This is a genomic window from Terriglobia bacterium (assembly GCA_020073085.1).
Taxonomy (GTDB): domain Bacteria; phylum Acidobacteriota; class Terriglobia; order JAIQFV01; family JAIQFV01; genus JAIQFV01.
In genome coordinates this window covers 1-47,334 of the sequence record JAIQFV010000029.1, presented here as the reverse complement: position 1 = coordinate 47,334, position 47,334 = coordinate 1, and the positions used below count along the sequence as shown (strand labels likewise).

Annotated in this window: 35 protein-coding genes and 1 pseudogene; 12 read left to right on the top strand and 24 right to left on the bottom strand. The window is 55.2% G+C overall.

Translation table 11 applies throughout. From position 1 onward, the window contains the following. The coding region (locus LAO21_20220; GenBank protein MBZ5555048.1) for an IS1380 family transposase at nt 1-1,030 on the top strand (1,030 nt) is incomplete at its 5' end. Nucleotides 1,031-1,250: 220 nt separating this feature from the next. Here LAO21_20220 and LAO21_20215 read toward each other — a convergent pair. From LAO21_20215 to LAO21_20200, 4 genes are all read right to left on the bottom strand, one after another. Then, nucleotides 1,251-2,825, bottom strand: a complete 1,575-nt coding sequence (locus LAO21_20215) for a M20/M25/M40 family metallo-hydrolase (protein ID MBZ5555047.1) — start codon at nt 2,823-2,825, stop codon at nt 1,251-1,253. 1,144 nt (nt 2,826-3,969) lie between these two features. Next, nucleotides 3,970-4,800 carry a hypothetical protein gene (locus LAO21_20210; protein ID MBZ5555046.1) on the bottom strand — a complete coding sequence of 277 codons (831 nt, stop codon included), beginning with the start codon at nt 4,798-4,800 and terminating at the stop codon, nt 3,970-3,972. A gap of 1 nt (nt 4,801) precedes the next feature. Beyond that, nucleotides 4,802-5,533, bottom strand: a complete 732-nt coding sequence (locus LAO21_20205) for a zf-HC2 domain-containing protein (GenBank protein MBZ5555045.1) — start codon at nt 5,531-5,533, stop codon at nt 4,802-4,804. Continuing rightward, nucleotides 5,530-6,123 (bottom strand): RNA polymerase sigma factor, encoded by a 594-nt coding sequence (locus tag LAO21_20200; GenBank protein ID MBZ5555044.1) that lies wholly within the window; start codon nt 6,121-6,123, stop codon nt 5,530-5,532. Before LAO21_20200 ends, LAO21_20205 begins: the two co-directional genes overlap by 4 nt. Before the next feature lie 477 nt (nt 6,124-6,600). On the opposite strand from LAO21_20200, the gene glgP reads away from it, so the two are divergent. Continuing rightward, entirely contained in the window at nt 6,601-8,304 is a 1,704-nt protein-coding gene (gene glgP, locus LAO21_20195; GenBank protein ID MBZ5555043.1) for an alpha-glucan family phosphorylase, read from the top strand. A 230-nt stretch (nt 8,305-8,534) separates the two neighbouring features. Here glgP and LAO21_20190 read toward each other — a convergent pair whose 3' ends face one another. The 6 genes from LAO21_20190 to LAO21_20165 form a co-directional block, all read right to left on the bottom strand. Then, nucleotides 8,535-9,047, bottom strand: a complete 513-nt coding sequence (locus LAO21_20190) for a peptidylprolyl isomerase (GenBank protein ID MBZ5555042.1) — start codon at nt 9,045-9,047, stop codon at nt 8,535-8,537. 523 nt (nt 9,048-9,570) lie between these two features. Beyond that, nucleotides 9,571-9,756, bottom strand: coding sequence for a hypothetical protein (locus LAO21_20185; protein ID MBZ5555041.1), 186 nt, complete (start codon nt 9,754-9,756; stop codon nt 9,571-9,573). A gap of 258 nt (nt 9,757-10,014) precedes the next feature. After that, nucleotides 10,015-11,247, bottom strand: coding sequence for a hypothetical protein (locus tag LAO21_20180; GenBank protein MBZ5555040.1), 1,233 nt, complete (start codon nt 11,245-11,247; stop codon nt 10,015-10,017). A 7-nt stretch (nt 11,248-11,254) separates the two neighbouring features. Then, the gene (locus LAO21_20175; protein ID MBZ5555039.1) at nt 11,255-12,313 is read right to left on the bottom strand and encodes a peptidylprolyl isomerase; all 1,059 of its coding nucleotides are present in this window, start codon (nt 12,311-12,313) and stop codon (nt 11,255-11,257) included. 65 nt (nt 12,314-12,378) lie between these two features. Continuing rightward, nucleotides 12,379-13,266 (bottom strand): alpha/beta hydrolase, encoded by an 888-nt coding sequence (locus tag LAO21_20170; GenBank protein ID MBZ5555038.1) that lies wholly within the window; start codon nt 13,264-13,266, stop codon nt 12,379-12,381. A 12-nt stretch (nt 13,267-13,278) separates the two neighbouring features. After that, a complete protein-coding gene (locus LAO21_20165) occupies nt 13,279-13,656 on the bottom strand; it encodes a hypothetical protein (protein MBZ5555037.1) in 378 nt (125 codons plus the stop codon). Nucleotides 13,657-13,888: 232 nt separating this feature from the next. Here LAO21_20165 and folD point away from each other — a divergent pair, with 232 nt between their 5' ends. Both folD and coaE read left to right on the top strand, forming a co-directional pair. Then, entirely contained in the window at nt 13,889-14,815 is a 927-nt protein-coding gene (gene folD / locus LAO21_20160; protein MBZ5555036.1) for a bifunctional methylenetetrahydrofolate dehydrogenase/methenyltetrahydrofolate cyclohydrolase FolD, read from the top strand. Between the two features lie 46 nt (nt 14,816-14,861). After that, nucleotides 14,862-15,467, top strand: coding sequence for a dephospho-CoA kinase (coaE, locus tag LAO21_20155; protein ID MBZ5555035.1), 606 nt, complete (start codon nt 14,862-14,864; stop codon nt 15,465-15,467). A 93-nt stretch (nt 15,468-15,560) separates the two neighbouring features. Here the strand turns inward: coaE and LAO21_20150 are convergent, their stop codons facing one another. The 3 genes from LAO21_20150 to pyrF all read right to left on the bottom strand — a co-directional run bounded on the left by LAO21_20150 (nt 15,561) and on the right by pyrF (nt 18,071). Further along, on the bottom strand, nt 15,561-16,253 hold the full coding sequence (locus tag LAO21_20150; protein MBZ5555034.1) for an HAD family hydrolase: 693 nt from the start codon (nt 16,251-16,253) through the stop codon (nt 15,561-15,563). Nucleotides 16,254-16,277: 24 nt separating this feature from the next. After that, nucleotides 16,278-16,907, bottom strand: a complete 630-nt coding sequence (locus LAO21_20145) for an HAD family phosphatase (protein ID MBZ5555033.1) — start codon at nt 16,905-16,907, stop codon at nt 16,278-16,280. 456 nt (nt 16,908-17,363) lie between these two features. Beyond that, nucleotides 17,364-18,071, bottom strand: a complete 708-nt coding sequence (gene pyrF, locus LAO21_20140; protein ID MBZ5555032.1) for an orotidine-5'-phosphate decarboxylase — start codon at nt 18,069-18,071, stop codon at nt 17,364-17,366. Nucleotides 18,072-18,490: 419 nt separating this feature from the next. On the opposite strand from pyrF, the gene LAO21_20135 reads away from it, so the two are divergent. Next, nucleotides 18,491-19,267, top strand: coding sequence for an enoyl-ACP reductase (locus LAO21_20135; protein ID MBZ5555031.1), 777 nt, complete (start codon nt 18,491-18,493; stop codon nt 19,265-19,267). A gap of 42 nt (nt 19,268-19,309) precedes the next feature. Beyond that, nucleotides 19,310-20,446 (top strand): aldo/keto reductase, encoded by a 1,137-nt coding sequence (locus LAO21_20130; GenBank protein MBZ5555030.1) that lies wholly within the window; start codon nt 19,310-19,312, stop codon nt 20,444-20,446. Between the two features lie 254 nt (nt 20,447-20,700). On the opposite strand, the gene LAO21_20125 is transcribed toward LAO21_20130, so the two are convergent. Further along, nucleotides 20,701-21,729 carry a radical SAM protein gene (locus tag LAO21_20125; GenBank protein MBZ5555029.1) on the bottom strand — a complete coding sequence of 343 codons (1,029 nt, stop codon included), beginning with the start codon at nt 21,727-21,729 and terminating at the stop codon, nt 20,701-20,703. Nucleotides 21,730-21,944: 215 nt separating this feature from the next. After that, nucleotides 21,945-22,649, bottom strand: coding sequence for an energy transducer TonB (locus LAO21_20120; protein MBZ5555028.1), 705 nt, complete (start codon nt 22,647-22,649; stop codon nt 21,945-21,947). 332 nt (nt 22,650-22,981) lie between these two features. On the opposite strand from LAO21_20120, the gene LAO21_20115 reads away from it, so the two are divergent. Then, nucleotides 22,982-23,176 (top strand): allantoinase, encoded by a 195-nt coding sequence (locus LAO21_20115; protein ID MBZ5555027.1) that lies wholly within the window; start codon nt 22,982-22,984, stop codon nt 23,174-23,176. 222 nt (nt 23,177-23,398) lie between these two features. On the opposite strand, the gene LAO21_20110 is transcribed toward LAO21_20115, so the two are convergent. Continuing rightward, a complete protein-coding gene (locus tag LAO21_20110; GenBank protein ID MBZ5555026.1) occupies nt 23,399-23,629 on the bottom strand; it encodes a hypothetical protein in 231 nt (76 codons plus the stop codon). Nucleotides 23,630-23,765: 136 nt separating this feature from the next. Then, on the bottom strand, nt 23,766-25,277 hold the full coding sequence (locus tag LAO21_20105; GenBank protein MBZ5555025.1) for a multicopper oxidase domain-containing protein: 1,512 nt from the start codon (nt 25,275-25,277) through the stop codon (nt 23,766-23,768). Between the two features lie 191 nt (nt 25,278-25,468). On the opposite strand from LAO21_20105, the pseudogene LAO21_20100 reads away from it, so the two are divergent. Then, a pseudogene (locus LAO21_20100) lies at nt 25,469-25,693 on the top strand (pentapeptide repeat-containing protein). Nucleotides 25,694-26,626: 933 nt separating this feature from the next. Here LAO21_20100 and LAO21_20095 read toward each other — a convergent pair. The 7 genes from LAO21_20095 to LAO21_20065 form a co-directional block, all read right to left on the bottom strand. Then, a complete protein-coding gene (locus tag LAO21_20095) occupies nt 26,627-28,840 on the bottom strand; it encodes a TonB-dependent receptor (protein MBZ5555024.1) in 2,214 nt (737 codons plus the stop codon). An 864-nt stretch (nt 28,841-29,704) separates the two neighbouring features. Next, a complete protein-coding gene (locus LAO21_20090) occupies nt 29,705-29,905 on the bottom strand; it encodes a twin-arginine translocase TatA/TatE family subunit (GenBank protein MBZ5555023.1) in 201 nt (66 codons plus the stop codon). 157 nt (nt 29,906-30,062) lie between these two features. After that, nucleotides 30,063-30,701 carry an SCO family protein gene (locus LAO21_20085; protein ID MBZ5555022.1) on the bottom strand — a complete coding sequence of 213 codons (639 nt, stop codon included), beginning with the start codon at nt 30,699-30,701 and terminating at the stop codon, nt 30,063-30,065. A gap of 610 nt (nt 30,702-31,311) precedes the next feature. Next, the gene (locus LAO21_20080) at nt 31,312-33,975 is read right to left on the bottom strand and encodes an Ig-like domain-containing protein (protein ID MBZ5555021.1); all 2,664 of its coding nucleotides are present in this window, start codon (nt 33,973-33,975) and stop codon (nt 31,312-31,314) included. A 529-nt stretch (nt 33,976-34,504) separates the two neighbouring features. After that, nucleotides 34,505-35,392: a hypothetical protein gene (locus LAO21_20075; GenBank protein MBZ5555020.1), complete on the bottom strand. Its 888-nt coding sequence runs from the start codon at nt 35,390-35,392 to the stop codon at nt 34,505-34,507. Between the two features lie 170 nt (nt 35,393-35,562). After that, nucleotides 35,563-38,085, bottom strand: coding sequence for a hypothetical protein (locus LAO21_20070; protein ID MBZ5555019.1), 2,523 nt, complete (start codon nt 38,083-38,085; stop codon nt 35,563-35,565). 134 nt (nt 38,086-38,219) lie between these two features. Beyond that, a complete protein-coding gene (locus LAO21_20065) occupies nt 38,220-40,697 on the bottom strand; it encodes a hypothetical protein (protein MBZ5555018.1) in 2,478 nt (825 codons plus the stop codon). A 903-nt stretch (nt 40,698-41,600) separates the two neighbouring features. On the opposite strand from LAO21_20065, the gene LAO21_20060 reads away from it, so the two are divergent. From LAO21_20060 to LAO21_20045, 4 genes are all read left to right on the top strand, one after another. Further along, entirely contained in the window at nt 41,601-41,987 is a 387-nt protein-coding gene (locus LAO21_20060) for a response regulator (GenBank protein MBZ5555017.1), read from the top strand. A 563-nt stretch (nt 41,988-42,550) separates the two neighbouring features. Next, nucleotides 42,551-44,812: a multicopper oxidase domain-containing protein gene (locus LAO21_20055; GenBank protein ID MBZ5555016.1), complete on the top strand. Its 2,262-nt coding sequence runs from the start codon at nt 42,551-42,553 to the stop codon at nt 44,810-44,812. Between the two features lie 308 nt (nt 44,813-45,120). Further along, nucleotides 45,121-46,251, top strand: a complete 1,131-nt coding sequence (locus LAO21_20050) for an SCO family protein (protein ID MBZ5555015.1) — start codon at nt 45,121-45,123, stop codon at nt 46,249-46,251. Between the two features lie 794 nt (nt 46,252-47,045). After that, the coding region (locus tag LAO21_20045) for a hypothetical protein (GenBank protein MBZ5555014.1) at nt 47,046-47,334 on the top strand (289 nt) is incomplete at its 3' end.

Sequence of the window (47,334 nt, the reverse complement as noted above, 5' to 3'; positions counted from 1 at the left end):
TCAGCCCAGTTTGTCGCGGTTTGAAAATGCGGTGTCACGACAAGAGCTCCTGCGTTTGGGGGAAGCGTTGGCCGACGGGGTCATCGCCCATCACACCGCACGGCTGAAGGGGAAAGCCCGGTGGATTACCGTCGATTTGGATCCGACCGATGATCCCACCCACGGGCAGCAGCAGTTGAGCTTCTTCAACGGCTACTACGACAGCTGGTGCTATTTGCCGATGGTCGGGACGATGCGCTTCAACCACGAGGCGGAGCAGTATCTCTGGACCATCGCCTTGCGTCCGGGCAACGCCGCGCCGGCCGAGGGCGCCATCCCCTTGCTCTCCCGAATCCTGCGGCGCTTGCGGGAGGCCTTTCCGCGGGCGACGTTGCGCGTGCGGCTGGATGCCGGATTCGCCACCCCCGAGGTGTTCGAGTTTCTGGAGGCCGCCGGAGTGGAATACGTCGTGGCCATGGCTGGTAATACGCGTCTGCTGAAACGGGCCCGTCGAGCCTTGGCTCTGGCGCGGTTGAAATCGTGCCTCAGCGGAAAGACCGAAGCCGTCTACACCGAAGCGCGCTATCGGGCGGGAACATGGCGGCGTCCTCGCCGAGTCATTATCAAAGCCGAGATCGTGCGGGACGGCGTGCACGAGGCGAAAGACAATCCCCGCTTCGTGATCACCAACCTCCGCTACCGGCCCGAAACGGTGTATCGCCACTACCGGCAGCGGGGGCAGATGGAAAACCACATCAAAGAACTGCATCACGGTGTGGAGATGGATCGCACCAGCTGTACGAGTTTCTGGGCCAATCAGTTTCGGGTGTTGCTGACGGCGGCCGCCTATGTCCTGATGCAGCAGCTGCGGCATTGCGCCGAGGGGACCGAGCTGGCGCGCGCCCAGGTCAGCACGCTGCGAGAACGGCTTTTGAAACTGGGCGTGTGGGTGAAACGCTCGGTCCGTCGAATCGTGTTGCATCTGCCCGCTCATTATCCTTGGTTTCCTTGTTGGAAACGGATCGCGGCAGCCTTGGGGGCCACCTCATGATCGAAAGAGACCCTCTGGTGGAATCCCTCTTTGACTTCCGCCGGGAGAAGTGTGCGCTGAAAAAGTCCGCGATCCTTCGTCTTCATCCTTTTCGACTCAAAACAGGACTGGAAACGGATTTTCTCTGACTCTAAGAGTTTTCTCGTGTCCCTCACCGGAGCAGACACGAGCGAACTTCGGTCATTTACGGCATTCTTTTGAGCTTCATGAATAATCCGGGCTAGGGCCAGACTTTCCCCAGCCGGGCCAGCACGGAGGCGAACATTTCGATTCCGTCCCACAGGTTTTGCAGCCGCAAGTTCTCATCGGACGCATGCTGGTTGTTGTCATGATTGACAATGGGGAATCCGATCACGGGGGTCTTGAGCTGTTCGACGAAAAGGTACATCGGGACGCTTCCACCCAGCGAAGGCATTTTGACTACAGACTCACCAGTGGACTGCTCGATCACGCTTATCAAAGCTTTGGAAAGCGGCAGATCCATGGAAGTGCGCGCTGCGGGATAGCCCGGACCCCAGGCAAGCTTGACGATCTTTGGATGGGCTCGACGGATCTCCATCGTCGGGGTTTCATGAACGATAAAGAATCCCTGCCGGAGGATGTGCTCTTCGACCTGTGACCGCACCCGGTCAGGTGTTTGATCAGGCACCAAGCGAAAATCGATCGATGCAATCGCCTCGCTCGGGAGTGAGTTGGTTGTTTTTTCGCCGACATGGCCCGACTGGATGCCACGAAAGTTGATGGCCGGGCTGAGGATCCGCTCCGCCAGTACTTCTTTCCCCCCCTCGTTCCAGGCGAGCCCAAGATCATGGCGCAGTTGTGCATCGACAGCGGGAATCTCATTCAGGGCGCGATGCTCGGAATCGGTGAGTGGCCTGACGTCATCGAAGAAGTGAGGGATGCGAATTCTACCCTCGCCGTCCCGGAGGCTGCTTAATAGATCAGTCAGCAGAGCGATAGGATTGGGAGCCCAGTTGCCATAATGCCCGCTATGCAAAGCCCGGTTGGGGCCATAAACCGTCAATTCCAATTCAGTGATGCCGCGTGCTCCAAAGTAGAGCTGCATACGGCGGGTCTGATGAACCGGCCCGTCGCACAGAAGCCATGCATCAGCTTTCAAGAGGTCCTTATATTTTTCAAAGAAGGACCTCAGATGGGGCGACCCGGCCTCTTCTTCACCTTCAAGAAACAATTTGAGATTGACTGAAAGCGAAATGTTTCCCGCACGGAGGGCATCGAGCGCCGCCAGCAAGGCCATGATCGGCGCCTTGTCATCACTGGCCGAGCGCGCGTACACACGCCATTCACCCGGCAGCGGTGATTTCAACGAATCGAGTGAGATTTCATGGCCACCATCCTCCAGCGGACGGTCACGAATCATCATCTTCCAGGGATTGCTCTTCCAGAGTGATGGATCGACCGGTTGGCCATCATAGTGCGCATAAAGGGCGACGGTCCGAAGGGCCCCGGGAGAAAGCAACTCTCCATAAACAGCCGGAGGGGCATTATTGATCTGTAGAAGCCGGGTGCGAATTCCACGGCGCCCAAGCATTTCCTTAAGCACGTCCGCATTTCTTTTGATATTGGTCAGATCGGATGCAACATTGGGGATCGAAAGGAGATCGTCAAACTCTTTGAGGATGGCCACATCGTGTTGAATTCGGTATTGACGGGCCTGTTGCGAAATGGATGAGGGGGAGGGAGTCCTATCCTGCGCCAGAAGAAAATGGGGGACGCCAATGGCCATTGCCAACAGAAAAACCAATCGAAGAATGATTGCAGAAGGTTTCGGCATCGCAATTTCCTTTCCGGGGCAATTGATTGTCGCTGTGCAGTACTGAGATCCGATGCCATGCATTTTGGAACACCCCCGTGCATTCTGCAACTGCAATCCTCTTTCGATGAATCGGTGGAGTGTACATTCACCACGTCTGTTCTCCCGATGGAGAAGGGTGAGGTTGAAAATCCAATCGGTCTCCGGGATGATCACTATTGAATTAAGCCTGAATTCCGAAGTTAAGGGCGCCAACGAAGCTTTAGGCTCTTCGATTCAGATCGATTGGAATGGAATGAAGGAAGAATGGAATTGTTCCGCCTTTGGAGGGACCGGAGAAAGAGGGAGAGACGTCTGACTCTGTCCTGTCGGTCGATGCTTTTCGAGCGGGGCAGCTGTCGCTCCAGGCCCGGAGGGCTCGAAGAATGTAGCCCCGTCTGAGCCCCGCGTTTTTCTTTTTGCGGGGCGAGGGCGGGGTACACATGAGAGAAAATGTGAGAGCCCTGCTTGCGGGGCGAAACGGTGCCCTCAGTTCCAACTAGACCGAACGTCCTCTTCGATGCCTTGCACTCGGAAAGATTCCGGCCACTCTTGCGGAAAAGAGACCTTGCGAGGGCGCTTCCGCTGCCAGGAAAATCTCCAGGGTCCCGATATCGCTTCGTGAATCCAACCGCTGGAGTTGGGCTCCACTCATTCGAGAAGCGAGAAGGGTAACGGGATGCGGAGAGAAAGCATTTCGGGAAGGGAAATACAGTGGATTTATTGGATGGTTGTCCGAAGCTCCATTCGACAGATTCTTTCGCCCCGCCAGCGGGGCTCGGAGGTCATTTTTACGACCGGTACCCCACCCTCGCTCCGTCCCGCATAGAGCGCGGGACAGAGCTTCAGGTGGGGCTTCCATTCTAGAGGCCCTCCGGGCCTGAAGAGAAGCTCAGGCGAGGCTATGCGCCGCGGCGCAAGCGCCCTCCGGGCCCAAAGGGACAGAAGCCTTATTCGAAAAGCATCTACTAATGGGAATTGAATCCCCCTTCGACATTGATCATGGCCTTCAGCATCGGAATTCGGGTTAAGGATGCAACTGGGGGTGTTAAGAAAATGCAGACGCGGGCGGCAGGGGCAGTCTGATTTCAGATGGCTGCCCCCGTCGCCCCACCACAAATGCGAATCAGTCCATCACTTTGGCGGTCACAACGAGGATCATGGCACCGCTCGATCCGTCCGTATTGGCCTTTCCAACGACTACCTTCTTACCATCGCGGACATCTATATCGGTCTCAATGCCGGTGTCCTGGTATTGAACGTTTAGGGACTTCTCAGCAGATCCCGGCAAAACGAGAGGTACTTTCGCGCCAAGCCTCAGGCGATCTATTCTGATTGTCCGACCTTCAACGCCATCGACGATATTAGCTGACCGAAACTGGAAGTTATAAAAAATTTTGTAACCCTCCGAAGTACTAGGAGCGACCCCGCTCACGTGTCCCGTTTGTCCATCGCGAACGCGCACCACCATCGATTCCGTCAGACGGAAGCCTTTGTAGGGGAAAAGCCCCTTCAACTGGTCGACTACTCCTTGAAGCTCCGGAGTCACTCCCGACGAGGGCTCGACTTGTTCAGACGCGCTCAAAAGGTAGACGGTCAGCTCAATGTTCTTCGCACTCGTGGGCGGCACGTCGAGCCTCTTGATGGCATCCTCGATTGCAGGCATAGTATCCCGATCGCATGAAACGGCCAGCACCTTGAGATCGCGGTTGGGAATGAGCTGGGCATTGAAAACCCTCAAGGGTTGAGACAGTTCAACCACATCCGCGTACTTGACGGTGAAAATCTTCGTCACCCATCCTGGTTTTTGCACGATCTGTTGGGACTTTTCGGATGGCGTTTTGGTTGTTGCTTCCTTTTCCTTATCCGATTGCGCCGCGCCGGGCTGGTTGAGGATCAATAGGCCCAGGATCACCAGCAGCGCCACACAAACGGAATGGTGCGTGAGTGATTTCATTTCATTCTCCCTTCTTGTCAATTAACCAAATGATGTCTATATCAGGATCCTTGGACACCCATTTAATGACCAAGGGGTCCGGTTTCCGTGGAAGTTCGATCTTGAACAGATCAATACGCATCGGCACAATCTGAGCTATTTCAATACTCGGGTTCACGATTGCCAGAGGTTGCTTTACGGCCACTTCTCCGGTCGGGGCCGCAGGCTTGGGGCGCTGGACGGCGCGGCGGGGCATCGCTGGACTTGACCTCAACCCGGCGCGTTGCGACCCTTGATCGTGCTGAGTATCGGAGGGCAGGGGAGCGGGGGACACTTTCGGCGCAACCGGTAGAGCGACATTTTCTCTGGACCGGTCCGCCAAATCCTGACGGGGACCTCTGGACCGGTCGAGTCTCAACAGCGCAACGGCAAGGAAGCCAATCACAAGGATGGCCAGGACAGCATAATTCCATCTCCCGCCGAACAACACTCCAAACCTACTCTCCATGGGGCGAGATATCGGTTCAGAAGAAATTTGCCTCAGGACGCTCTTCCTCAGCTCTTGGAGCAATGTCTCATCGACCGGTTCGTCGTTCATCTCATTCAGAGTGGCCAGGCTGCACTTCAGCTGTGAGGCCAAATCATGGCACCGGGCGCACGCATTGAGATGCTCCTTGACTAGCCGGGACTTTCGCCCCTCGAGATCGCCCCCGGCATACATGCCGATCAGTTGTTCAAAATCTTCGCACTTCATGGTTTTCGCCTCAGCAAACGCTCCGTGAACTTCTTAATCTTTAGTCTCGCCATGGAAACCTGTGAGCGGACCGTCCCCTCGGAGGAGCCGAGGATTCGGGCTACTTCGCTAGTTGGAAGGCCTTCGATGTCCCGAAGAACAATCGCTGTTCGTTCTTTTTCGGGCAGTCTTTTTAAGGCTTCCGCCACGATCCGCCTTTCTTCCTCCCGGTTCAGGTTCTCGTCGGCGTGTGGCGTTGAATTCAACGCCTGGATCTCTCCGGTTTCCAGGAATTCATCCAGCGAGATGGTGTCTGCCCTGCCTTGTTTGCGGCGGATGTCATGGCAGGCATTTACGGTCATCCGATAAAGCCAGGGCGCCAGGTCACGTTGCTCGTCGACGCGGTGAATAAACCGGTGAAACCGGAGGAAGACATCTTGCGTTGCGTCCCGTGCACTATCGGGCTGTCCGAGCAACCGTAATGCTGTCAAAAAGACCCGTCTTTCGTGTCGGATCATCAGTTCTTCAAAGGCGCCGAGGTCACCGGCTTTCGCTCGTTTGATCAGCAGGGAGTATTCCTTACTGACCAGCGGATCGGATGCCTCCAACATTGAACCTGTCATCATCAGTGGGGTGTCTCGAAATTCAAGCTCCAAGTTTTCCTCGCCACATCCAATTGACCCTTCATAACAGATCTACTGCGGTCACAGGAAAATCGTTGAAGGAATTCTGTCTTAAAACGGGAATATGTGAGCGATTTGGCAAGCAGCGGTTCCGTTGGATTTTCGAATCGGTGCAGTGTCATCAGTTGGGTGTGATATGGTGAGGCGGGCCATCGGGGCCGATGTCGCGAGCAATGGCTGCATCACCGGATGATTCTAATGATTGAAAAAGGCTTTCGCAAGCTGGTAAGATGGCCCACTTGTCTTGGCCTGAACCCCGCGAATGAATCAGCCCTGGTCCGGCACACCGCAGAGGTAAGGCGATCCATCTGATAGAAAAGGTACAGAGGAGGTCATCGCAGATCGAAAGGAAAAACTCCTGAGGAGGCCTTCTCCGGCACTTCACGGGGTCCCCTCTCCAACACCATGCCAAATAAACATAAAGTGGCTTACTTCTCTATGGAAATCGCCCTCGATCCGGCGATTCCAACTTACAGTGGAGGTTTAGGCGTTCTTGCGGGTGACATGCTTCGCTCGTCGGCGGATCTGGGCGTTCCCGTGATTGGTATTACCTTATTGCATCGGAAAGGTTACTTTCGCCAACGAATTGATGGGCAGGGCATCCAGGCTGAAGAGCCGGAGGTTTGGAACCCCCAAGAAGTGCTGGTGAAGATAGAGCCCCTGGTCAAAGTAATGATCGAGAATCGGGTCGTTGGGGTCCGAGCCTGGCAGTACCTGATTCAGGGCCATTCCGGCCATACTGTGCCGGTCTATCTGTTGGACACGGCCTTGCCGACCAACACGCCCTGGGACCAGTCCTTGACCGATTGCCTTTATGGCGGCGACGACCACTACCGTTTTTGTCAGGAAGTCGTGTTAGGGGTCGGGGGTGTGGAATTTCTGCGTAACCTGGGCGAGGATCAAATTGAGAACTTTCACATGAATGAAGGACACTCCGCCCTGCTCTCCCTGGCTCTGCTCGAACAAGTGCTTGAGGGTCGCAATTTCAGTTCAGTGACAGAGCAGGATGTGGACGCCGTCCGGCGCAAGTGCATATTCACCACTCACACTCCGGTCCCGGCAGGACATGACCAGTTTCCACAAGAGCTGGTGGTAAAGGTCTTGGGAGAGAAACGGGAAAGCTTGCTTCAGGCCACGCACTGCTGTTCGAATGGCGGGGTGAATATGACCTACCTGGCCCTTCGCTTTTCTCATTACATCAACGGTGTGGCGATGCAGCACGGCGAAGTGTCCCGGGACATGTTTCCTCGATATCCCATCAGTGCGATTACCAATGGCGTGCATGCGGTGACCTGGACTTCACCTTCGTTGCGAGAGGTTTTTGACAAACATGTTCCCGAATGGAGACATGACAACCTCTATCTTCGTTATGCCATCGGGATTCCCATCCAGGAGATTCGCGATGCCCATCTCCTCGCGAAGCGGGCGTTGCTTGAAGAGGTCAAGAAGTGCACCCGGATGCAAATGGACGAAACGGTGATGACTCTCGGTTTTGCGCGTCGGGCCAGCACCTACAAACGCGCCGATCTTCTCTTTTTCAGTCCTGAACGGCTGAAGTATATCGCCCAGAACGTGGGTCCGTTCCAGCTCATTTTTGCGGGCAAAGCGCATCCCCATGATGAAGGGGGCAAGGGGGTCATCCGGCGGGTCTTTGATGCGGCCACTGCGTTGAAGGACATTGTGAAATTCGTCTACCTCGAAGACTACGACATGCACTGGGGGCAATTGATGACCGGCGGGGTTGATCTTTGGCTGAATACTCCCAAGAGGCCGCAGGAGGCCTCCGGAACCAGCGGGATGAAAGCGGCGCTGAACGGGGTGCCCAGCCTCAGCGTGTTGGACGGCTGGTGGGTTGAAGGCCATGTCGAAGGGTTTACGGGTTGGGCGGTCGGGCACGGCCCGGGATTACTTGAAGACAACTATTCCGAAGCGGCGTCCTTGTATGAAAAACTGGAACTCATCATTCTCCCGATGTTCTATGGCCGGCCGCTTTCCTATGCCAAAGTCATGCGTTCCGCCATTGCCCTCAACGGCTCCTTCTTCAATACGCAGCGCATGGTGTCGCAGTATGTTTCCAATGCGTATTCGCTGGATAATGAGGGCAGGTGATAGGAAATAGGTGATAGGAAATAGGGTATAGGGAATAGGTAATTGACAATAGGTAACGGGTCTCAGTCTCTGGGATGAAAGACCACGGTCGGCAAGCAATTCAAGAAACTTGTTCTCATTGATCAGGGGCCGATAGAGATGGATAAATCTCAGAGCACCCTCTCTTCTGACCTACCCCCTATCACCTATCACCTATCACCTATTACCTTCTGCAGAACCCTTGATGCATCTCAAACAATTCTGATGGACTGAATCCTGTCGCCCTTTGAAATCTGTTTAATGACGTCGATCCCCGCGGTGACCCGACCGAAAACCGCATACTGACCATCCAGCGAGGGTTGTGGGTTTAGGGTGATATAAAACTGGCTGGACGCGCTATCGGGGCTCGTCGCGCGGGCCATGGCGACAACGCCTGCGGCTTCGTGCTTGAGTTCAGGATGAATTTCCAGCTTGATCCGTTCTCCGGATCCGCCCGTCCCGTCCCCCTTCGGACAACCCCCCTGGATAACGAATCCCGGGACCACTCGATGGAATGTCAAACCGTCATAGAAATTCCTCTGCACCAGCTTTGAGAAGTTCGCGGTCGTGTTGGGTGCTTTCTCGGCGAACAACTCGAACTCGATCCGCCCCTTGGAAGTCTCAATGACGGCCGTGGGTACCGCGGGTTTGGGCGGGGGCGGTGGGGGTGCCACCTCCACCGGCTTTTCCGGTTCCTTTTTCTTTCGACGCCAAAAGAAGCCCATTTCGGTTTTTCCTTCCTGACGGGATTTATGCCTTCAACGCTTTGAGATTATCACAACTCTTGTACTTCCTACAAAAAACTACCGGAAAGCAGGGTCGAAAGCATAGACAAAGGGGATTGATGGAGCAATCCCTATTTTACGGCTTGCGCCTTGCCCGCTCTGATTTGACCTCATTCCGTTGATCCTGCATTCGTCTCAATTATAAGCCTTCTGACTCCAGCGGGGTGTGTGACTGCTGTCACAGCCTGAAAGGTCCCCGGCTTCACTCATATTGATATGAGAGGTTCAGGCAGGGAAGCTCGACGTTAGGCGATCCAGGGGAAACAGGGAACCGCTCTTACAGGGCCGGAGCGATGGCGGGGAAGGTGGTTTCAAGTCCAGAAGGTCTCAATCCCGATGGGGAGTCCTCCCCGCGTCACGATTCTCTCCATGAAACTAAAAAAGGCAGTCTGCGCAGACTGCCTTTTCCCAACCAAAATATTTTCGAAAATACTTTAAGGTTGCCACATGATGCCTTCGGAGGCTACGTTCGCTGTGAGTAGTCGTCCTTCGGGCAGACCCAGTACATGCCGCCGGGCCGGTCGGCCGACCTGACAAACTTCGTTGCCACCATGCTTTCGCCACATTGCGGGCATGACTTTGCGTAGTTCGTCAGTTCCCGGTCGGTCATACTGGCGCGAGCTGTCTTCGAAATCTTCTTTTCTGCCATGTCAGTTCGCTCCTTTCCTGCTTCGCGCCTTCGTGGTTCTCGCCCGGTCGGGGCCCCCAGATCCGCTTAAGCACAAACTGAAAACGCGAAAGAATACAATTAACGGGACCGAGGCGCAAGTGATTTTACGCACAAGACAAAGTTGTCCGCCCTGCACGTTGGCGAGAATTGTCTGAACCCGGAGGGTCCACGGCCTTCACTTTGGAATCCGGGTTCTATGCGGTTGGAGCCGAGGCGTGACTCTCGCTATTCGAGGATTCACGCGGAAGGGCGGGTTCGGTGCCACTTATTGAAGATGTAAGAAATCACGCTGTCGATGGGGTCCCTTTTCTCAGCGTACTCTTCAGGAGTCAAATGATACTGCCAGAAGGCGCGGCTTTCGGAGCGGAACCGCTCTTCGCTTAGAGGAGCGGCGTCGTGCGTCAGTTTGCGTTCTTTAATCCGCTCCAGGATTCTCTCTTCGCAGGCATCGTACACATTGCGGAGTTGAGGATCGAGATCGAGGTAATAACGAAAATCTTCACACGACCAGAAAACGCGGGATTTGTACTCCGTAAAGGGAGAAAGGGACGGCAGGGCGGAAGGATCGTGGTGTTCCAGCACAATATAGGTTTCCTTCCCGGTCTCATGTCCGAAGCGCAGTTCATCATTCATCCCGCTGGAGAAGACCATCCGCGGAAGATAGGCGACCACCTTGTCGCTGTTAATCCCGATCATCCATTCCAGGTCCCGGACGATGGTGTGGTTGGAGATGGCCCGCTTATCTTCCTCGCTGAAGTGGGGAGCGAGGTCGTGACTCGAATCGATGGCGGCGGGATCGAATACCGTGAACCGCTCTTTCAGGAACTCAACGAATCGCCGAACTTTGGGTTTTTCTTCTTCAGGCAGATGGGTCATCGGATAGCTGGCATAAACGGGGGGTTTGTGAACAAGGTCCAGGAGGATGGTCTTCAGCGTCTCGGTTTGACTCTCCGCAACGACAAAGTGGCGGACACCCAGAATTCGGGCAAGCATGTTGGTGATGTAAACTTCGAATTCCTGCCATTTGACGATGTCGGCGACGGTGAGGTGAAGGTATGCCCCCGGGTGGCCTCGAAGCTTGCGATGAATCTGTTGGGGGCCCTGGATCACCGTCAGCATCAGATCCGGACTGAATTTCCGGACTTCGTTGAATGAAAGGCCTTCCTTCAGCCCGGACCGCATCAGAAAAGTGGCATGGACATCGACCAGGTGCATCTTTTGGACTTCAGAAAGCCGCTGATGTATCCGCTCAAACGCGGCCACACGTAATGCCGTCAGGGTTTCCTTCGGGGCATTCAGGATGTTGCCACTTTCCAGCGACATCCCACTTTCTTGCACCAGGTTCATGATCTCATGCCCGACGTTATGAACCGCCACGCGCTCACTGCCGAGGTCGGTTTGCACCCGCCGGAGGCACTCGCTGGTCGAAGCGCCGGAGACCCCCGTTACCAGAATTCGCGAGAAAGTCATGGCTTGACTAATTCTTCTTCTCCGTCGGCGGAGCGGCGGGTGGGACAACGGGCGGTTTGGGCGGGCTGGGGGGTGACGCCGGTGGGAAAAACTGCTCGTTCAATTCAACTTTTTCAGATTTCTTGATCCCGTCGAGGGACTGTTCGAGTTTTTCGCGACGGAGAGTGTTTTCTATATCGGATTTGGCCTCATCCTTGGTTCGAGTTTTCCGCTCCTCAACCAGAATCACATGGTACCCAAACTGGGTCTTTACGGGCTGGCTGATTTCTCCGGGCTTCAGAGCAAAGGCGGCCGCATCGAATTCCGGAACCATCTGCCCGTGGTGGAATGTCCCCAGATCTCCCCCGCGGGGGGCGGATCCCTGGTCGTAGGACTCCGCTTTGGCGACGGCGGCGAAGTCCGCACCGGGCATCGTCACCTGCTTGTAGATTTCTTCCGCCTTGGCCTTTGCCTCCTCATCCGTCAACTCCTTCTTCCCTTCGGGAAGCGGGGCGGGGCTGCTCTTCGGGCGGATCAGGATGTGCCTGGCCTTCACCTCGTCGTAGTCCTTGAGATGGGCGGTGTAATACTTCTGGACTTCGTCATCACTTATTTTTATGTCGCCCTGTATCTTCTGAACCAGCGCCTGCACCAGGGTTTGATCGGCCAGCAGGTTGAGTCGTTTCTTTACGGTCGGCTCCTCATCGACTTTCTGTCGTCTTGCCTCGTCGGAGAGGATGAGAAGTTGACTGAAATCGTCAGCAAACTTCTGCTTGCCAGGCCCGCTGTAATAGTTCCGCTGTTGGGCGGGAAAGATCTCCATAATCTGATTGAAATCCGTCACAGTAAGTTTATGGTCGCCCACGGTCATAATGACCATATCCTTTGGAAAAAGTGGCGGCTGCGAGGACTGAGTGGCGCTCTGTAGAACCGGCGCGGGGGCCGCAGGCTTCGGTGGCGTTTGAGGGGGTGGGGCGGGCGCCGGATTCGGGGTCTGCGCGTGGAGAATAATGGCACAAAGTAGCAGTGTCAGGACCGCGACAAGTATCTTTGCCTCGCGCTTCAAATTCAAAAATCTCAATTGCATTGAAAGCTCCTTGGTGGTTTTAGATTTCGACGGCCCAATATATATGAAAGCAGAGGATTTTACCATTAGAGATCATGGGCGGCTTCGGGGGATGGCGTTGATCTGAGCGCCTGCGATTCGATGACGAAGGCCTTCAGCCGGTCCGTCAATTCCCGCCCTCCGAGCTCGAGACACTCCATGTGGGCGGCGCCATGGATAGGATAAAACGTCTTGGGCGGCAGCGCCGCCTCAAACAATCGCTGGCCCTGAGCGAAGGGAATCACCTGATCACGATCCCCATGAACTATGAATTTGGGCATCTTGAGCCGCCTGATTCGATCGAGTGAATTCCAGTCATTGCTCATAAAGTGATAAACGAATCCTGGAATGAAGAAGTAATGCGCTTTTCCGACCTCTTCAAAAGAGGTGAATGGGGACTCCAGGATCAGACCTCCACAGGGGTGGTCAAGAGCCAGCTCAATCGCAACGGCGGTCCCCAGAGACTCGCCATAGAAAAACAGTGAACCGGGGTCAACATGTTTGTGTTGAATCAGGTATTTGTAAGCCGCGGCCGCGTCACGGTAGAGCCCCGCCTCCGTGGGGGTGCCGCCACTCCAGCCATAACCACGGTAGTCAATCGCAAAGATGGTGAATCCCTGGGCAGCAAGGGAGACCAGACGTTCGACGCGATCAAACAGGCTTCCTGCATTGCCGTGAAGGTAGAGGACCGTCGCTGGTGACGGAGAAGCCGGGCTTTGGGAGGCAATCAGCCAACCGCTCAGACGAACTCCGTCGACGCTCTGAAGCCAGATGTTTTCCACGGCGAATCCCGGGGTGGGAGGGAGGGCTCTATTTATTGAAATCTTTTCGGGGAAGAAAATGAACTTGTTCTCTGCCAGCCGCAATAGAAGCACGATCGCTACGAGAGCGACCAGAACACGCGCCGCGATCATTGCCAACGTCTTGAACTCCATGTATGCGTCCCACTAGGGAGCAAATGAAAAATGCTTATCTTCCTTACTGACGACGAGCGCGATTTCCTTTTTCCCATTCAAACGGATCTTGACCACCACAACATTCCCCCTGGAATGGGAGCTTTCGAGTTGAAAGGAAGTGATCTTGCCTTCGGCGTAAAAGCTGGAATCTCCCCAATCCTCCAGGAAATCGCTGTACTTGTAGCTGGGCGCAGGCTGCCAAAGTTTATAAGCAGACGGATAGTCGCCGGCTACAACGAGGTTAAAAAACTGCTTGATGCGCATTTCCTCAAAAATATTGTAGTACTTTATGAACATTCCCACGATGATCAGCAATCCCATAAACGCGTATAGCTTGATCCGCAGGCGCCGGTCCGCTAGAAATGGCATGAGAAAGTCCTTTCTACCCGATCTCAAAATCTTATCACAGGCCCCCGGCGGACTGAAACTTTATCGGGCCGGCACAGGAACGGGGCGACATTCGGGGAGTCCTCCGTGAAGGGATCCAGGATGGGAGGATACTTTGCAGAGTCGTCTCATTTTCACCCTGCTCCAAATTCGTTTGCCAAATGAATTTGCACTGGATAGACTGAATGCATCGCTTCGTTGAAAGGGTTATGGGATGACCGCTCAAGTGCTGGATGGCACGAGCATTGCCAACCAGATTTATGCCGAACTTGGCCACGACATCGAGGGACTCAGGAAGGCCGGACACCCGCCGGGGCTTGCTGCGGTGCTGGTGGGGGACAATCCGGCGTCGAGGATTTACGTGAATCGAAAGGTGGCGGCCTGCGCCCGCATGGAAATAGTCAGTCGAAAGATCGAACTTCCCCAATCCGCAAGTACGCCGGCGGTTTTGAGCGAGGTGGACGCTTTAAACGCCGATGATTCAATCGACGGAATTCTCGTTCAGCTGCCCCTTCCTCCCCAAGTGGATGAGAAGGAAGTTCTGTTGCGGGTCTCCCCACAAAAAGATGTTGATGGGTTGCACCCTTCGAACCTGGGAGCCCTGTTGATGGGGTACCATGCCTGGGCTTCGTGCACCCCCAGCGGGGTGATGCAGATGCTCCGCCGGTCGGGAGTCGAGGTGGAGGGCAAACGCGCGGTGGTGGTGGGGCGGAGTGTTTTGGTGGGACGTCCCCTGGCCATTCTATTGATGCATGCCCATGCCACCATCACCGTCTGCCATTCGCGGACCAGGAACCTGGCTTCGGTTTGCCGGGAAGCCGACATTCTCGTTGCCGCCATCGGTCGCCCCCTCACGATCACCCAGGAGTATGTCAAGCCGGGTGCCGTGGTCGTGGACGTCGGGATAAGCAAGATTAGTGATCCCGCGCTTGTTTCCAGGGTCTTCAAAGACGATCCCGGGCGTTTGGCGGAGTTTGAGGAAAAGAAATATTTGATCGTCGGCGACGTCGATCCCGTTTCGGTCAGTCGTGTGGCCGGGAAGCTTTCCCCCGTGCCCGGTGGCGTGGGGCCCTTGACCATCGCCATGTTGATTCACAACACGGTGTGCGCGGCACGATTACGGCAGAGACATCCCTCATAGCGCAACATTTTCTGTCGCCCGACTTTTGAGCGCCAATGGAGCACTGATGCGGCGAATCGGCTTGACGGGAGGAATCGCTTGCGGAAAAACGACTGTGTGCCGGTTCTTTGAGGCCCTTGGAGCGGGTATCATCAGTGCCGATGAAGTGGCCCATCAGATCGTCCAGCCGGGCGAAGAAGCTTACGTCAAGATTGTCGAGGTCTTCGGCAGCGCGATTCTCAATGAGGACAAAACCATCAACCGCTCTGCCCTTGGCACGCTGGTGTTCAACAGTGGTGATCTGCGAACAAAACTCAACGAGATCACACACCCCATCATTATTCGCCGCACGACAGAAATGATGGAAGCCATGGGACAGAATCATCGCCATCCGGTTTCGATCGTCGATGCCGCCCTGATGGTGGAAACCGGGAGCTACAAGCGATTCGAGAAGGTGATTGTGGTCTGGTGTACTGAGGCCCAGCAAATCGAGCGGATCCGATTACGATGGAAGTTTACGGAGCAGGAGGCGAGACTCCGGGTCAGCGCCCAGATGCCCCTGTCGGAGAAGCGGCGTTTTGCGGATTACGAGATCGATACTTCGGGAACCCTGGAGCACACCCAAGAACAAGTTCGAACCCTCTACCACACCCTTCTGAGCCTTCCGGAATAAATCGCTCCTCACGAGGCCACCAGACACTGGCGCAGCAATTCTCCTTCGCCCATGCCCCGGCGAGCCGTGGTGAAGAATAATCCCTGATTTTCTCTAAAAGTGTTCCAGGAGATCCGCGAATTGACTGACCACGATGAGGCGGGGAAGGTCGGTACGCACCGGAACTTTCTCGAAATGCCAGGTCACGGCGTGAGGCACAAAAACGGCTCCCAGCCCTGCCTCCAGAGCAGGATTCACGTCGCTGCGCGGGGAGTTTCCAATCATCCAGGTAATGGACTTATCCAGGACGAGGTCGCTGGCGACCTGATGATAAGTCGCGACATTCTTTTCAGGAACCACGACAACCTTTTCAAAAAGTCCCTCGAGGTTCGATTTCTTCACTTTGGAGGTCTGCTCGCGCGAATTCCCCTTAGTCAACAAGAAGAATCGATGGCGCTCGCGGAGGGATGCCAGGGTCTCCGCCACCCGGGGAAGCAGTTCAATACGGAAATCATAGAGCGACGATCCCAGTGAATCAATGTGCCGAAGAGTGGACTCCAGATGGTTTCGATCGCCGGCGAAGAAAGTGTAAGTTTCTCTCAGGGAGCGGATGAAATTCTCGCTGCCGTAACCAAAGAGTTCAATGTTCTTCTGTTCTGTTCGATCGATCCGGGCTTCCACTTCGGGACGGCTCACGCCCAGGACATCCGTTAAAGTCAAGAACCTCTCCCGCACCTCCTCGTAATAAATGTTATTTTCCCAGAGGGTGTCATCCGCATCGAAGATGAGATTCTGTTGAGTCATCATGGATTCAAAACCATCGCGAACTGCTCACTCCGGGTGAATGCCGAGTGACTGCATCTCGCGAACCAGCTGGTCCTTTCCCTGGAAGGGAATTGCGACCCATCCCAGGCGGCAAGCCGCTTCGACATATGCCGGAATATCGTCCACGTAGAACATTCTTCCCGGGGTCGTGCGTGCCGCCTCGGTCGCGGCCTGATAGATCCGATCGGATGGCTTCATTGCACCCACTTCATGCGAGAGCACCTGGCAATCGAAGACCGAGAGAACCGGAAACCGGCTCCTCAGGAAGGCCGCATGCATCGCGTTGGTATTTGAGAGCAACACCAGCCGGTATCGAGGTTTGAGCTGCTCGAAAAAGGATGCGTCGAGAATCAATTCATCCATGAAAATATCCGACCAGATCGGAATGAAATCCTCAAAGCTCACTCCAAGTTGAAGATGGGCGGAGATCTCCCGGTAGAATTCCTCGGAGGTGAGTGTGCCCGATTCAAACCGGTTCACCAAATCCGTTTCCCTCATTTTTGCCAACAGCTCGGTCGCCCGGTACGGGGTTCGGCCTTCCAACTTGCGGATCGCCCGCATCGGATCGAAATCGATGATCACCTTGCCGAGGTCGAAGACAAGTGAATCAAACCTGGAATTTCCAGTTCCATTCATGGGTCGTCTGTCGCCGGAAAAATTGGACGCGGCGGCTTTCGCGGATGCAATTGGAATTAACAAGCATCCATCATATCAAAGAGCGTGAAATTTGGAAAATGGTGTGGGAAGGGGAACGCGCCGATTTCGAAATCCTTTCAGTCGCTTCACCTCAGAATCTGCTTCAACAAGGACAATAAAACTCAATCATTGGGAAGCCAGGAGTACAGGAGGCTAGGAACCTTCAATCTGAAGAGGATCTGATGATCGTGCTGCGGCAGGCCTTCCTTCGACACCCGATCCCACGGTGTCCTGGCTTCCTGATAAAACCTGGTCCTGGGTCCAACTCGTCCGGATCAGCTCTTGTCTTTATTGCGGAATGGCAAAAGTTCCCCCAATTCAGCCTTTATGTGCAATCACTCAATGCGAGGAGCCCTCGACGACCCTCGAAAATGCATCCCCCGTGGGGTGGGTTTTTCAAGAAATGGTCTTCAGAGAGGCCACCAGTGCTTGAAGGGCCTGGCGGGGATTCGGCGCTTCCAGGATGGGGCGTCCAATCACAAGAAAGTCCGCGCCGGCTTGAAGGGCAGCCTCCGCGGTGGCAATGCGCACCTGGTCATCGAGGACTGCATTGGCAGGACGGATCCCCGGCGTCACAATCAGAAAGTCCTTTCCACAGGCCTCCCGGATGTGCGCGATCTCAAGCGGCGAGGCGACCACTCCGTCAAGACCTGCCCGCTGGGCCATATGGGCCAATCGTACGGACTGATCCGCCATGGGAAGGGAGAATCCAATCTCGCGCGAGTCAGCCTCTCCGATGCTGGTCAGCATGGTGACCGCAATTAAACGTGGGCGCTCCTCCGGGGAATACTTCTCGGCTAGCGCATGCGAGGCCGCCTGAAGCATGGTCATGCCGCCGCTGGCATGAATATTGACCATGGCCACTTTCAGGCGAGCAGCCTCCACCACCGCTTTGGCGACGGTCTGAGGAATATCGTGGAACTTCAGGTCAAGGAAGACCCGCGCCCCCAGCGCCACAATCTCCCGGACCAGATCGGGCCCACAGGCGGTGAACAACTGGCTGCCGACCTTGAAGTAGCTCGCCTGGGGCATGAGCTCATTCACACATTCGAGGGCACGGGCGCGAGAGTCCATATCCAGAGCGACAATGATTCGATCCTCGATCTTCATCGCCGGCATTCTAACAGGAATTCGCCGCGGATGGTGTAGAACAACGTTCTTCAGTTTTGATGACGTTTGTGTTATGTTCCGCCTTCAAAAAAGCATCAAAAGACAGAGCCAGAGAGTGATCCAAGGATCAATCCTCGAATAATCATCGGGGGCGAACCTCTGGAAATTCAATCTGACATTACGCATGCGCAGAACGGGTCAACCTCTATTTTTTCCACCTGTACGCTGATCAGCTATCTTTTTTTGAAGGCTCGAATGGATCGATCTGCTATAATGCGATCTCTATCCAGCTTTGATTTTCACGCCCGTTCGGCCAGGAAGGCCCGTCGTCCGCCGTGGCCGAGGTCATTCTGAAAAACCAGAAAGTCCCAACTGACACACCCCAATTTGAAGAGCGAGGGAGCTCTGCAGAAATGGAAAAGCTTCTTGAAGGAAAGAAAGGGCTGGTGGTGGGGGTTGCAAACAAACGGTCTATTGCCTGGGCCATCGCGCAAGCTTGCGCCGATGAGGGCGCGAAGCTGGCGCTGACTTACCAGGGTGAGCGGCTCGAGGAATGGGTGAAGGAACTTGCCGAGACTCTGGAAGATCCCCCTCTGGTGATCTCCTGTGACGTGTTACACGACCCACAGATCCGGCATGTCTTTGAGGTCATCGAAAACAAGTACGAGACCCTTGACTTTCTGGTTCACTCAGTCGCGTTTGCCTTGAAGGAGGACCTTGAGGGGCATTTTGTGGACACTTCGCGCGAAGGATGGCGCATTGCCCAGCAGGTGAGCGCCTACTCGCTCATCGCGCTTTCGAAGTACGCGTTGCCGCTGATGAAGAAGAACGGGGGCTCCATCATGACGATGACCTACCTGGGAAGTCAGCGCGTGATCCCTCATTACAACGTTATGGGAGTGGCCAAGGCCTCTCTGGAAGCGACGGTGCGTTACCTGGCGGCGGATCTGGGTGCGTATGGGATCCGCGTCAACGCGGTCTCGGCGGGCCCCATCAAAACGTTGGCCGCCATGGGCATTGGCGGGTTTTCGAAACTGCTCGAATTCCACCGCGACCATTCCCCGCTTCATCGCAATATCGAGGCTGCGGAAGTGGGAGACACGGCGCTCTTCCTGGTCAGTCACTTGAGCCGGGGGATCACCGGGACTACGATCTTTGTGGATGCGGGTTACCATATTCTTGGCGCATAGGGCAGGTCGACCGGACGGGTCGATCGGTAAAGGAGAATACTTTTGGCCGAACTCAAGTGTGCGACCCCCGAGGGGACCGCTCGATACCGCGGCCGATTGAAGGCCCGCTCGGTGGATGGGCACTTTCGGTTGCAGCAAGGCCTCTGGATGTCCTCCATCGGGATTGGCACTTATCTCGGGGGGGACGACGAAGCGAGCGATGCCGCCTACACCAGCGCGATCGTCCATGCTGTCAATCTGGGTACCAACGTCATCGACACCGCCATTAATTACCGCTTCCAGCGAAGTGAGCGCTCGGTGGGGACGGCGCTCAAACAATTATTTACCTCAGGTCAATCGTCGCGCGATGAATTGATTATTGCGACCAAGGGCGGATTCATCCCGTTTGACGGCCACGCCCCCCAGAGCCAGGAGGACATGCAGTCCTATTTTGAGAAAAACTTTATCCAGCCGGGCATTCTGTTTCGTGAGGACATCGTCGCAGGATGTCACTCTTTGAAACCCCGATACCTCCAGAACCAGCTTGATCGGTCGCTCCAGAATCTCGGAATCGAGAGCATTGATATTTATTACTTGCACAATCCTGAAACACAGTTGAGTGAAGTTCCCCGGCAGGAGTTTTACAAACGGTTGTTGAGCGCCTTTGAGATGTTGGAAAAGAACGTCGCTGCAGGAAAGATCCGGATGTACGGGACGGCAACGTGGAATGCCTACCGGGTGGCCTCGACCGCGCCTGACTACATGTCGCTCAATGAAATGGTCCAGCTGGCCAGAACCGTGGGCGGAGACGGGCACCATTTCAAGGTGATTCAACTCCCGTTTAACCTCGCCATGCCCGAAGCCTTTGGTTTTTGGAACCAACGCTCCCAGGAAACTCAGACTTCTACCCTCAAGTATGCGGAAGACATGGGTATCACTGTCATGGCAAGTGCTTCAATCCTGCAGGCACAACTCGCAAAAAACTTGCCCCCGCAAATCGTAGAGATCCTCAACGGAAGTCTCAAGAGTGATGCCCAGCGCGCCATCCAGTTTACCCGGTCTACCCCCGGCATAAGCGTCGCGCTTGTAGGAATGAGCCAGGTCTCCCACGTGGAGGAAAATTTGAGGTTGGCGGGCGTTGCTACTCTCCCATTTGAAAAGTATCGGAGATTGTTTAAGGATTCGGGAGCCACGGGTTGAGGGCAAGGTGTCGGGCTTCAGGTGCCGGGTGTCAGGTGTAGGTGATAGGTAATAGGTGATAGGGGGTAGGGAAAAGAAGCCGGAGGCCGGAAACCGGAAGCCAGAGGTCAGAAGATGAAAGTCAAAAGACCGATTATGGATGGGGATCACGATGTGGTGTAGAATTGGGCCCTTCGCCTCAAATTTGATTCGTTGAGTTTTAACCTCGAAATTCTATCCCCCCCCTTTCTCCACCCCCTGGGCCTTCTTCCCCGTTACATGAACCCCAACTCCAACTGCTGCGCCACTTCCTCGTGCGAGGGCGATTTCAGGCTCGAGGCATGGGGAATTCCATACTTGTCCCTTAATTGATGAATCCTCTCCTGGATCCGCTTCGTGTAGTCTTCCGGAAGATATGGAGTGCGAGAGAACATCCGACGGTAACGTCCGGTCAACTCCGGAAAGTGCCTATCCAAAAACGGGAAAAACTGTGTTTGAGCCGAGGGCATCAGGAAAACGACACTTGCTAGGAGATGCCCTGCCCGGGCGTCCGCGGCCGCCCGAACAACAGACTCCATGTTCTCATCTGAGGTTGTGATTTCGGGAAGCAGGGGCATCATAAAGACTCCAGCTGGAATGCCGTTTTCGACCAGGGTGCGAACGGCCTTGAAGCGCAAGGTGGGACGTGGAGCTCGTGGTTCCAGCAAGCGGGCCAACCGCTCGTCAGTGGTGGTGATGGAGAGATTCACCTGGACCCGATTGCTTCCCACAATTTTCTTCAACAGGTCCAGATCACGGAGCACCAGATCGGATTTCGTCGTAATGGAGAACCGCACTCCGCGAGCCATCGACAGAGTCTCAAGGATCTGGCGGGTCACCTTAAATTCGCGTTCAGCCGGCTGATAGGGATCGGTTGCAGTTCCAATCGCAAGGACTGCGTCTTTGACCCGGCGAGGGGTAAGTTCCCGCCTCAGAATCCTCGCAGCGTCTTCCTTGGCGTAGATCTTTTTCTCGAAGTCAATCCCGTGGCGCAGTTCCATAAACTCGTGGGTGTACCGGGCATAGCAATACTTGCACCCGAATTCACAGCCGCGATAGGGATTGATTGTCCACTGGAACGGCATCGAAGGGTTTGAGCACCGATTCAATATCGACTTCGAGGCGAGCGAGAGATACTGGACGTCCTTCTTCTCAATGGTCAAGTCGCTTTCCGCTGCCAAACGAGCAATTCCGGAGAGAGGGAGAGGTGAGCTGAATGGCTCTACATCTTCCATCAGGTCTTGTTGGAGTTCGCTGCGACCCATCGCCTCACATCCTTTCTAAAAGTCAACCCCGCCTTTCGGCGGGGTTTGTCAAAAGTAGGTTTGGTCGACCTTGAGAGTGGAGAGATATTCGCTTTTTATTCGCCTTTTGTCAAGAACAAAATGTGCCTGCCGAGCGGGGGCATAGAACCTGACCTCCATTGGAGGCCCAGATGATCATTTCCCGGTACTAATGACCATTCGAGCTCCTCCTGCCCTCAATTGCCGCCCAATTTGAAATTCACTGTAATTGTTGTAATGACCTCGACCGGTTGGCCATTCAGCAAAGTGGGACGGTAGCGCCACTGTTTGACCGCTTCAATTGCGGCCGGAACAAGAAAGGGATGACCGCTCTCCACTTGGACGTCTTGAATCGTCCCGTCCTTAGAGATTATCGCTTCCAGCACCACCGCACCCTGGATATGGTTTTGCTTTGCCAAAAGTGGGTAGACTGGAATCGGCGCATAAATCAGCTTGGCCTGTTGGACCCCCCCACTGACCGGGATTCTGATGGGCTTTAAGGGTTCCGTTCTTGGGGCGGGGGGCGGAGGAGCAGGGGCTGGCCACATACGAGGCAGCCACCTTGGAACCGCGCCTTGTGGGCTACCTCCAGGCACTCCCGGAATGCCGTCCGGAGATGCCGCAGGCGGCGAAACCGGTGGTCCCTCGTCGAAAATTCTGGCGGCGATCGGAGGAATTTCCGAAGGCACTTGAATCTGATTCGGATGGACCTCTGTCACATGCCTTTCAACGCCAATTATTCTTACGGCATGCATCGCGGGAGGAGGAGGTGCTGATGGAGGGGCCGTGAGAAAGTAATTGCGAATCTGGCTTACGGGAAGCGCCTCCGTGTAAATCAACGGGATCAGGACGAGGAACATCAGGGTCATCAGGTGAACCCCCAGGGAAAAAACAACAGTCATGGGATTTCTGGAGTCCCCACTCTGGGATCTTTTCATATCCATTGTGTCGAACATCGCCGTGACCTCCTTTCGATTTTGATCCTGAATCGAACTCCTCCTCTGACCGAACGGGGCCGTCCTCCGCATGAGACCCCCGCACACCGGCGGAACCCCGTTCCTGTTACGGCTTCCAATTGGGCTTCTTCTAATGGATTAGACGCTGGGCGGAGTTTGAAGTTCCAATTCTTCTTCCCGCTGTTATCACCTGGAAATAATGATAGACTTGGAGAACGGGGAATTTCACGCGGGGCGGAATCTTCGATTAGTTGGGCAATCAAGCGACGAGGTGGGTCATGGAGAAGAAGGCGATCGTTTACGGTATTCGGATGTTTGATGCGGAAGAACTGGATGAGGTGCCGGAGGCATACGTGCTCATGAAAGATGGCACAACGAACACCATCACGTTGCACTTGATCGAAGGTTCTCCTGAAGAGTGTAAGACCCAACTGCTTCAGTCCCTCGATGCCTTCTTCGAATTGAGTGAATAGCCGGGATTCTCGTTGCGAGGAGTCCCAGGACCAAGTACGCCACCGTAAACACGGCGGATCCCAGGTTTTTGAGCAGAACTGCGTCATGGCAGAGGAATCGAGGCCTGGGAACAATTCTGCCAGATGGAGGACGGTACCTCAGTTCCAGGAGCAGGAGGCTCCTGGTCATTAAGCTTTGCGTCCGCTCCCTTACAGGGTGGGCCGGGGATATTGAAATCGATCTCAGCTGTTCTCTGAATGGGTGTTTGTGCGACGCGCATTAATGACATGATTTGAGAGAATCAGACGCATCCGTTTCCAGATGCTGGATTCAGGGGAAGTGGAATCCCCCGTGAGATAAAGTACTGCGTTTGCCGCCTGAGGGGGAACTGCCAGCGCGAGCAGGAAGGTGACCGCGTTTGCGCCCACCTTCCGAACTCGAGGACCGATGCTGCGATTGTGGAATGGTTTCATCGTGCCTTCCCTGGCCTTCAAGACAAGCAAAACTCTACTGTAATTTGAGTCTCTTTATTACCCTTCCGGGCATTCACACGCCAGGTGACCCACTAGCCTTCTGATGTCGGGGTCACGAGCGTTGCTACGGGACCGATCAAGCTTCCAACTCCCACCGGATCATCATGGCATGGTCCTCGTGAACCGTGTTGTGGCAGTGGAAAGGATAGCGCCCCGTCCAATCACGGAACCGCATGAAGAAGACCACCTGCTCGTTGGGATTCAATTTGACCACGTCCTTTCGGCCCTGTTCCCAGAGTGGAGGTACCAGTCCGTTGCGTGAGAGGATACGGAATTCCTCAAAGTGGATGTGTAACGGATGGCTCCACGATCCGCCCGAGTTCTGCAGTACCCAGAATTCAGCCGTATTCTGCTTCACGTGCGCCCGGATGGTGTTCACATCAAAGAACTGGCCGTTGATGGCCCAGCCGCCATTCTGCCGCTCAAATCGCCAGGTTCGGGTCTGGACGACCTCGGCGGGATTGATGGACGGCAGACTGCACAACTTGGAGGGAACCTGACTTGGGTCTTTGGCATCGTGATCCACGATGAACTTTAGAAGGGAGTCCCCGGGTAGCAGGATGTTGCCAGTGGGTCCGCGACCATCGATTTGTTCGAGGCGATTCTGGAGATATACCGTGTCTCCAAGCTTGTACTTGGAGAAGTCGATGATGACGTCGCAGCGTTCCGCCACGCCCATCCGAATTCCGCCGGTGCGCACGACGGGTATGGGCAAGAGGTTGCCATCTTCCGCAATCTGAGTCATGGGCGAATCGTCGCTCAGGTGAAACTGCCAGAAACGGGATGGACCGACACCGAGGAATCGGAATCGATACTTGCGACGGGCCACCCTCATGAAGGGCTGGATCGCGCCGTTGACAAGGTATTTGTCACCCAGCATGCCATCAAAATTGAAGTTGTCGAAGAACAGCATCCCGTTGGAATCAAACGCACGGTCCGCAAATATCAAAGGGACATCGTACTCGCCGCTGGGCAAACGCAAAGCCTGGGGGTTGGTGTCCTCCTCATCGCCGGAGTCCACATCGTCAAAAAGGAGGTGGAAGCCGACGAGACCGGCATAGGTATTTGAAGCCGTAAAATCGGCCCGGTGATCGTGGTACCAGAGGGTATGCAATGCCTCGTTCTTGTCGCCAATGCCGTTCGGGTCGGTTGTAAATCCCGGAAGCACGTGAGGATAATGATGGTCGTGAAATTGACCTGAATTGATGTAGTCGCCTGGGAATCCATCGCTCTCCGAAGCAGTATGGCCGTTGTGCAAGTGGGTCGATGTGGACGGGATGCCAAAACCCAGATTACTCGATTTGGGCAGGTCATTGTGGATTCGAACCAGGCAAGGCTCCCCATACCGAGACATGAAGGTCGGTCCTGGAAAATTCCCGTTAAATCCCCAAATGGGCTGCGTCGGCAGATCGGGATGGAAACTCCAGGGTGCTTGTTTCTCATGGAGTTCGTAAAACTTCTTCGGCAACAACTTGCTGTAAAGCTGATGTGGCGATCTTTGAATCGCATCTTCCGGAGAAATCCCGGCGACCGGATCTATGGGAGCGCCGATCAGTTGACTCTCAGGTATCGGCTGCGCAATCGGCATTCGAGGCAATTCGACCACCCATGGCCGTGTGGGCGGACTGCAAGATGTCTGTGGGCATTGGTTCCCTCCCACAAGCACACCTCCGCCGCCGTCATTTCCACCGCCGCCTCCACCATTTCCACCTCCTCCGCCATTTCCGCCTCCACCACCCCCGCCACTAATACCACCATCACCACCACCGCTTCCACCACTGCCACTTCCACCGCTGCCGCTTCCGGTACTGCCGCTTCCGGTACTGCCGCTTCCGGTACTGCCGCTTCCGCTGCTGCCACTTCCGGTGCTGCCGCTTCCGGTGCTGCCGCTTCCGCTTCCGGTGCTGCCGCTTCCGGTACTGCCGCTTCCACTGCTGCCGCTTCCACTGCTGCCGCTCCCGCTGCTGCCGCTTCCGCTGCTGCCACTTCCACTACTTCCAGTAACACCCCCCCCAGAATTGTCATTACTTGGCGGAGCACCCGGGGCTGTCGGCCCTACTGTGCGGCGACGAAGACTGTCGAGAATCTCACCAAGAACCCCATCTTTGCCCCCAGTTGCAGCTTGCTTCGCAAGCATTTTCAGAGGAGGGAACGTAACAGAGGCGCTTCCCAGGAGTCCCCACTTGATTACATTGCGCCTGGTGACATCTTTCTCTTCTATCTTGGCTTTCATTCTCTTGGCTGTCTTCTTCATCTCTGCTACCCCCAATTCACCCGATCTCTTGTCGTCTGGCTGGTCTGTCTTAGAAACTTTGTCACTCCAGGAGCACAGCCGCTTGGATCAATTCACGGTAAGCCGTAGAGTTCGTTTCAAAGCTCTCTAAGCTTGAGGAACACCTCGAATTTGGTCCTGAAAGCTAGTCCTTGTTGTGATGCGATCATGCTATTGATTCTTTTGAGTCAGCGTTGATCCTGCAGATCCGGGTGCACAGATAGACGTGCAACTGGATAGCCAGAGTCCACATTTTTCACAAACAACACATTCAAAATGGGTTAGTATAAGTAGGGGTGAGAAAAAAGGGGAAAAAGGCTGTCTTGGCATGAATCACATACACGACAGCTCTGTTTCAAAATGCGCAAAGGGACACCTCCACCCTTCGTGGAGTTATCACTCGTTTGAAAGAGGGTGACTCACCCTCAAAAGAAATATACCTTGTAAGGAAATTATTATTGATGTGAAGGGGGCAGAAGGCTCTTTGCCCGCATTTGGAGGACATTCCGCTCCAGGGATGCGCACCACCCTCGGAGTTGAGGAAGAAGGCCGGCTTCGCCTTTCTTCCAATGGATCGTGGGGGAGCTCTGTGTGGGGGAGGATTTGGAACTCCAGGTTAGTCCGGCGGACCTCATGAATCGAAATTCCTCCCCAATGAACAAAAGTCAGTAGTGGAACCGATATCGTAATTGAAAGAATATCTGGCGCGGATCTGCATAATGCCTCCCGCCGAAGGTCGGGCTGTTATCAAGCAAGTATCTCCGGTTGGCAATATTCAAGGCACTCACTGAAATGGAGAGATTATCCCTCAGACTCTTACCGAGAGTAAGGTCAACGGTCGTGTGCCCTGGAAGATGGCCGCGTCCATTACTGTCCGCAAACCCTGAGCCGTAGTAAGCGTTCCCAGAGGCCCAGCTATGCCACGGCAGGTTCAATTCGAATCCGCAATTAAATGTATGCCGCTGGTCATGATCCAAAAGGAAGCGACCCTCAGGCGGCGAGAAATCGGTCAACCCGCCACTGATCGATCCAAAACCCTCGGCGTGTTGGTTCGAATACGCGACATGGACATGGCCACGGCGAAGCAACTCGGGAGATCGCACGGTGATTTCCCAACCCCGAATATTCGCCCCTTCGATCGTGAGAGGGAAAAAGATATTCGAGTTTCCCAGTACATCGTGATCAAAAAAATTCTTTGCGTGAGTATGGAAGGAAGCGATATCAAACACCCAGCCTCTGAGGGGGATGGACAATCCGAACTCGTGCTCCTCGTCCCGCTCGCCGTGAAGGGGCAGGAACCCAACCCCCTGATCCAGCGCAAAATCGAGCAATGGGCCGGAAACCGTCGAGAGGGGAGGGGCTTGATAGTAACGTCCGTAAAACCCACGAACCACCCAGTTCCAATGCGGGATCCGGACTGACGCCCCCAGACGGGGGCTGACGGCATTTTCAGAGACCATTCCTGAGAAATGAGTCAGTCTCACCCCTCCATTCAGGGTCAACCAGGAGGTGGGCTTGAACTGGTCCTCCAGAAACAATGCCTCGAGATTGCCTGAGAGATTTTCCTTCTGGCGTATTGAGAAATCGCTGCCATCGTTGGCCTGGAGCCCGAACAAGGTGCTATCACGCTGGTCAAAACCGTAAGCGCCAACGCGGAAATTATGTTTCTTCCAGGCGGTGCTGTACGCGACCTGCATGCCTGCGTACCGGGAGGCATGATTGTCCTGCGGGCTCAGGAGGGGATCATTCGGACCGCCGATGTAATTGGCGCGGTTGAAATGAAAGAAGGGGGAAACGGTGAGCATCTGTCCGGGTCCTGCCGTATGCACCCAGCTGAAATTGACGAAAGCATCGCTCTCTTTTTCGACGTCCTGAGTGCCGGCAGATTGTTGGTCCGGATCATTGGGAATCTGATACTGATCCCTGCGTAGAGAACTCACCAGGCGCAGCTGATTATGCTCATTGAGGTTGAAAACCAGCATGCCGAATCCACCAAGGCCGCTTGCCATATCGTGAAGGACTTCCGAAGTGGGCGTCTCCAGCCCCATATCGCTCCGATTCCCATTGACACTTCCATAATAAGCGAACCGCTCGGTGTGGCTGCCGAAACTGATCTGATCGTTTGTTTGGTTGAAATTTCCGTAACTCGTGACGAGCTCTATCTCGCGGTTGCGCTCAAAGCCGGTCCTCGGAACCACGTTGAAATTGCTATAGGTCCGGTCGCCCGACTCGGCAGAGAGGCTGCCGCGCTGCGCTTCGATGTAATCGACGTCTTTAGGATCAAACTGGGGACCCACATTGCTTGCGATGTTGGTGTTGGGCACAGGGATCCCATCGACTGACCATGTCACTTGATGTCCGCCTCGAACGTGAAGCTGGTCATGAACCACGTAGGCACCAGGGACATAGTTGGTAATCATTGCCAGGCTGTTTGTGCGGTCCGCCCCGGGCGTGCGCTCAATTTGCTTCCGATCCAATAGAGTGAGCGGAGCATCCGTCGTGGTGTTGACCGCTTCGGCTGTCTCAGAGACTTCGACAACCTGACTGACCTCGGCGAGAGCCAATTGAAAGTGCAAGACTGGCGCGCTTCCTGAAACAACAACCACTTGTTGTTCGATGGAGTTGAACCCAGTGAAGTTGACGATCGCCCGATATTCCCCGATGGGAACCGCAGTGAATTGAAACTCACCATCGGAATCGGTTGACGTTTCTTGCGACCAATCAGAGTTTCGCGCCGACAGTTTGACATGGGCGCCTGCAATCGGCCGGTGGTCGGGATCGTGAACAATGCCTTTGATGTTGCCAAATGCCGTTCCATACGCCAACCCCGCGCAGAATAGCAGGAGGAGAACGAACAGATGATTATGCTTTCGGCTCATTGGAGTACTCCCTGGTTCAGAATTGTGGATGCCTTGACGTGAAGCTCTGAGTTCCTATGAGCCGGCAGGCGGAGAACGCTGGTAGAGAAAAAGAAATTGATAAAGGGGAGGGAGTTGCGCTTGGGCCGACGAAACGGATGATTCCTGGTTGAGATTTCGCTCTGTCAGGAAACCAGGCGGTGGTAAGAAAGACTGGGCATGAGCCGTGAGAGTCGCCGGAAATCCACAGGTCTGCGGACAATCCGGCGTGCTGCCCCAGTGGAGTCCAAAGGAGTGGTGATGTAGCGCATTCCTCTCGCAACAACAAGAATGCGCAATCTTGCAGCAACGCGTCTCGGGTGTTCTGAGAAGGTAAGCGATTGAGCTCAACGGGAATACGTACGCGGCGTTGAAGAATAGGAAGAGTCCTATGGCAATAATGCCGCGCCGCAATCCTCGTTTTGAAATGCAATCAACTCGCATGGCGTTTGCTTCGCTCAGTCGCCCTCTCCAAAGGGCACCGATTTCAGTGGAACCTGATCATAGGTGAAGAGTCAGTATACCTGCCTGCTTCTACCCTCTTCAACCTCTTTTGTCATATCAAAAGCAGATGGGGCTCATGGAGGGGTGAATCGTCATGATAAATGCCCCTGTGTTTTCCAAGAGATTGTCTTGGTCCTCCCCCCTCTTTCGCTCCCATGGAAGCCCTTGAACCGCGGCCAAGTCCAACTGGGATCGCCCGATTTCCTTCGAGACGATTTGGTCGGCTTCGGCCGCCGAAAATTTCTTCAGGGCGCTCCATTTGGTACAATGCCTTAGGTCCTCCCAAAACTCCTGGTCGCCAGCTCCTGCGAACGGAAGTTTTAAGGCAGCATCCCGTGTGTGTTATTTGCTTTCGGACTGCTTGGGCGCTTCGACGGCTTTCTGGTCGGCTGCGGCATGATTGCCGCTGAGCGCTTCCTTAAAGCCGCGGATCCCGTCGCCCAGGCCCTTGCCCAATTCGGGAATCTTCTTGGGACCAAAAACAAATAGCGCGATCCCGATGATGACCAACAAATGCATTGGCTGTAACAATCCCTCACCCATGACTTCCTCCCTGATTTTTTATTTTGGATCTGATCTAAAACCTTAAATCCGAACTCCAATCAACTTTCTTAAATCTCCTTTAAGACTCGAGTACTTCAAACCGGGTCGATCTCTCAGCCCATCGTTGAGCCGGGCCGCGGAGAAGCTCGACCCGCTGTTATGCAATCGGTGCCGAGTTTGCAGGATCAATAACCCATCCCACATAACGAACGATTTCCTCTGGTTTTGTGAGGGCTGGGCAGGCGGACCACATGTTTCGAGTCTCATTGCCGTACAGCACCATCCCTACGTGAGAGGAGCTATCTTTGTCCACCACGGGATCGGGATCCACAAACCCGAGCTTACGACGAAGGATTTCCATCTCCTCAGGTTTTCCGGTCAGAAACTTCCATCCGGACTTTGCCCCGTGCTCCTCGGCATACTCCTTGAGCACCTCAGGTGTGTCCACCTCCGGCTCCAAGGTGAGGGAATACATAAACACGTCGCGACCCAGTCGAGATCCCAGCAGGTTCTGAACTTTGACCAAGTTCATAGTCTGCGGGGGGCAGAATTTCTTGCACTTGGCATAGAAGAAGTTGATCAGGACCACCTTGCCTTTAAGCAGGTCCTCATAGAAGCGGACGTCTTTGCCTTCGTGAGTCTGCAAGACAAAATCAGGGAAGTAGTTCGATCCCGACCGGCTGGACTGCCCGGCACGAACGGGAGCAGGTGTCGCAGCCCCAAAGGTCTTGGTTGCAGCAAGTGCGACCCCCACGGGAGCAAGGACTAATCCCGCTAGTAAGCTTCTTCTGGTCATCTCAAATGTCATGATTTATTCTCCCCAGGATGGTCAAAAACTTTTGCCCTGCGCCTGCAGATGGCATGTCGCTAAAACACTGAGGCAAGCCTCGATCTAGATACAGCAACTTGCTCGCCAAATATGGGGGTGTGGCTAATGTAAAGATTCTATTGTTTTTGGGTCAAGAAAAGACGTTGGGAAGATGGTGATTGGGTGTATCAAATTGAGCCAAAGAGGCTTCTCTTGTCTCAAATACGGATGCACACACAGAGTCATCCACAAGTTGACCTGCTCTGACAGAATAGGGTCGCGAGAATCTTCGTTGATATACCTCCCGTCAAAGAATTCTGAACCGGGTCGCCACATCAGTCTGAGGTCCTTCCTTGAAAGTCTCTTCTGATTGGAGGATGTTTTTAAGCTTATTTAGCTTACTTCGCCCCAATAAGCTCCCAAAAACATTGAAACGGGTAGCCAATGTGACTACCCGTTAATTGAGGGGGAACCAAGCCACCATGAACATTGAGCTCAGGTCGAGTGTCGTCGTGGAATCCTTGTATGAGCGAGAACCCCTCACAGGACACCTTTCAACACCGTTGACGGCACTCGACCGTCCGCTGAGGATGCCGTCTTAAAGAAGTATCGCCAAGGGTACATTTCCTCCAGCCTCGTCAAAGAAGTTGATGTAGACCGTCCCCAAAACGGTGGAGGTACTGATGACAATGGTCTCGGTCTTGTATCCGCCTCCGTTGACGATCTGCGGTAGAATTTGGATCCCCTGAGGTGCATTACTTAGATCGGCGACCGGAAGTGTGGACCAGATGTTCTCACCGCGCTCGTTGACCGTTTGCCGCAAGGTTAAGAAGCTATTCGGCTGAGTGCTGGCGACATTCAACACACCGCTGAAGTCTGCGGGCAGGCCCGCAAAAAGTTGCGTAATATACTTCGCCGTGTGCCCGTTCGGGCCCAGTGTCAGCGTAGCCACCTGCGTCGACCCGTCAAGCCCATTCAATGTTAGAGTCAGGACTGACGCCGCTGGATTGCGGTTGACGACAGCGATCCCCGTGTTTCGACTTAACGGCGCCGACGCAACTTCCACATAAAGCCGCGCCGAACTCGTCTGCGGACTATCCGGTACCCCGGCTTGGCTCACCAGTCCTGAGGCCTGCCTGAACTGGAAGATGCCATTGCCTACGGGCAGTGGGCCCGAACTCACTGTCACCACTGCATATCCAACTTGGAGCGCTCCATTGCCCGTCGTTGCAAACTTCACCATTCCGTCTGGGGGGAGGGTGAAATCCAGTGAGTTCTGCGGCCCCGTCAGATTTCCAAAGTCAAGGGCCAGAGGTACGCCATTGTCGTCGAACAGTTGGACAGTCCCGACGCTTTGGGCGGTCCCCGACGGGTTCATCAAAAGGATTTGAGTCGGATTCCCCCCGCCATCTACAATCTGGGAGAGGAGCAGCCGCGTCCCTTTGGGGGGATTTCCGAGGTCGGCCACCGGAAGCGCACTGAATAGCATCTCCTTTCGCCCGCTCGTGGCTGTGCTCAAATTCACTGCCGCAAACCCATTTGTGCTCGTCAAGGTTACTGTCCCCAGGAAAGGATTCGGCAGAGTCGACAGCAATTGGTTCACAAACATTGCGGTGTGACTCCTCGGGCCCAGGGGAATGCTCGTGGATGCTACCGCCGTTCCCTTCGCGTCCTTGAGGTCTGCTCTGATGCTGATCGCGATGCTGTTCGGGTTCACGAGGGCGAACCCGGAGTTGGTGTCCGTATTGTAGTCCACGAACAATCGCGCCGCTGTTAGAATAGTTGCAGCAGGCACGCCGGCCTCCGTCACCAGGGCTCCTGCTCCCGCACCACCGCTCGTGTAGCCGAAATTGGCAATGGCCACCGGGCTGGTCGCCATCGATGAATTCATCTGCCCGTAACTTACCGCCATGGCCCCCAAACCGGAAGAGGTTGCTGAGGCGCCGTTCATTGGCAGATGGAGCGTCATCGTGATGTTTGGATTTGCAGCGATTGCCTGCGTCCCCGTCCCGCTGCTGGCTTGAAAGTTGGAACCGCCTGAGTAGGCGGCCTTTATTGTATAGTTTCTGGGAATCATTCCGGCTGGCAGGAGATAGGTCACGCTCGCACTTCCAGTGGTTATGGGTCCCGAAGTAACGACGCTGCCAACGCCGTTTGCTCCATCCATCAGCTGGAAGGCGACCGTTCCCTGGTGCACAGTGGATGCCGCGGCCACCGTCGCCGTCAGCGTGATGTTCTGATCGATGCTGCTGAAGGTTGCGGTCTTGTCGTCGACGGTCGTAGTGGTTGGCGTAATGGAGGGTGACCCTGGGTTTACGGTCAGAACTCCGGCCCCGTTGCTTGACTGGAAATTCGACCCGCCCGAATAAGACACCTGAATCGTGTAACTCTTCGGGGTGACTCCTGGGGGCAATAGATAGATCACACTCGCGTTGCCTGTGGTCAAGGTCCCCGAGGTGACAGCGCTACCCAGGTTGCTGAGTCCGTCCAAGACCTGGAAGGTCACTGTCCCCTGATTTACAGTTGTTGCCGCCGTGACGGTCGCTGTCAGTGTGACATCTTGCGCGGCAGTGTTAAAGGACGCGAATTTGTTGTCGACGGTTGTAGTTGTCGGGGCAATGGTGGGCGGTGGGGCGCTCACCGTCAGCGCGCCCGTGCCACTGCTTGACTGGAAATTCGACCCGCCCGAGTAGGCTGCCTGGATCGTGTAGCTCTTAGGGGGAGTTCCCGGAGGTAAAGGGTAGATCACGCTGGCGCTGCCGTTAGTCAGAATCCCCGAAGTAACTGCACTCCCGATGTTACTGGCTCCATCCTTGACTTGGAAGGTTACCGTCCCCTGATTCACGGTCAGTGCCGCTGCGACGGTCGCGGTCAGGGTGACGTTTTGAACGATGTTGCTGGAAGACACCGTCTTGTTGTCAACGGCCGTGGTGGTCACGATCGGACCCGGTGGCGTTGAGTTTGCAGCGGTATAGGTGTACTGGAATGTTGCGATTATTTTCTTATTTTTCACCGTGTCCAAGGTAACGTGGATGGTTTCACCGTTCGCGGGGATGCACTGGATTGGAGCGCTTGGGGCGCACGCCGGACCCAGAGTTATGGTCGTCACGCCCGCGCCGCCAGGGCCTCCGGCAAAAGCAAAGAAAATATCATGTGCGCCAACGATGCTCTCAATCGTCAAGAAGTAGTCGGCGCTCGCATTGCACCATTCGAAGGTCACTGCACCCGCGGGAAGCGTGGACCCGTTCGTTGGGCTGATCATCTGAGCCCCGGGGCCAGTGCACGTCGTTTGACTTTGGACGATTGCGGGTAACAAAAAGCAGAGTATTAAAGCGATTAGCAGTTCTGGTCTGGATTTATTCATATGACCCCCCCCTGGGCTTTTGTTCCTCGCGTTGGAAAACAATCTCTGGGTCGCAGTTGCAAAGACTAGGCTTGACGAGCGGTGGCCATACTTACTGATCATCTAAGGGGTTGACCGCTCCGGCTTTTCCAATTGCATCGTCTTTGAAGTCACGGATTTCCCCATCCATTCAACATCTATAAGTTGCGCAAGAACAGTTCCACATCTCCTGGCTCTCGCGGTTGAAGCCTCACCTCCATCCACGAGGATTCGAAGCGAGAATTGGTGACAGCATTCAGGCAATGTTCGGGTCTCCTCGAAGAGCGGAAAGCAGTCGGGTAGGGCAGTCGAGTCATAATCCCAGGGGGAAGGGGCGATCGAAGAGCAGACGCGCTGCTCTTCGATCGTCGATAATGAAGCCACCGTACTGCCGTTACCCACCCACGATCTAAAATAATTTGCTGGTCTTAACAAACGCGAGCGTATGCAGGTCATCGATGGTTCGCCCAAGCGTGATTATTGTCCCTTTGCGGGGATCGACCACCACGATGTAAGTCGGAAAAGGTCTCGGACCCGAATTGTCGAAATTAAGTCCATAGTAGAGGTTGTTATCGGGATTGAAATCGCCCAGTGCGGCGGCCGTGGGCGGAGACAATAATCTGAAGCAAAACGGTTTTCCATCGCTAGGATTGATGATGTAAGCGGTTTGAGTAATAGTTCCGTCCGGCTGTGTGCGGGGAGTGTCGATATTCCACAGGATGTTGAAATCGCTGAACGAGAGCCCATTGTTAGATGTATCGATCCCGGTTCCAGTAAACTCAGTGGCGATGCCCGTTCTTTTATTAATCTGAACAAAGGTATCGGTGACTCCGTCCGGCGGGGGGAACTCATCATACCAGCCGACCATGCGCCCAAGGAGATCAATTGTAATGGAGTGGATAGGAGAGTCCTCTCCAGCCAGCCCGAAATTGATCACATTTTTGTCAACGGGTGTACCGACTCCCGTGCGGGTATCAATTGTGATCAACCCATGAAAACGGACATCTCCGATCGCTGTCGAAGCATACAACTTCCCGAGTATGCCGTCCCAGGCCAAGCCGTTGACCGTATAGCCCACTGGACCGATCGTTTTGATGAGGGCGCCGGTCTGCGGATCGAGTTGCACAAGGGTGCTTGTTTGAGTGCAGGGGCCACCCGGAAAAGGGTTCTTGCAAGCACCGGTCGTGCCCAACAGAGTCGGTGATTTGGCCGCCAATAGCCCCTGTGGGAACGCCAGCGTTACGATTACCGCCAAGAGCACGGCGGCTAGTACCATTACTCTGCGTGGTGTCTTCATTTTGGTCTCCTTAATGTTGTTGCTTCGTTTGCTCCGTCCAAAACGACCGCGTTCTTGGACTCTTGACCTTCTCGTACCTTGCCCTTTCATTGGACTGTCATGGAGTTGCAGCGAGAGAAAGCGGTCGAAAAGAGGAGGTCCTGCTCTTCGACCGCATTGAATTGCCAAACTTACTGCCGTATCAAGGTCAGTGCCGAGGTCGCTCTACCTCCGATGTTGGAGGTGACTATCAGAGGCGTTGCGGGTGGCACCGCCGGCTCAGGTGCACCCACCAGGGTGAGGGTGTAGAGACCGCCTCCTGTGTTTGTAAATACATTCGCCCCGCCCCCCAAGCTCTTGGGGTCAAAGGTGGTTCCCTGGGCTGTGAGATAAGGCTGCAAGGTCAGGATGATGTTCGGGCTGACGACTGACGATGAAGCGGTCATATCCAACCGCTGCTTGGAAGTCCGGTACACCGCCGAGGTGATGATAACAGCGTCCGGAGCAGGGTTCACAGTCACCGAAGTCGATTGTGGAGCCGAACTGACCCCTGCAGAGTTTGTCGCCGTCACCTGGAACTGGAGGACCGTGCTGGTGATGGTACCCACCGGCAGCGTGAGGGTGAAACTGATAGTCGCGCCGGTGAATGGATTCGGGGTGATAACGACTGGTGCCGCAGGTGCCGTCTGGAGCCAACTGAAGGTGCATGCCAATCCGAGAGGATCCGTGCAAGTAGCCGTCAAGGTCACCCGCGTTCCGGAAATCACTGTCTGGGGCGCAGGGGCGGTGGCGGTTGGAGCCGCTGCAGCGTTGACCGTGACCGTCACGGAGGCTGAGGAGGATCCAGCGGTGTTGGTCACCGTCAAAGTGAAGTTCAGCACGGTCGTCGCTCCCACAACGGGGGCCGGGAAGGTTGGGTTGGCGGTATTCGCACCGGTCAGCACCACCTGTGGAATATCCGCGGGGTTCTGGGCCCATGAGAATGTCAAGGGGGCCGTCCCCGTGGAGGCGCTGCCGTTCAGAGTGACGAGCGCACCCGAGGGCACTGTCTGTGCCGTGCCGGCATTGGCGACCGGCGGCACGACTGCACCCGCGCAACCTGAGAGCGATGGAGCCGCCACACCGGGCCATGGATTGAGCTGGCCGGCAATGGTTCCGGCCGAGGAGGTATAACCACCACAGGCCAGGAAAGGGATCGCCTCAAAATTGTTCGGGACGATCGGGCTCCCTGGAATATTTTCCGGGAAGATCAACTCGGTGATGGGGGCGTGGTACTGTCCGTAGATAATCCCATTTGCCGCAGTTGTGGTCTGCCCCGGAAACCAATCCGCTTCGACCACAGCCCGCATTTCTCTTGGAGCGGGCAGGAAGATGCCGCTTGCGTTCATGACGCACTGCTTGTCAGGTTTTGTTGGAACGGTTCCAAAGGGTGCGCACGGGGGACGGAAGCGCCAGCGTCCCAGAACCGCCCCCGTGGGCGGACCTGGATCCACGCCGATCGTACCCCAATCGCGATCGCTCGGGGCACCCGTGAGAGCATTGTAGTCAATTCCATAGAGATGGATTGTCTTACTCGGATCGGTGGTCATCCCCTCGAACCGGGTTCGAATTACCGCCTCAGCGGCGCCAAGGATCGTCAAGCCGCCGGTACCGAGAATGAACGTATCGGTCATCACATAAGCAGGGTTGGTTCCCGCGGCGGTGAAGATGGCGGTATTGTTGGTGATCGTATGAGCGGAGATATAGGTGCCTGCAGTTCCGTTGGCAGGCCACGGTCCAGCGGTGGGAGCCGCCACATTATCTGTGACGAGCGTTCCTGCAAAGATGATGTAATCGCCCACTTCAAAGGGTGCTTGTTTAGTCGCGTCCGGTGGTAAGCCCGGGGCGGCCCCCGGATCGTTCATAAAGAAACTGCCGGAGAAAAAGCCGCCGACAATTGGACGGTTGCCTTGGGGGCACAGGGGATCGTTCGCCACGGCCGGGTCGGTGCGCGGCAGGCACATGGGGAAGCCGGTCCCGCTCATAACCGTCGGATTGTCCTGGTCCACCGTGAATCTCACGTCAGGAGAAATCCCTTTGCTGTAGCGACCGGTGCCAACGGCCGCCACGACGGGGTCGTTGATTCGTACCCGTGCGCCTGAACAGAGGGGGTTCGACGCGGCAGTGCCACCTTGCGCGCAGTTCGGGTCGTTGATAACTCCACCCACGCGCATCTCGCCCAAGGTGTAATCAATGAAGTTGATGAACCCCGCACCGGAGTTCAGAGTCTGCTGGGAGATGTAGATGAGCCCGGCAATGTAAGTATTGCCGATGCGGTTGCCCACCACCTCGACTTCATACTGGGTGAGTGGGGTTGGAATGTCGGCCATGGCCAAGCCCGTCGAAACATTCGTGTAGGGGGCTGGCGCCTGGGCAAAGAGTTCTTCCCAGGTGAGCGCGTTGGCCGGGAGAATCACGATAGTTTCCCTCGGCACGGTAATCACGTGGCCGTTGACCTTCAGTTGGCCACCGGAGTGGGCATCACCGGGAGTCGTCAATGTGGCCTCCTGCAGGAAGCCTGTGACGTCGAACTGCGTCGGTGAAATCGGCCCCTGGGCCGGTGCGTTGCTGGTCCATGCAAGCACGACCAGAAACAAGAGGGTCAGTGCTCCCAACCCCCAAGGCAACTTGTAACGAATGCAATGATATAAAGCCGACCTCATTTTCTTGTTCATTATTGTTCTCCTCTTGTTGGCCATCGAGGTTACCTCAGGGATTTCTATGGCTCTTGTCACTGAATTCATTGAGTAGAATGTCGGATAAGCGGTCGAAGGGCAGCTGTCCTGCCCTTCGACCGCAATAGGTCAAGTTACTGACGGATGAGGGTAAGAGCCGAAGGTGCGCTGGCCCCTCCCAAGTTGGACGTGACCACCAAGGGCTTTGCCGGCGGAACGGCGGGTTCAGGTGCTCCTACCAGGGTGTATGTGTAGAGACCGCCTCCAGTATTTGTGAGCGTACCACTGGGAGGCGTAAACAGGGTTCCCGACGTCGTGATATAGGGCTGCAAAGTCAAGATCACGTTCGGGCTGATGATTGAATCCGTGACGGTGAGGTCAAGCCTCTGTTTCCCTCTCCGGTACACCGCCGTCGTGATGGTGATGCCATCCTTCGGTGGGTTGACGGTAACGGAAGTGAGTACCGGCGCCGAGCTGACACCGGCAGAGTTCGTCGCCGTCACCTGGAACTGAAGGACAGTGCTTGTAGTCGTCCCCACGGGCAGCGTGAGGGTGAAGCTGATGGTCGCGCCGCTGAAGGGATTCGGATTGAGCACAATCGGGGCCGCAGGTGCCGTCTGCAGCCAGCTGAATGTGCACGCCAGGCCTTGAGGATCGGTGCAAGTGGCCGTCAACGTCACCAGCGTTCCGGAATTCACTGTCTGGGGGGCAGGGGCGATGGCGGTTGGGGCGGCGGCATGGTTGACCGTGACCGTCACAGAGGCAGACGATGAGCCAGCACTGTTGGTCACCGTCAGCGTAAAGTTCAGCACGGTCGTCGCTGCGACAGCAGGCGCCGAGAAGGTCGGGTTGGCGGTCGTAGGACCGGTAAGGATCACCTGGTTCAGATCCGTTGCTGCCTGGACCCATGAGAACGCCAAGGGGGCTGTCCCAGTGGAGGCGCTGCCGTTCAGAGTCACGAGAGAACTAGACGGCACCGTCTGGGCGATGCCGGCATTGGCGATGGGGGGCGCGATTGCACCCGGGCAACCTGCGAGCGACGGGGCCGCTGCACCCGGCCAGGGATTGAGCTGCCCTACCAGAGTTCCTGCCGAGGAGGTATAACCGCCACAGACCAGGAAATCGATTGCCTCGAAGTTATTGGGGACAACCGGGGAGCCGGGAATGTTCTCCGGGAAAATGTACAACAGGATCGGGGCGTGGTACTGCCCGTAAATGAGTCCGTTGGCAGAGGTGGTGGTCTGCCCAGGGACCCACGCGCCTTCAACGACGGCCCTCATTTCTCTTGTCGGCGGGAGGAAGGTGCCCGCGGCGTTCATGACGCACTGTTTGTCAGGTTTTGTTACAACAGTCCCGAAGGGTGCACACGGCGGACGGAAGCGCCAACGCCCTCGGACCGCGCCCGCCGGGGGACCTGGATCGACGCCGATAGTGCCCCAGTCACGGTCAGACGTGGCTCCGGTGCTGGCATTCAAATCAATTCCATATAGGTGAATGGTCCGGGTCGGGTCCGTGGTCATTCCCTCGAACCGCGTCCGGACCGTCGCTTCGGTGCCACCGAGGATCGTCAGTCCTCCGGTGCCGATCAGGAACACATCGGTCTCCACGTAGACCGGATTGGTCCCTGGCATGGTGAAGATGGCGACATTGCTGATGATGGTGTGAGCCGAGATGTACGTGCCGGCGGTTCCGTTGGCTGGCCAAGGGCCTACGGTGGGTGTGGCGGCGTCAGTCACAAGCGTTCCCGCGAAGGTGATGTAGTCACCTACCTCGAAGGGTGCCTGTTTGGTCGCGTCCGGGAACGCGCCCGGCGCGGCGACAGGATCGTTTGTGGAGAAGCTGCCCACATAGGCGCCAGTCAGGTCCTTCGGCCGGTTGCCCTGAGGACACAGAGGATCGTCAGGGTTGCCGGCGACTGTCGGGTCCGTCGTGACGCGCGGGAAGCACATCGGATAGCCGGTCCCACTCATGATGGTCGGGTTATCCGGGTCAAGCGTGAACCGTTGATCTACGGTCATGGCTCGACCGAACTTTCCCGTGGGGTCGTTGATTCGCACCCGGTTACCGGTGGTGGAATCCCCGATCACACCGCCCACCCGCATCTCGCCGACACTATAGTTGATGAAGTTAATGAAGCCCTGCCCTGAGTTCAGGCTCTGCTGGGAGATGTAAATGAGTCCGGCAATATAAGTGTCGCCCACGCGGTTGCCTACCGCCTCGACTTCATACTGGGTGAGGGGAGTTGGAATGTCGGCCATGGCCAAGCCCGTCGCTACTCCGGTGTACGGAGCAGGGGCTTGAGCAAAGAGTTCTTGCCATGTCAGGGCATTGGCCGGAAGAATGACGATGGTTTCCTTGGGTACAGTTACCAGATGGCCGTTTACTTTCAACCTGCCGCTGCAGTGGGCACTCGCAGAGCAACTCGCGTCCAGCGTCGCTTCCTGAAGGAAACCCGTGATGTCAAACTGAGTGCTCACTGGAAGCGGCAGTTGTGCCACTGCCGTGCTGGTCCACGCTGCCACGACCAGAAACAGAAGCGTCAACATGGCGGACACCCATGGCAGCTTGGAGCGCATGCCATGATACAAAGCTGAGCTCGTTTTCGTATTCATTATTGTTCTCCTCTTGTTGATCATCAGGGGTTCCGTAGGGTTCTCATTGGTCTCTCATTAGAAAGTCCATTGAGTAAACTGTCGTCTTTCTGGATTGGCTCCTGTTGAACCCTCACGCCAATGCGTTTAATGGCTCGGCGACTGTCTGCGGATAGGACAGATCATGTGCCAGACTTGCATCATGATTTCTGCCGTTCAACAAGAGATCATGCGATTCGAGTGAGATGTGCCCAGATAATTAATTTTATGGGATTGTTGCCTTTGTTCACGCCCTGTGCTGCTCCAACTCCTTCGAATAATCTGCAAGGGCAGTCTCCGATCCACACGACTTAGCACCATACTCAGTAAGGCAAGCAGGGTTCCACATCCTGTGACGGTTGAACTTGATGGATGTTCTTTTTTTCTTCTCGTTGATTTTGCGAGGGTAACGAATGATTCGATGGGATGGTAAATGCAATGTATCTATTGCTTATTTCTCAATTCATGCCGCGAAATAAGCGAACTAACTTCTAATTAAAGGTACCCGAACTCTTTCGTGCATGCATGATTCCCACACTTTGGCGAGATACACAACCTCAACATTCAAACAGGAAGAAACCTATCTCCCTTCTCAAGAAACTATCCCCCACATCCAAAGATCGGAGAATTAGCAACCAATGACCACTTCTTGACGTCTGTTAAAGTAATCCGTCTTCGTGACGTTTGACTTGGGAGGAGGCTTTTGGCTCCTATTCTTCACTGTTTGGCCCAAATCGATTTTTGGCATCGATTTTGCTTGCTAATTTGAGGAGCGGTAGGATCTGTTTCGGTGGTGGGCGTGACACATAGAGAGTGGATGTTTATTCGAGGCGCTTCGCTGTTCGATGGACTGGCGTGAAACGCGATGATAGAGGGTGAGAACTGATGAGCACGCGTATTTTACTCGTTGATGATGAACCCGCAATCATTTTTGGTTATTCCCGCTATCTTTCAGCCGCCGGTTACAACGTTGAGGAAGCTACTTGCCTCGCCGAAGCTAAAGAGAGATTGACGCAACAACGATTCGATGCCGTCATCCTGGATCTAAAACTACCTGATGGAAACGCGCTCGGTTCGATTGACGGTCTTAAGAGAGATTACCCCGACATGATTATTATTGTGGTTACGGGGGAGACAGATGCGGCGGTCAAGAGTGAAGCTCTGAATCGTGGGGCCGATGAGTTCTATGTCAAGCCCGTCAGCCTGGATGATCTTGCGGCATGCTTGCTGAAGAGACTACGCAAGAGCAAGACCCATAACCCGGGTCATTAATTGAAGGCGATCTGTGGGGCCGAGAGGCCTTGACAACCGTGGCTTTTCAGGCCCCTGATTGCGAAACAAGCCCGCGAAACAAGCGTAAAAACCAATCATCCAACCCCCCGGATTTCCTTGCAGCGCCGTCCTCTCCATCCACAAAACACTTTTCCAGAATAAAACGTGTCTTGCATTCACCGGCATTGTACTTTCCGTCAAGGGCTCATTATCTTTCCGGACCTCACAGCTCATATCTAATTCATCATTCAGGGTCTTCGGGGTTTCCTCGATAAGGATGTTGTTCCTTGGAAGTTATCGATGACCCGTATGAGGCAATCCCTGCTTCGCCAGGTGTTTGTGAGAGTTTGTCGAGTGCGCATCCTTCGAAGGCTTTGAGATCGAGATCATTGGCACGCAACTTGCAGTTAACAGGCTAGGTTTGTGAGGAAATTCGCAATGTATCGAATTGAGACACAAATGCTCCCGTGTGGTTCGACGATGCTTGAAGGCAGCTCGACAACAGGAGTGAATCCCGTAGGGATCAAGGGAAAGAAAACCAACTGGAGAAAAAGGAGAGGAAAATGAGCGAGCGAAACTTCTTTCTGCCATGGAATGCGTCTAAGGCGCGGCTCAAGGCGGCGGAGGATGCAAGAAAGAACCGGCTGGAGATCGTCAAAGCATACTCCCAAGGCCAAGTCACGCGACGGGACCTCCTGAAGTGGGGTCTCATTACAACTGGGGGGGCTCTAGCCCCGATCGGTGGTCTCAGTCCCTTTGTGGGAACTATGCGCGCCGATGGGGGTGGAGGGAACAATATACCAACTGGCGCTCCGCCGAGTCCGGGACTGGTCGGGTTGGAATTTACTCAACCCATGGCTCGCTTCGATGTATTGCCGCGCAAGCAGCCTGATGGACAGGGCCTGTTCCCGCTGGAGCCTGTGAATGGTGTGGTATATCAGCCGACAGCCCAAGCCAACCAAACGATGCAGAATTTGAATCCTGCGCTGGTTGGAGGGCGAACCGATCAATTCGGGCCCATCGAAGGGCGTCCTCCGGGAGCTATCTGGGCACACCAGAGGTTTAGCCAGTTTCCACCAAAGGTAGTCGTAGAAGCCTCTCAAATGCCGGCCCAGACTAACTACGTCTACAATCCTGCGGTGCCGTCTAGTCTTAATTCCGGCATCGACCCGACCCAGGCGATCCCGTTTAAGTTCCACCCGAAGCTGCCGGTTCAGGGCATTCAATCGGTGTGGACCTTCAATGGAACCATCCCACCCAAGCTGGTGCAGGCACGATACGCGGAGCCGGTTCTATTCCGTCACCACAACAAGCTGCCTTTCAACAGGAGCCAGAACGGCGGCTTTGGAACCAATACCATCAGCACCCACGAGCATAACGGGCACCACGGGGCGGAAAACGACGGCTTCACGGGCGCCTACTTCTTCCCGGGCCAGTTCTATGATTATCACTGGCCGGTTGTGTTGGCCGGTTGGACTTCCTTCAACACGGGAGCGACGGATCCCAAAGCCAGCACCCCTGACGGGAGTGGCGGTCTCATCAAGGTTGCGGGCGACTGGCACGAGACCATGAGCACCCACTGGTTCCACGATCACATGTTCAGTTTTACCTCGCAGAACGTGTACAAGGGCAACGCCGCGATGTTCAACATCTACAGCGGATTGGATCGCGGCAACGAGTCGATCAATGACGGCGTGAACCTGCGCCTGCCCAGCGGCACGGCCAATGATTGGGGCAACCTGGACTATGACGTGAACCTCATGCTGGCCGATAAGGCATGGGATGGTGCCGGACAACTGTACTTTGATATTTTCGACTTTGACGGGTTCCTGGGTGATGTGATGACGGTGAACCTGCTCTACAAGCCTTACTTCGAGGTGGAGCGGCGGAAGTATCGTTTCCGCATTCTCAACGCCAGTGTTTCCCGTTTCTTCAAGGTGGCGCTGAGCGACGGCTCACCAATGATTCAGATCGCCAACGACGGCAACTTGTTCCCGCAGCCGGTGCCACTCACGCAGCTGGACGAACAGGGGATCGCCGAGCGGTATGACATCGTTATCGACTTCTCCCGTTACAGCATCGGGCAGAAGGTTTGGATGGTGAACCTGTGCGAGCACCAGAACGGAAAGAAACCGTCCAAAGACCTTTCGTTGTCGGATGCTTTGTCCGGCAAGTCCGCAGATCCTTGCGTCGGGAGATTCCTGGAGTTTCGAATTGCGCGGAATCCGGCGCAGCCCGATCAGAGCCAGGTACCTGCGACCATGATCCCGAATCCCGACCTGTCGAATATCCCCGTGGCGCGCGAGCGGGTATTTAACTTCGGCAGTGGCGGTACCCAGACAACGCTCGATCCGGTTTCGTCCTTCTTTGGTCCCTGGGGTATTAAGACGGACAATCAAGGGCCAACGCTCAACGCGGATTTCGGCCGGGTCTCGGCGGCGCCCAAATTCGGAACTCGCGAAATCTGGACCTTGCAAAATGGTGGTGGCGGCTGGGATCACCCCATCCACATCCACTTTGAGGAAGGCCAGATCCTTGCCCGCAACGGCAGCCTCAGCAATGTGCCGGCGTGGGAGCGGGGCCGCAAGGACGTCTATCGCCTGCGTCCGGCGGGAAGCGTCACCATTACGATGCAGTTTCGCGATTGGGGTGGAATGTTCATGGAGCACTGCCACAACACCGTGCACGAGGACAACGCCATGCTCTTGCGATGGGAAATCGACGACTCGGGCGGTGCATTCCTGAGGCCGCTCCCGACTCCGATCCCGAAGCCGCAGGGTGTCACGTTCGTCCAACCGGACGACATCCTCCCGACCGCCTTTTAAGGTCGTGGATGGAGCAAAACAACTGGCTGGCGAGTTTATGCTTGCGGGCGGCTCGCCAGCCCTCTTCAAGAAATCAGATGACGCGATGTAAGTAATGGGAGCGACTGGAGGTGGGTTTAGGATTTCAAAGAGGTCGCTGTGACACCGTGTTGCTGATGGCCGGAATTTGTCGATGAGTTCGCAGACGGGAAGGCAAGAGCGCGGACTCAGGATCGGCCGTCGGAGCGAAGTCTTGCCAAGAACAAATGGCCCCGCAGGTTGTTGACCCACCAGAGACAAATAAATCAAAGCTGGAGGAGGAGTCGACTATGAGCCGCAAGTTGGTGAGACTGATCTTACTGGGCGCGTTGCTTTGCAGCATGCCTTTGTTAGTCCAACCCGATAGCCCTGCTGGGGGAGCAGTTATACAGAAGAAGGATCTTCTTTACACTTGCCCCATGCATCCGGAGGTCAAGTCCAAGACTCCCGGCACATGTCCGAAATGCGGGATGACCCTCTCGAAGAAAGACCACGTGCACGCCTTTGTCGTGGGCAACGATGTGAGCTGGGGGGCAAATTACTTTCCAAATCTCACACTGATCACGCAGGATGGAAAGAAGGTTCGATTCTACGACGATCTACTGAAGGGCAAGCTCGTGGCGATCAACCTCATTTACACCAGCTGTCGGGATCTGTGCCCGCTTGAGACCGCAAAACTCGCCCAGGTGCAGAGGTTACTCGGCGATCGCGTCGGAAAAGACATTTTTTTCTACTCCATCAGCATTGATCCCAAGCACGATAAGCCGGAAGTCCTTAAGGCCTATTCCAAGAAATACAATGCCGGACCCGGATGGTTGTTCCTCACGGGCAAGCCCGAAGACATTGAGTTGATCAGCAAGAAGCTGGGATTGTATTCAGAACCCGATCCGTCGAACCGGGACGGCCACACCCCCAGCCTCATGATTGGCAATGTCCCCGCCGGGCAGTGGATGAAGAACGGCGCTCTGGACAATCCTAAATTCCTTGCCCTGATGATAGGGCAATTCATGGACAGCTTCAAATCCGACAACGGGGAAGTGGCCAGGAACTACGTAGAGGCGCCCACGCTCAACATCAGCAAGGGCAAGTATCTTTTCTCGACGCGATGCGCCCCTTGCCACACCATTGGGAAGGGCGTCGGTGTGGGACCTGACCTGCTGGGGGTGACGCGGGTGCGCGAACGAACCTGGCTGTCCCGCTTCATCACAAAACCCGACGAAATGCTGGCGAAGAAGGACCCCATCGCCATTTCACTCTTCAAAAAATACAACGAGATCCAGATGCCCAACCTTCGTCTGGCCGATGCCGATGCAGAGACCCTGATCGATTATTTGGAGGAGCAAACTGCCGCACTTCCTCGAGCAAGCTTATCGAGGGACGAAAGACCAAAGAGACAGGAATCGGACCGGAAGACACAGTGAGTGGCAATGGGGCTTTATCGCTTCGATGGAATGGTAGGACCTAATGGAAGGGTTTTTGTGGTGGGCTCCGGTGGTTTGCTTCTAGTCTGAATTTGAGTTCCGAATGAGGAGATAGCTCCGCCCGCGGTAGGGAAACGGTCGCTTCTCCTCATTTATCTTTAGTTCCCATAAAGCCTCCCAAACAAGTGTAAATGTCCGTTCCGCTGTAATTCCTTTTAGTCCATTGAGAATTTATGTCAAGAAATTCCAGTCCAACCTGCGTGATCGAATGTCCAGGCGCTTGGATCTGAATAAACAGCGCCTTTCCGTGTCCCAGTTGTTTTGAAATACATGCCCCCCCTCCAGTCCACGCGAGTCAATTAAGCTGGTACTCGATAGGCTCTCGCGCCTCCTTTCGTCGAGTGGGGCACCATGGCTCGCCATCGCACTAATCCTTCGGGACCATAATCAATTAAGGGACTTAACAAGCATTTTTCGCGATTGTGTGCGCGAAAAGAATGAAGAAAGGTGCCAGTTTTTGGGAGTTGCCTGTATGGTCTGACCGGCAGAGGGTTTCACATTGACCGGATGATTTAGGATCCGGGCAGGGATTCAGGATGCCTTCTTGAATGTAATTTATTGCTTTTGCTTGTGTTTACGACAGATCTATAGACGTTGTGGAGTTCTTGGTCCAGGTTCATATGATTCGGGCCATCCTTTCGGAGAGAAACCATTGATCATAAACCTATTTGGCATGTGGGTTGCCCTTATCCAATAGTGAACGGGAAGGGCCGTATGCAAAGAAGGAGTCAAAGATGAACGAAACCAAACGGGTAGCAAGAGGGGATGGAGTAATTATAGGACCCAGAAAGGCCATCCCAAGGAGTTCGATCGGGAGATGGTTCACTGCTGTGGTGGTTTTCTTAGTGTTGGCCTCGGCAAGCGGAAGGGTATGGGGCCAGCGGGGAAGATTCGGGCCGGATCCGCCACCACCTCCGGGTTCGCTCCGGAACTTTCCAGTTCCTTTGCCCGCCAACCTGTCCAACTATGTGGTCGACCGGCAGGCCGCCATCGTGCTCGGCAAGGCCCTGTTCTGGGACCATC

Bases quoted from the DNA above. Each gene is read 5' to 3' on its own strand.
- LAO21_20215 (MBZ5555047.1), bottom strand. From the start codon at position 2,825: ATGCCGAAACCTTCTGCAATCATTCTTCGATTGGTTTTTCTGTTGGCA.
- LAO21_20210 (MBZ5555046.1), bottom strand. From the start codon at position 4,800: ATGAAATCACTCACGCACCATTCCGTTTGTGTGGCGCTGCTGGTGATC.
- LAO21_20205 (MBZ5555045.1), bottom strand. From the start codon at position 5,533: ATGAAGTGCGAAGATTTTGAACAACTGATCGGCATGTATGCCGGGGGC.
- LAO21_20200 (MBZ5555044.1), bottom strand. From the start codon at position 6,123: ATGTTGGAGGCATCCGATCCGCTGGTCAGTAAGGAATACTCCCTGCTG.
- glgP (MBZ5555043.1), top strand. From the start codon at position 6,601: ATGCCAAATAAACATAAAGTGGCTTACTTCTCTATGGAAATCGCCCTC.
- LAO21_20190 (MBZ5555042.1), bottom strand. From the start codon at position 9,047: ATGGGCTTCTTTTGGCGTCGAAAGAAAAAGGAACCGGAAAAGCCGGTG.
- LAO21_20185 (MBZ5555041.1), bottom strand. From the start codon at position 9,756: ATGGCAGAAAAGAAGATTTCGAAGACAGCTCGCGCCAGTATGACCGAC.
- LAO21_20180 (MBZ5555040.1), bottom strand. From the start codon at position 11,247: ATGACTTTCTCGCGAATTCTGGTAACGGGGGTCTCCGGCGCTTCGACC.
- LAO21_20175 (MBZ5555039.1), bottom strand. From the start codon at position 12,313: ATGCAATTGAGATTTTTGAATTTGAAGCGCGAGGCAAAGATACTTGTC.
- LAO21_20170 (MBZ5555038.1), bottom strand. From the start codon at position 13,266: ATGGAGTTCAAGACGTTGGCAATGATCGCGGCGCGTGTTCTGGTCGCT.
- LAO21_20165 (MBZ5555037.1), bottom strand. From the start codon at position 13,656: ATGCCATTTCTAGCGGACCGGCGCCTGCGGATCAAGCTATACGCGTTT.
- folD (MBZ5555036.1), top strand. From the start codon at position 13,889: ATGACCGCTCAAGTGCTGGATGGCACGAGCATTGCCAACCAGATTTAT.
- coaE (MBZ5555035.1), top strand. From the start codon at position 14,862: ATGCGGCGAATCGGCTTGACGGGAGGAATCGCTTGCGGAAAAACGACT.
- LAO21_20150 (MBZ5555034.1), bottom strand. From the start codon at position 16,253: ATGATGACTCAACAGAATCTCATCTTCGATGCGGATGACACCCTCTGG.
- LAO21_20145 (MBZ5555033.1), bottom strand. From the start codon at position 16,907: ATGAATGGAACTGGAAATTCCAGGTTTGATTCACTTGTCTTCGACCTC.
- LAO21_20135 (MBZ5555031.1), top strand. From the start codon at position 18,491: ATGGAAAAGCTTCTTGAAGGAAAGAAAGGGCTGGTGGTGGGGGTTGCA.
- LAO21_20125 (MBZ5555029.1), bottom strand. From the start codon at position 21,729: ATGGGTCGCAGCGAACTCCAACAAGACCTGATGGAAGATGTAGAGCCA.
- LAO21_20120 (MBZ5555028.1), bottom strand. From the start codon at position 22,649: ATGACTGTTGTTTTTTCCCTGGGGGTTCACCTGATGACCCTGATGTTC.
- LAO21_20115 (MBZ5555027.1), top strand. From the start codon at position 22,982: ATGGAGAAGAAGGCGATCGTTTACGGTATTCGGATGTTTGATGCGGAA.
- LAO21_20110 (MBZ5555026.1), bottom strand. From the start codon at position 23,629: ATGAAACCATTCCACAATCGCAGCATCGGTCCTCGAGTTCGGAAGGTG.
- LAO21_20105 (MBZ5555025.1), bottom strand. From the start codon at position 25,277: ATGCCGATTGCGCAGCCGATACCTGAGAGTCAACTGATCGGCGCTCCC.
- LAO21_20095 (MBZ5555024.1), bottom strand. From the start codon at position 28,840: ATGAGCCGAAAGCATAATCATCTGTTCGTTCTCCTCCTGCTATTCTGC.
- LAO21_20090 (MBZ5555023.1), bottom strand. From the start codon at position 29,905: ATGGGTGAGGGATTGTTACAGCCAATGCATTTGTTGGTCATCATCGGG.
- LAO21_20085 (MBZ5555022.1), bottom strand. From the start codon at position 30,701: ATGACCAGAAGAAGCTTACTAGCGGGATTAGTCCTTGCTCCCGTGGGG.
- LAO21_20080 (MBZ5555021.1), bottom strand. From the start codon at position 33,975: ATGATCAGCCCAACGAACGGGTCCACGCTTCCCGCGGGTGCAGTGACC.
- LAO21_20075 (MBZ5555020.1), bottom strand. From the start codon at position 35,392: ATGAAGACACCACGCAGAGTAATGGTACTAGCCGCCGTGCTCTTGGCG.
- LAO21_20070 (MBZ5555019.1), bottom strand. From the start codon at position 38,085: ATGAACAAGAAAATGAGGTCGGCTTTATATCATTGCATTCGTTACAAG.
- LAO21_20065 (MBZ5555018.1), bottom strand. From the start codon at position 40,697: ATGAATACGAAAACGAGCTCAGCTTTGTATCATGGCATGCGCTCCAAG.
- LAO21_20060 (MBZ5555017.1), top strand. From the start codon at position 41,601: ATGAGCACGCGTATTTTACTCGTTGATGATGAACCCGCAATCATTTTT.
- LAO21_20055 (MBZ5555016.1), top strand. From the start codon at position 42,551: ATGAGCGAGCGAAACTTCTTTCTGCCATGGAATGCGTCTAAGGCGCGG.
- LAO21_20050 (MBZ5555015.1), top strand. From the start codon at position 45,121: ATGAGCCGCAAGTTGGTGAGACTGATCTTACTGGGCGCGTTGCTTTGC.